The organism is Botrimarina sp. (assembly GCF_040219535.1).
GTDB lineage: Bacteria > Planctomycetota > Planctomycetia > Pirellulales > Lacipirellulaceae > Botrimarina.
In genome coordinates, this window is record NZ_JAVJSH010000029.1 from 171,611 (window position 1) to 229,042 (window position 57,432).

Sequence of the window (57,432 nt, forward strand, 5' to 3'; positions counted from 1 at the left end):
CGCCCAGGGCGTGGTGCGCGAGGCCTCCTATAACAAGCAGACCAAGGGAGTCGACGCCGACCTGGCGATCGAGCGCGCCGCCCTGGTGACGCCGGTCGCCGAGCCCGCCGGGCTCGCTTCGGCCGACCTGGTCATCGAGGCGATCGTCGAGAACGCCGAAGCGAAACAGTCGCTGTTCAAGGCGGTCGAGCCCACGCTCGGCGCCGACGCGATCCTGGCGACCAACACGTCGACCATCCCGGTCACGGAGCTGGCAAAGGGGCTCGCCCGCCCGGAGAACTTCGCCGGGCTGCACTTCTTCAACCCGGTCCGCAAGATGCCGCTGGTCGAGGTGATCCGCGGAGAGCGCACCTCCGACGCCACGATCGCGCGCCTGGTCGCCTACTCCAAGCGCCTGGGGAAGACACCCGTCGTCGTGAACGACGGGCCCGGCTTCCTCGTGAACCGGCTGCTGCTCCCCTACATGAACGAAGCGGCGTTGCTCGCCGAGGAGGGCGTGCCGATCAAGCAGATCGACCGCGCGGCCAAGGCGTTTGGCATGCCTATGGGCCCGCTCGAGCTGCACGACGTGGTCGGCCTCGACACGTGCCTCCACGCGGGACGGGTGATGCACGCCGCGCTGGGCGACCGGATCGAGCCGGCGGCGGTGATCGAGCGTCTGGTCGACGCCGACCGGCTCGGCCAGAAGAACGGCAAGGGGTTCTACGACTGGCGCCCGACCAAGCCGGGCAGGCCGCCCAAGCGAGAGGACAGCGCCGAGGCAGCGAAGTTGGTCGCGCCGAACCCGCAAGGCGAAACCCCCAACCCGCAATCGCTAACCGACCGCCTGCTGCTGCCGATGCTCCTCGAAGCGACACGCGCCCTGGAAGACAGCATCGTCGGCGACCCGCGCGACGTGGACCTCGCGCTGATCCTCGGCATCGGCTTCCCACCCCACCGCGGCGGCCTGTTCTTCTGGGCCGACACGCTCGGCAAACAGGAGCTGCTGGCGAAACTCGAGCCGCTGCAGCCGCTCGGCAAGCGGTTCGAACCGACGGACATGCTGCGGAAACCAGGCCCGTTACTCGGCTAACGGCCCGCCAACGAGCATTCCGCAATCCGCAATCCGAAACCCGCAATCATGAACACCCCCGTGATCATCGACGCCGTCCGCACGCCGATCGGCCGCGCGCACCCGGAGCGCGGCGTGTACCGCGACGTGCGCGCCGACGACTTGGCGGTCGAGGTCGTCCGAGCGCTCGTCAAGCGGACCGGCGTCGACCCCGCGGCCATCGAGGACGTGCTGCTGGGCTGCACCCAGCAGCAGGGCGAGCAGGGGCTGAACGTGGGCCGCCTCGTCGCGCTGATGAGCGACTTGCCCGCCTCCGCGGCCGGCGCGAGCATCAACCGGCTCTGCGGCAGCAGCCTTCAGGCGCTCAACCAGGCGGCCCACTCGATTCTCGCCGGCGCGGAGGACGTGCACGTCGTCGGCGGCGTGGAGCACATGCACCACTACGCGATGGACGCCGGCCTCGACCTGAACCCCAAGCTCTTCCGCCACACGAGCAAGGGCGCGTTGATGATGGGCGTGACGGCCGAGTTCCTTGCGCAGTCGCAAGGCATCAGCCGCGAAGACCAAGACCGCTTCGCCCTCGCTAGCCACCAGAAGGCCCAAGCGGCCCACGAGTCGGGCGACTTCCACGCGGAGATCCTCCCCGTGTGGGGCCGCGACGAGGCGGGCGAGCGGACGCTCATCAAGGTCGACCAGTGCGTGCGCCCCGACACGAGCCTCGAGGCCCTCGCCGACCTCAAGCCCGCGTTCATGCCGGGCGTGGGCACGGTGACCGCTGGCAACAGCTCGCCGCTGAACGATGGCGCCGCGGCGATGCTGGTGATGTCCGAGGCACGCGCCAAGGAGCTCGGCCTGACGCCGCTGGCCAAGGTCCGCGCGACCGCCGTGGCGGGCGTCGACCCGGCGGTCATGGGAACGGGCCCCGTCCCGGCGACCAAGAAGGCGCTCCGACGCGCCGGCCTCAAGCTCGAGGACATCGACCTGGTCGAGCTCAACGAGGCCTTTGCCGCGCAGGCGCTGGCGTGCGTGCGGATGCTCCGGCTCGACGAAGAGAAGGTCAACGTCCACGGCGGCGCGATCGCGATCGGCCACCCGCTCGGCGCGAGCGGCGCCCGGATCGCCACGACCCTGCTGCACGCGATGGTCGCCCGCAACGCCGAGATCGGCCTCGCCACGATGTGCATCGGCGCCGGACAAGGGATCGCGACGGTGCTGGAGCGGGTGTAGCGGTCAGCCCAGCGGCGTGTCGAGGATTGCCTGCAACCGCTTCCCTAGTTCGGATGGCAATCGCGAAGGCCAAGTCGCGTCGATCAACTCGGCGTCGATCATGTCGCGGAGATGGGTTCGGTCTTTGTCGCGATAACTGGTCAGCTTCATACGTACGAGGGCTCCTAGCGACAGCGTCGACGGCCCGTCGACAAGCTCAGCCTCGTCGAGCGTCGGAACCGGCTCGGGGTAGCTGTCGCGCACTTTCTCGCCGGCAAAAACCACGCCCACCGCGTCGCGTGCCTTGGCGGCGGGGCCGTCGAGGAACATGTCGACGCCCTTCGCGTGCCGGTAGACGAAGCCCGCCGGCTCGAGCGCCGCGATGGCGTCGGCCAATCGCGAGCGCTCGATCACGATGTCCACGTCGCGCGTGTTCCGCACGAGCGACTCGTCGACCTGGGCGACCCACACCTGCACGGCGTTGCCGCCGACGACCGCGTACGGCACGCCAGCAGCTTCTAGCGCCGTCGAGACCCGCCGCAGCCGGTCTTTGACTTTCTGCACGGCGTTTTCGATCCGGTCCCAGAGGGCGTCGCCGGTGGGGTGGAGTTCGGCCATAGCCGGATTCTACCACGCGCCGGGACGCCGCCGACCGTGTCGGCGCCGTTTCGGCGGAGCAGGAACGATCGTCCCAACCAACCCCGGAGCCTCGGGCGTTCGCCCGGGGGACGCGTCAGCGTCCCTCTGGCTAGCCGCTCCCCGGGCCGACGCCCCGGGGCTCAGGTCGCGGGGTCCCTTCCGACCCCGGCTTGGCCGCCGGGCCGCGTCGCGCTTAGAACAGGGCCGTCTCAGTCGACAAGCCCGCCAGCCGAACCGCCCCAAGCCGCCATGCTTCTCGCCGCCGCCGAAGCCCCCGCCGAAGCCGTCGAAGCCGCGGAGCGAGCGGTGTCGATCTCTTGGTCCTTCGCCGAGATGTTCTCGGTCGCCGGCCTGACGACGCTCGGCATGCTGATCCTGCTCCAAGCGGTGCTGGGGTTCGACAACCTGCTGTACATCTCGCTCGAGTCGAAACGCGCTCCGAAGGAGAAGCAGCGTGCGGTGCGGACCTGGGGCATCGGCATCGCCGTAACGCTCCGGATTGTGCTGCTGTTCGTGCTGATGCAAGCGATCAGCATGTTCCAGGTCTCGATCCTAACGGTCACCAAGACGACGCCGTTCGGCGCCGTGCTGACCGGCGACTTCAACTTCCATGCGATCATCGTGCTCGCCGGCGGGGTGTTCATCCTCTACACGGCGCTCAAGGAGATCCTCCACCTGGTGGCCTTGGAGGACCTGGAGCACGGGGTTGAATCTGGCCAGAAGTCGGCCGGCGCCGTGATCACCACGATCGTGTTGATGAACCTCGTGTTCTCGTTCGACTCGATCCTCTCCGCGATGGCCCTGACCAGCAACTTCTGGATCATGGGCACGGCGATCGTTATCTCCGGCGTTCTGATGATCGCCCTAGCGGACGGCGTTTCCGAGTTCCTCAAGAAGAACCGGCTCTACGAAGTCCTCGGCCTGTTCGTGCTGCTGATCGTCGGCGTGATGCTGATGGGCGAGGGGGGGCACCTCGCGCACCTGGAGCTGTTCGGCTACCCGGTCGAGCCCATCAGCAAGACCACCTTCTACTTCACGATCGTGACCCTGGTGCTGATCGAAATCGTCCAGGGCCGGTACCAGAGGAAACTGATGGCCGAGAAGACCCGCCGGTCGACGAAAACCGCCTAGAGCCACCGGCGCCGAGGCGCCGCTGCCGCGGCGGTTGAATCCGCGACCGCCGGGAGTCAAGATATCGCCCGCGCCGCCGCCGGCCCGGTCCGCGGCGCGCAAGGCGATGCTCCTCATCCCCTTCTAACCAGGCGAAGCAATGCTCGGCGCCCTCCCGGCCGTGTGGCGGCTACCTCTGTTCCTTGGCCTCTGGGTCGCGTCGTGCGGTTGGAGCACGAGCCAAGCGCAGGCGCAGGACGAGCTCCGCGCCGGGAGCGAGCCGGCCGCGGAAGCCGCGGTAGCCGCCGGCCCGTCGCTGGCCGAACTCGGGGCCGCCGTCGAGGAGGCCAAGCTCGCGGGGCACAACGCTTGGATGCTCACCAGCTGCGCGCTGGTGCTGTTCATGACCGTGCCGGGCCTGGCGATGTTCTACGGCGGCCTCGTGCGTCGGAAGAACGTGCTCAGCGTGCTGATGCAGTGCATCTTCTTGATGGGCCTGATGACCGTCATCTGGGGCCTGTACGGCTACTCGCTCGCCTTCGGCGGCGACGGCGCGTACATCGGCAACGGCGAGTACCTGCTCATGAAGGACGTGTCCCGGACCTGGGACGCGTCGGCCGGCGCCGCGGTCGAACCGATGGAGGGGGCCATCCCGCGGCTGACCCACATGGCGTTCCAGGGCATGTTCTTCATCATCACGCCGGCGTTGATCTGCGGCGCGTTCGCCGAGCGGATGAAGTTCTCCGCGATGGTCGTGTTCTCGATCCTCTGGGGCACTTTCGTCTACTGCCCGCTGTGCCACTGGGTGTGGGACGGCGGCATCCTCGCCTACGGCGGCGACAACTCGTGGGGCGGCGGCGCGTTGGACTTCGCCGGCGGGACCGTCGTGCACATCAGCTCCGGCGTGTCGGCCCTGGTCTGCGCGATGGTCATCGGCCGCCGACGCGGCTTCGGCGCCGAGGACATGCGGCCCCACAACCTCACCTACACCGCGATCGGCGCCGGCATGCTGTGGGTCGGCTGGTTCGGCTTCAACGCGGGGAGCGAGCTCGCGTCGGACCACCTGACCAGCAGCGCGTTCGTCGTGACCCACTTCGGCGCGGCGGCCGGCGTGCTCGCCTGGTCGCTCTACGAGTGCCTCACCCGCGGCGCCCCCAGCGTGCTGGGCGCCGCGTCCGGCGCGGTGGCGGGGCTCGTGTGCGTCACGCCGGCGGCCGGGTTCGTGTCGCCGATGTCGGGCCTGATCATGGGCGCCGCGGGAGGAATCGTCTGCGCTTGGGCCGTCGGCATGAAGGGCAAGCTCGGCTACGACGACGCGCTCGACGCGTTCGGCGTGCACGGCGTGGGGGGCACGCTCGGCGCGGTGCTGACCGGCGTGTTCGCCACCCGCGCGGCCTGGGACATCGGCGAGGGCAAGCCCCTCGGCCTGATCGAAGCCGGCGGCTGGGGCGACTCGGTGATGGGGGGCCAGCTCTGCGCGACGGCCGTCACCTGGCTGTTCAGCCTGGTAGCGACCTGGGTCCTGCTGATGGCGATCAAGGCCACGATCGGCCTGCGGATCAGCGAGGAAGGCGAACGCCGCGGCCTGGACCTCACCGACCACGAGGAAGAAGGCTACCTGTTTTGATGGGCGGCCTCCTCGGACGCGTGGTCGTGCTCGCTGGATCGAGTGGCGTCGGGTGTTCAGCGTTCGGCTTGCAGGTCAGCATAGCCAACCGCAAAGAGCCGACCGCTTCTTTCACCGAACGTAACCCCCCACCTGCACAGCGACGCGTCCCGCAGCGCGCGGCGGGCCGATCGCCAAGCCGAGCCAGCCGTCTTCGATCACCAGCTGATTGGTAGCCAACCCGGTGAGCGCCGCGGCCAGCGGTTCCGGCGTGCGGTGGGTCACCCGCACCAGCGGCACCCGACGCCCCTCGCCCAGCACCTTGCCGAACACGCCGTGCAGGTGCAGGCGGCTCGACGTGCGGAGGCGGCCCTCGATCTGCGGCGTGCCCTCCTGCACGAGCTCGGCGGTCAGCCCGTCGACCTCGGGGCGGAAGTACGTGTGCACGCGGAAGTCGTGGTGCCGGTGGCCGCGGATGTTGATCTCGTCGAGCGAAAGCACCAGGTGCGCCCTGCCCTCCGCGAGGCTGACCCTGACCGGATCGTCCGCCGCGAAGCGGAGCACCACGCCCGGCTCGTGGCTCCCCTCGCGCGGCGCCGCCCCCAGGCGTTGCTCGATCCGCTCGCGCAGCTCTTCCGGCGTGAGGCTCTCGCCCGCAAGGTCGAGCCCGGCGAGCGTGTTGTTGAGCGTCGACTCGTGGAGCTGAACACTCAGCAAGCTGTCCGACGGCGCACGCAACCGAGGCGTATGGGCGGCGAGCTGCGTGTGGTTGGCCAAGCGCAAGCGGCCGACGAGCCGCTGCGGCGTGGTCCGCATCTCGATCGGCTCGATCCTTATGCCGAGGGCCGACGTCCGCAGCGCAAGCTGCTCGTCGTACCGCGAGCGGAGCTCCGTGAGCTGCGTCCGGACCCGATTGTCGAGCGTCTCCCGGGCTTGTTGCTCGACCTTCATCCGGGTCTGGACCGCGGCCCGAGGCCGACGCTCCGCGTACTCGCGGCGGGCGGCCGAGCGGGCGTAGTCGCCGACCAGCGGGATGCGGTCGTAGTCGGTCGCCACGCTGACCAAACGCGAGCCGGTTGTCCGTGCGTCGGCGACTGCCGGCGCCGAGCGGATCCCCTGCGGCGTGACCACGATCAGCTTCTTCGCGGTGAAAACGACCTCCGTCCGGCTGCCCAGCAACGCCGGGCCGCCGCGCGCTTGGGTGTGCGACTCGACGACGCCCCGCGCCTCGAGCCCGATCCGCCACGCAAACGGGTCCGGCGTCAGGCGCAGGTCGATGTCGGTCTGGGTGACCGACTGGCCCCTCACGTTCGCGCCGGCGATGCGGTCGCGGACCGGCGCCTGCACCGGCGCGGGCTCGGGCAGCAGGCGTTCGAGCAGCTCCGCGGCGACCGCGATCCGCAGGTTCGCGTTGCGGTAGTTCTGCTCGATTGCCGCGGCCACCTCCCGGTCGTGCTCGCTCGTCGAAGCCGCCAGCCGCGCCTTCTCGGCGGCGAGCGAGCTGGCCAGGCCCGACGTGGGCCGTTGCTCGTACTGCTCTAGCCGCTGGGCGACCCGCAGCGGCGCCCAAGGCTCGGCGAGCACCACGCCCGGCGCGAGGCCGAGGCCCTCCTTCGACATGGCCCACCGGGCCGACTCGAGCCGACGCTGCGACTCGGCCAAGCCCGGCGTGGGCCCGAGCCGCATGGCGACCACCGCCTGCATCTGCTCGGCGCGCCAGGCGTCGACGCGCCGCCGCACGGCGTAGGCCGCGCGGCGCCACTCGGCCGCGACGCGCTCGTCCCGACGCCGGTCGGCGCCGGTGAGGGCCTCGTCGATCGCGTCGTCGAGCCGCGAGAGCGCCCGATCCGCCGCCCCCTCCGAAACGCCGGCCGCGGCGAGCGTGCGCAGGTGGTAGGCCACGGCCCAAGCCCACGGAGCGACCGCGCGGTCGTCGGCGACCCGGCCGAGCTGCTCGGCGAGCTTCGTCGCGGCCGGGAACGCGCCGTGCTGCGAGCCGCTGGCCAAGTAAGCGGGGATCGTCGCGATGACGCTCGGCGCCACGACCCGTGCGACGGGCTTCGCGGGCCGCGGCGCCGGGGCCGACCGCTGCGCGGAGACCGCCGCTCTGTCGACGATCCGCCGGGCCTGCTGGAGCGACGCCACGACGCGACCGAAGTCGACCCGCGAATCGACCGGGGCGGCGGTCGCGCGGCCGAGCCATTCGGCCGCCGCCAGCGTGTCGATCGGGCCGACCGACCAGCGCCGGCGCTGCGAGCGGCTCACGACCCGCCGTCCGCCGTCGCCGGCCCGCCATTGCGAGGGACCGACCAGGAGGACCACCGCTTCGCGCTGGGGCGCCCGGTAGGCGAACGGCTGCGTCGCGATCTCCGCGATGACCTCTGGCGGGGTCGGCGCGGGGGGCGAGATCGTGAACCGGCGTAGCTCGGGGTCGTCGGCCCGCTTGGCCACATACGGGCTCGCCGGAGCGGGCGCCGCTTCGAGCGGCCATCGCAGCGGCTCGCTGCTCCGGCGGGGCGGCTCCGCGCGGGCGGCTTCCCTGACCCCACGCCCCGTTGTCGCCAGCGCGATGCTCAACCCCAGCGCAGCAGCCGCCACGGCGAATAGGCAAGCCGGAAGGGGTTCGATACGCCGTGGATCCATTGCCGCTGCCTCCTGCAGCCCGTCGCAGCGGCTCGGCCGCTACGCCGCGATCGTTTCCGTTCACACCCGCCGGCACAGCGCGGGGAGAGCCCCATGACGCCAGCGCCAGCATCCGATTGGTAACTTCGGCAAGATGGCGAAACTGTTTGAATCGCGTTGGGTGATCCGAACACGAAGACGGGAATCCCTGCCGGAACAGCCCTACCCCCCCATACAGGGCGGCGACCTTCGGTTGCGGGGAAGCGCATTTTCGAAACGAAACGCGACACTCGCCTCAGAAACGCTGTGTCACGCTTGCGCGCCCCGAAACCGACGCTAACCTATTGGAGGGCAACGGCTTACCGATCCGTTACACTCTGCCATGCTGTGGCGCAACTGTTGCGCAGGCGTGGCGCCGTCGGCTGGCTTGATTGTCCCCGCCGAGCGGCGCCCACGCAGAAGGATTGGCCGCGCTTGGGCAGGCCGGCGTGGGGTCCAGTAACGCGACAACCAGAGCAGATGAACGATCTGACGATGCGGCTGGTCGCCGTAGCGGTAGGCGGGGCGGTCGGCGCGGTGACGCGGTACGGCGTTGGCGCCGGGTGCGTGGCCCTGTGGGGCCCGCGGTTCGGGCACGGCACGCTGGTCGTGAACGTGGTCGGCTGCTTCCTGCTCGGCCTGCTGATGCACGAATCCCTGATCGCGGCAGAACGGTTCGCGCCGGCCTGGCACGCCGGGCTGACCGTCGGCCTGCTGGGGGGCCTGACCACCTTCTCGACCTTCGGCTACCAGACGGTCCGCCACCTCGAGCACGGCGAGACGCTGCTTGCCGTGGCGAACGTGACGCTCAATGTCGTGCTCGGCCTCGCCGCCGCTGTCGGGGGCGTGTGGCTAGGGCGCGCGGTGTGGCCGGCGACCTGACGCCCATCGGCCCGTTGGCGAAGCCGGACCCACGAGCCGGCCCCGCGATGGTCGCTTGCGAAGACCCTCGGAACACCCGGCGGGGGCTGGCTCAATCGCCCGGGGCGACGAGCCCCTCGCACAGCGGGGGAGAATCGGTCGGCTCGGCGAGCACCTCGGCCAAGGTGGTGCTGGCGAACGCGGTCTCGACCGCAGCGAGCGCGCCGTCGAGCCGCCGGTGCAGCGGGCACAGCCGCTTGCCGTGCGACGCGATCCCCAGGGGGCAGCTCTCGATCCGTCCGATCGGGTCGACCGCGTTGACCACGTCGAGGATCGTCAGCTCCTGGGGCGATACGGCCAACGCGACCCCCCCACCCGCGCCGCGCTGCGACTGCAAGAGGCCCGCCCGCACCAAAGCCTGGATCACCTTCGAGAGGTAGGCCGCCGGCGCCCGTGTCGCGTCCGAAAGCTGGGCCGTGGTGCAGCTATCCGGGGCGTTGGCCGCTAGGTGGACGACCGTCCGAAGGGCGTATTCGACGGTTTGGGAGAGCATGGGGTCGTAATTGGAGTTTGACATCCAATTATTCGAGGGGTACCCTTCGGTTGAATTGGACAGGCGTGTCCAAAATAGTTCTCTCCCGCTTGATGTAAAGCCCTTCCCCCACCGCGTGGCATGAAGACGATCGACGAAAAGCGCCTCGAGACCGACCTCGGCGCCCGGTTCGCCTACTTGGCCGACTTCGTTGGCTTTGGAGAAGACGACATCGCGGCGATCCACGCGTCCGCCGAGCACTTGGGGCCGCTTGTGCCCGGGTTGGTCGACGCGGTTTACGACAAGCTGCACCAGTACGACGCGACCTGGCGCCACTTCGTCCCCAGGCAGCACGGGTACGAGGGAGCGACCGCTGGGTCGGTCCAAGCGTTGTCGGTGGACTCCGAAACGATCCGCTTCCGCAAGCAGCACCTGGGGCGCTACCTGCAGAAGCTGGTTACCTCGCCGTACGACGCCGGGATGGTCGCGTACCTCGACCGGGTCGGCGCGATGCACACGCCCGGCGCCGGCAGCCCGGTGATCAACGTGCCGCTGGTGCAGATGAACGCCCTGATGGGCTTTGTCGCCGACGCGCTGGTCGCAACCATTGCGTCGCTCGGCCTGCCGCGCGAGGCCGAGGTCGCCACGCTGCGGGCGTTCAACAAGTTGTTGTGGCTACAGAACGACTTGATCAACCGGCACTACGCCGATGCGGCCAAGGCCGCGGCCTAGCGTCGCCCCCGCAGCGCACGCCGGCCACGAACGCACAGCCCGCTACGCGAGCGCACGGACCCGGGCCGCCGCGGCCGCCAGCGCTTCGACGGCCGTGGCCACGTCGGCCTCGGTGTTGAAGCGGCCCAGCCCGATGCGGAGGGTAGCGCGGGCTTGGTCTTCGGTCAGGCCCAGCGCGGTGAGCACGTGGCTCGGCGCGGGGTCGGTCGAGCTGCACGCGGCGCCGCTGCTCAGCGCGAGCGTCGGCGCGGCGAGCATCAGGGCCTCGCCATCGAGGCCCGGCAGCGCGAAGCAGAGGTTGTGGGCCAGGCGGATAGGTTGGCCGTCGTCGCTTGTCTGGTCGAGCCCGGGTCCGACGAGGCGGGCGCCTTCGATCCGGCGCTCGAGCCCCTCCCACAGCCGGTCGCGGAGCGCGGCCAGCCGGCGCGACTCCTCGGGGCGGGCCGCCTCGCACAGCTCGATCGCCCGGCCGAAGCCGACGATCCCCGGCGTGTTCAGCGTGCCGCTGCGGCGGCCCCGCTCTTGGCCCCCGCCGGCGATTTGGGCGTCGAGACGCACGATCGGATCGCGGCGGCGCACGTACAACGCGCCCACGCCCGGCGGCCCGTAAAGCTTGTGCGCGGTGAAGCTCATCAAGTCGACGCCTAACTCATCGACCTTCACGTCCCGCTTGCCGACCGCTTGGGTGGCGTCGCAGTGCAGCAGCACGCCCCGCTCGCGGCACGCCTGGGCGATCCGCCGGATCGGGTGGACCACGCCGATCTCGTTACTGGCGAGCATGACCGACACCAGGCAGGTCCGCTCGGTGATCGCGTCGGCCACGCGCTGCGGGTCGAGCCAGCCGGCGCGGGGCGAGCCGTCGGGCTCGACATCGAGCAGCGTGACCTCGTAGCCGCGCTTGGCGAGCCGCGCGAGCGGGTCGAGCACCGCGCGGTGCTCCGTGGCGACGCTCACCAAGTGGTCGCCGCGCCGACGCTCGCGCTCGGCCACGCCGCGGATCCCCAGGTTGTTGCTCTCGGTCGCGCCGCTGGTGAAAACGATCTCCTCGGGCGCGGCGCCGATCGCCGCGGCGATCGACCGCCGGGCGGCGTCGATCGCCTCGCGCGCTCGTTCGCCGTAGGCGTGGAGGCTGCCCGCGTTGCCGAAACGCTCGGTGAGCCACGGCAGCATCGCTTCGACGACGCGTGGGTCGCAGCGCGTCGTGGCGTGGTTGTCGAGGTAGATGACGTCGTCCATATGCGACGTATTGTACGCCGTGCCCGCCAGCGGGGAGTGGCGTCCCCTCGACGCAGCCCCGGAGGGGCGGCAGCGCGTAGCCGGGGGCGCGAGCCCCCGGTCCAGGGTGGCTCAGCCCAGCACTTAGCCTTAGCCCAGCACCGCCCGGGCGGCGATCTGGGACCACGTTTCGTAGTGGTCGAGCTCGGCGAGGACGCGGTCGGCGGGGACGAAGCTCCCTTCGGCCAGGTCGGGCTCGGCCGACGCGACGCGCGGCGCCTCGAGGTCCAGCACGTGCAGCACGCCGAGGTGGACCTGGCCCACGGGGGTCGAGTCGTCGTTGATCAGGCCGATCAAGCGCTCGGTGTGCGGCGCGTCGATGCGGACCTCTTCGGCCAGCTCACGCTCCAGTCCGCGGCGGTAGAGGCCGTCGTCGCGGCCGGCGACCTCGTGAGCGGCGTCGTCGGTCGAGATGTGCCCCCCCACGCCGAGGCTCCGCTTGGCGTGCAGGCGCGACTCGCCACCGCCGCCGCCGCGGGTGTAGCTGAACACGTGCGCGCCGCCGCTGGGGTCGGAGTAGCGGAGCACCACGTAGGGGATCAGCTGCTTGTAGCTGGGGTCCTCTTCCATCGCGCTGCGCGGGCGGTAAGCGAGCCGGTCGCTCCGCAGCAGGGGCTGAAGGTAGCGGTCGATGTCGGCCGAGAAGCCTTGGAATCGGCCCAGTTCGTCCAGCACCGACGCGGGGACGACGAGCACCTGTTCTTCGGCGATACGGCTTCGGGCGACAGCGGCGGGCACGGCGAGCTCCTTCTCGGGTAGGCGGGTCAAGGGCCTACGAGTCTCACGCAAAGCCGCGGAGGCGCAAAGGGCGTGGCCGGCCGCGCTCGAGCCGACGGCACGCGCAGCCCCCCGAAGCCCCGAACGGGCAAGCGCCCCCAAGCCCCGCCAGGGGCGACAGCATCTCCGCTGCCGTGAGCGCTGTCGCCCCTCCGGGGCTCTCGATCGCGCGTTGGCCGGCCATCCGGGGGCTCGCGCCCCCGGCTATGCGCTGTCGCCCCTGACGGGGCTTGCCGTCTGCCGTCTGCCGTCTGCCGGCCGTCGGCGGTTGGCTGGGGCGCGCCCGGTTCGGCTTGGCGCCGCCGTTACGGCCTGGCTCACTCCGGCCGGTCCTCGACGGCGATCTTGATCTCGTTGCTGTTGCCGCGGAGGTCGGGGGCGTACATCGCGCTGATCTGGGCCGGGAGGGCCGAGAAGCGGCCGGGGGTTTCGGCGCGGAGCCGGTAGGTCACGGTCCGCTCGCCGCGCGGGAGCACCCGGTCGTAGAAGCAGACGGTCTCGTCGCGGAACTCCACGTACGCGCCCAGCGCGTTGCCGTTGTAGCCGCTGCGGACCTCGACCGGCTCGAAGCCGGCCGGCTTGTGGTCTTCGATCACGAGGTACTCGTAGTCGTTCTTGCTTGAGATCGTCAGTTCGACCTCCACGAGGTCGCCGCTCTGGACCTCGCCCAGGTTGGGCACGTCGACGCGGCGGTAGTTCTCGACCGCGACCGAATAGGCCTGGCCGCGCTTGTCGACGTCGGCCGCCTGCTCCTCGACGGGCACGAGCTTCTGGACGCGGCGGCTCACGCGCACCTCGAGCCCCGCGGCGCGGAGGTCGTCCTCGAGCGAGAAGTTCGTCAGCGACGCGCCGGCGTACAGGCGGCCCTCGCCGGTCTTGCGGAGCTCCAGCGTGTGGCGGCCCGCGGAGAGCTCCTCGCCGGCGAGCACGAAGCGCCCGTCGAAGCGGAGCGCGCCGGCCGCGTCGAAGCGCTCGGTCTGGCGCTTCTTGCCGTCGAGCCAGACCTCGACGGTCCCCTCGGCGGCGGCCTCGCCGCTGGCGCGCACGTAGTCGGCCATCGCTTCGACGACCAGCGCGGTGTCGCGCGTGCTGTTCCAGCGGGTCGCGTGGCGGCGGTTGGCGAGCAGGTACTTGACCAGCTTCGGCGCCAGCTCGCCCCGCGGCTCGGTAGCCGCGAGGAGCTTGAGGAAGTAGGCGTGGGCCTCGTACTCGGCGCCGTACCAGAGCCACCAGTAGCCGCCCGGCAGGTCGAGGTAAGCGGTCTGGTTTTCGTCGTCCGTGCGGACGAACTGCTTGAGGTTCCGCAGCACGGTCGCTCGGCGGTCGGCCGAGTCGTCGCGCGTGGGCTGGTCGCGGGTCGCGTCGACGTGCAGCGCCATGCCGAGCGTGGCGAGGCTGTACGGCGCGAGCTGCAGCCGGTCTTCGTACAGCCGGCCGAGCATCCCTTCGCTGGGGCGGCCGCCGCGGCCGAGGGTCAGCTCCACCAGCGCGTCGAGGTTGTCGGCGTGGCGCTTGTAGGGCTTGTCTTTGTCGAGCCGGTTCCCTTCGTCGTCCGCGTTGGCGAGCGCGGCGAGTTGGCGATCGCGGTACGCGGCGAGCCAGTCGTAGCCGCGGGAGAGCACCTCGTCCGGCACGGCGACGCCGGCCTCCTTGGCGATCCCAAGCCCGCGGGCGACCACGGCCGTGGTGTGGGGGCTGCTGTGCTCGCCCAGCCCGCTGAACCAGCCCCAGCCGCCGTCGGCGAGCTGCATCTGCACCAGGCGGTTCACGCCTTGCCGGACGATCTTGTCTAGCTCATTGGGGTCGAAGACCGGGTTGGGGCGGTCGGGGGGCTGGGGCCCGTTGGCCTCGCCCTCGGCCGGCTTGAGGTCGGCCAGGTCGACGCCGAGGTCCGAGATCGTCTGCCGCACGATCACGGCCGGCAAGAAGCGGTTGAGCGTCTGCTCGGTGCAGCCGTGCGGGTACTCGATCAGGTAGGGGAGCGTGTCGAGCATCGCGCCGACGAGCGTCGGGGAGTAGCGGACATCGAGGCGCGTGGCCTCGGGGCGGCGATTCTCGGGCACGACGAGCGTGAAGGTCGTGAGGCCCTCGTCCGGCGCGATGACCGCGCTGAACGAGTCGACGATCTCGGCGCCGTGCACGAGCACCGGCAACTCGAGCTGCATCGCGTCGGACAGCGGGGGCTCGCCGTCGGCGACGGCGATCGCGCGGACCGTGACCCGGCCGGCCGCCGACGCGGCCACCCCCCAGTCGACGAGCCGCTCCTCGCCCGCGCCGATCGTCACCGAGCGCTCCGACGACTCGCGCACGCTGAGGGCTTCGCCGTCGACCTCTAGCCGCACGCGCACCGAGAGCTCGCGCGACGATTGGTTCTGCACCAATGCGGAGAAGGTCGCCCGGTCGCCGTCGACCAAGAACCGCGGCGTGCGTAGCCGGACCATCAGGTCCTTGCGCGTGACGACCTCCGCTTCGCCCTGGCCGACCCGCAGGCCCGGCGCGATGGCCCACGCGCGGACCTTCCACGAGGTGAGGCTCTCCGGCAGGGGCATCGCTAGCTCGGCGAAGCCGTCCTTGTCAGTCTCGACCGACGCGACCCACAGCGCGGTGTCGGCGAAGTCCTTGCGGACGGCAACCTCGGGCGCGGCGGCGCCGGTCGCTTTGCTGACCGGAAGATTAACGTATAGATCGGCGAACCCGTCGGCTTCGGCCATCGCCGGCGCCGACGCGGGAGTCGCCCGCGACATCAGCATCTCTTGATAGAAAGGCGCCCGAACGTGGCCCGCCGCGAAGCCGCCCCGCCGGGGTACGACATCGCCGAACACGCCGAGCGACTGCATCATCGGCACGCCCTCGGCCGTGACGGGCCATTCTTGGCGGTCGAGGTTGTGGCTGGTGGTGGGGGAGTGTTGGCGCTTCCAGTCCCAGAAGCGCTCGCGGATGTCGCCGCCGGAGGGGCCGCCGGCGATCGCCTCGACGCTGCGGTCGTACACGGCGAGCGTCGCCGCGCCGACGACCGGCTCGCCGGCCGAGTCGGTCAGGCGGACCTGCAGCTTGCCCTTCTCGCCGGGCAGGTAGGCCTTCGCCGAGGGGGAGGCCTCGACCTTAAGCACGCGCGACTCGGGCGGCACGACGAGCTGCTTGGCCGCCACGTGCAACTCGCCGTCGGCGACGGTCGTCGCTTCGACGTAGAAGTTCGGCAGGTCGCCGGCGGTCACGTCGAGCTCGACCAGCGTGCTCTTGCCCTCCAGCTTGAGCACGCGCGGCTTGCCATACACCCCCCCCACAGGGCGCACGTAGAGGCTGACGGTGGAGCCCGCGCGGTCGGTGTTGATGAGCAACCGGGCCGTGTCGCCGGGCGCGTACTCGGCTTTGTCGGGGATCACTTCCAGCGCGTTGTAGCGGAACTGGCCGCCGTCGAAGCCGGGGCCGCGGATCGTAAACAACACGCCCCCTTCGACGCCGGCGTCCGCCGCGGCGCTCTTGTAAACCAAGCGGTAGCGGCCCGCCTCGGAGGCCTTGAGCCGCATCGAAGCCGCGCCCGAGTCGTCGGTGGGCAGGGTCCACGACTCGACAAGTTCTTCTTTGGGGTCGACGAGCTTGGTTGGCTGGCCGTCGGGCGGGAGGGGGGTCGGGCTTTGCGGCGGCAAGACCTTCAGGAGCCGCAGCTCGCCGCCGGCCGCGACGGGCTGGCCGTCGGGGCGGCGGACCGCGATTTGGGCGCGGATCGTGTCGCCGACGTCGTAGAAGCCGCGCGACAGCCACACGGTCACGTCGACCGGCCGGCGGGCGGCCAGCACGCTGCCCGAGCCGGTGATCGTCCGCCGCCCGGCGTCGGTCACCTCGGCGGTGATCTCGTACTGGTGGTCGACGTCGGGCAGGCGCTGCTTCGCCGGATCGGTGTCGATCGGCAGCCCGAAGCGCCCCTGGGAGTCGAGGGTGGCTTCGCCTTGGGCGACGACCTCGGGCGGGCCGCTGGGCTGGGGTAGCCACGGCGGGAGCGGTCCTGGGCAGCCCCAGCGGCCCCAGTCGGCGCGGTACGGCGCGTCTTGGCCGAGCCACGCGTAGCCGCGGCCGTACAACCAATCCCACGGGCGGGGCGGCAGCCAACGGTTCGACTTGCGGGTGCGGACCACCTTGTACTTGACCCGCGCCCCGGCGACCGGCGCGCCGCTGTAGTAGTTGGCGCGCACGACGGTGTCGAACGTCTCGCCGAGTCGGGTCGGCTCGTCCGGCGCGTCGACGAAGACCTCGAACTCCGGCTTGCGGTACTCCTCGACGCGGAAGCCGCCGCTGCCGAAGCCGACCACGTCGATCCGGTACACGCCGAGGGTGGCGGCCTCGGTCGTCGGCAACGTCCCGGCGAGCGCGCCGTACTGGTCGGCGGTCAGACGCTTCGTGGCGAGCTTGTCGCCGCGGGCGTCGTACAGTTCGACCTTGAACTCTTTGTGGGCGAACTCGGACGGCTGGGCGTCGGGGCCTGAGTCGACCGACGCCAGGTAGTCCGGCCGTCCGATCCAGACGCGGTAGTTCACCGTGTCGCCGGGTCGGTAGACGGGCCGGTCGGTGACGACGAACGTGCGCGGGTTTTGGGGCGGGTCGGCGTCCGCTTGGCTCCGCCAGATCCCTTCGAATCCGAGGTGGGCGAGGCGGCCCTCGTCGGTCGTCGCCACGGCCAGCCACGTGTACGGCGGCTCGCCCTCGGGCGGCGCCAGGTCGAGCACCGCGAGGCCGCCGGCGTCGGTCGCGGCGACGCGGCGCGTCGTTTCGACCCGCGGCGGCCGCTGCCCGCCGGGCAGCCGGTCGCGCTGCTCGCGGTAGCCGAACAGGTCGAGCGTCGCCGCGTTGACCGGCGCACCGCTCTGCGCGTCGAGCGCCTGGTAGATCGCGCCGCTGTCGGTCGGCTTGCGAACCAGCGCGGTGTCGGCGATCCACACGACGACGTTCAGCTTGGCGCCGTCCTCCCCTTCGCCCTTGGGGGTGGCGGTCACCAGGTAGGCGCCGGCGTTCTGCAGCGGCGAGGCGATCGCCGCGGCGCCGTCGTTGTGGCGGGGCGGCGTTTCTACCTCGGCCGACCACTCGGCGACGGTCTCGCCCAGGTAGCGCTCGCCGTCGGCGTGGACCAGGCGCCAGCCGATCTGTTCGACCTGGAGGTCGCGGCGGTTGTAGTCCTCCGGCGGGTTGGTGAGCACCTCGCGCACGTCGGCGAGCAGCTTCGCTACGTCGACCCGCTTCGCCGTGAAGCCGATCTGCGCGGCGTTGCGGTGGGTGATACGCAGCGTGGCGCCGCGGCCGGCCGGTTGGGGCGTGGTCGACTCGAACCGGACCCACGGGTCGACGATCTGCGAGAGGTTGGACCGCCACCGCTCACGCTGCGACTCGTCGTCGGCCTGCTCGAGCGCCTGCCGCGCGGCCTCGGCCGCTTTGGAGCGTTGGTTGCGGTTCAGGTAGATGTCGTGCAGCGTGGACCAGTCTTCCACCTCACGGAACATCTCGACGAACCGGTGGCCCTCCGGCAGCGTGAACCGCCGCACGCCCGTGGCGAGCCGGGCGATCGTTTCGGAGTCGGCGAGGGTCTCGACCGCCAGGGCGGAGGTCTCGTCGGAGGGGCCGTCGTCGGCGGCGGCGGCGGGGCGGAACCAGCCTTGCTGGACGAGCGACTGCACGCCGAACTGCTCGCGCAAGAAGTACGCGTACTGTAGGGTCATCCCGTCGGCGAGCTCGGGCCGTCGGCGGGCGATCTCGGCCATGGTCCAGCGCCAGCGCTCGCCGTCGCTCTTGGCGGCCTCCCAGCCGGCGGGGACCTCGTAGAGGACCGGCATGTCCCCCTGGGCGGTGACCGGCGGGTCGCTCGGCGCGACCGACGCGTTCCAACGCGGGTCGGGCTCCGGCAGCTCGGCCCGGAGGTCGGTGAGCAGCTGCAGCCGCCAAGCAAAGTCGCCGCGGCGGTTGTCGACGAGCGCCTCGCGGAGGGTGTCCAGCGCAAGGTGCGCCCAGCGGCTCTCGGCGTCGTCGACGAGGCCGAGCACCCGCTCGCCGAGGCGGAGCACGCGCACGCGGTCGGCTTCTTCGATCGAGAGGGTCGCGCCCCGCCCCCGCTGTTGGCCGCGCCGGAACTCGCCGGCGACCTCGTGCCCGTAGCTGGGCGTGCTGCGGTAGGCCTGCATGGCGGCGACGAGCATCTCGGGGCTGTCGCCGTAGCGGTCGACAGCCTGCTCGACGAGCGGGTCGAAGCCCTCGAGCCGGCCGAGCTGCCGCAGGCACTCGGCCGCGTCGCGCAGGTCGTCGCCGACGGCTTGCCCGGAGTCGAGCCTCAGGCGGGCGATCTTCAGCGCGTCGGCCCAGTGTCCCTCTTTCATTGCGTCGGACACCGCTTGTCGAGAAGAGTCGGCAGGCCCCGCGCCCATCAACGCCGCGCCGACCACCATCAGCCCAAGTCCGAGAACCGCCGCGCGAGCGTGTTTCACCGCCGCCCCTTCTGGTTAGAGACCGCCCTGTTCCGCCCGGGGGAGTGCCGCGGTGGCCCGGTGGGGGTTCGGGAATCTCGTCAAATCCGTTTTTCCGGGCCTTCCGACTCGGTCGACTCAGCCGACGCAGCCGTCGCAACCCGCCTGTGGCCTAGAGGCTACGGCATACGGACGCCGGCCGGCAACGAAGAGTTTCGCCCGGTTCGCGACCTAGCCTTTCCGGCGCCCCGCTGCGACGCCCCCCGACGCCAGGAGTCCGCCCGCCGATGTCCTCGATCCACCGCGGCATCCGATCCGCGCCGAGCCTCGTTTCGAGCCTGCACCGGGTGATCGACGCGGCGGCGATCGCGGCCGTTTCGTGGGCGGCCGCGAGGCTCACCCCCGCCGGCGGCGACGCCGGGCACACGCTCGTCAACGAGTGGCTGGCCGCCACCACGGCCGCGGTCGTCGTGTTCCACGCGGTCAGCGAGCTGACGGGCGTGTACCGATCCTGGCGTGGCGCGCGCCTGCGGGGCGAATTGGGGTGCCTGGCGCTCACCTGGGCCTACACCGTGGCGGCGCTGCTGGGGATCGGCCTGCTGACCGCGTACAACGCGCGCTTCACCTACGAGACGAAGGTCGTGTGGGTGCTGCTCACCCCGCTGGTCATGGTCTGCCTGCGGGGCGTGCTGCGCTCCGTGCAGCGGCGCCTGCAGGCGGACGGGTGGAACACCCGGCGGGTGGCGATCTGCGGCGCGAACGAGCTGGGCGTGCAGCTAGCAAAGAACCTGGCGGCGGCGCCGGAGCTCGGCCTGAAGCCGGTCGGCTTTTACGACGACCGCTACAAGGAGCGCCGCAAGAAACCCGACCGCCGCAGCGGCAGCGACCGCGTCGGCGCCGAGCGGCGCGAGGCCGCCACGCCCGACCGCCGGCAGGCCGACGTGGCCTCCGCGGCGCGGCGCACCGAGGTCCCCGCCGAGTTGGGCGCCGTCGTCGGCGGCGTGAGCGAGCTGATCGCCGCGTGCCGCGCGGGCGAGATCGACACGGTCTACCTCACGTTCCCCATGCGGGCAGAAAACCGCTTGCGCGACGTGCTCAACCGGTTGGCGGACACCACGGCCGACGTGTACATCGTGCCGGACTTCTTTGTGTTCGAGCTGCTGCACGCGCGGCTGACGAACGTGGGCGGGCTCCCCGCGGTGAGCATCCACGAGAACCCGCTGTTCGGGATCGACGGGTTGCTGAAGCGTTGCTTCGACCTAGTCGCGGCGCTGGTGCTGCTCGCGCTGCTCTCGCCGGTGTTGCTGGCTTGTGCGGCCGCGGTGAAGCTCACGAGCCGCGGCCCCGTCATCTTCCGGCAACGCCGCTACGGCCTCGACGGCCGGGAGATCTGGGTCTGGAAGTTCCGCAGCATGCGGCAAGAGGCCTGCCAGAGTGGCTCGGCGGGCGCCGAGGTGAAGCAAGCGACCAAAGACGACCCGCGCGTGACAAGCGTCGGCGCGCTGCTGCGGAAGACCTCGCTCGACGAGCTGCCGCAGTTGTTCAATGTGGTTGGCGGCTCGATGAGCCTCGTGGGGCCACGGCCGCACGCGACCGCCCACAACGAGCAGTACCGCACGCTGATCGACGGCTACATGCTCCGCCACAAGGTGAAGCCGGGCATCACCGGCCTCGCCCAAGTGATGGGCTACCGCGGCGAGACCGACACGCTCGACAAGATGCAGGGGCGCGTAAAGTACGACCACGAGTACATCCGCACGTGGAGCTTCTCGATGGACCTGGAGATCCTCTGCCGCACGCTGTGGGTCGTGCTGGGGCGGAAGAACGCCTATTGAGGAGTGAGGGAAGAGGGAAGAGGGGTGAGGGGTGAGGGGTGAGGGGTGAGGGGTGAGGGAAGCGAGCCTGCGACGTCAGTCGTAGGTGGAATCACCAAGAGACCCAGCGCCGCTGCTGGCCCGCGAGCCCGCGGCGCAAGCCGGGGGGAGCACCCGTCGGCGCATACAAAGAGCGGGCGTGCTCGGCCGCTCGCTTGAGCTTCCGGCACGCCCGCGGGGCGAGTCTCGGCGGCTGAGCCGCTGGGCGATCAGTTGATCGCGCGTTGGTTGCTCGACTGCGAGTCGCTCAGTTGCTGGGCGAGCTGCTTCGCCTTCTCGAGGTGGTCGGCGACCTTCCGCTCGGCCTCCTGGACGACCTGCGAGAACTGTTGCGGGCCCGTGTCGCGGATCGCGGTCAACTCGGAGTGGTACCAAGTGAGCGTGCCGACCTGGGCCGCCACGAAGCACTTGTCGAATTCCTTGCCCTGCTTTTCGCGGAGCATCTGGACCGTCGCTTGGTGGTTCTCCTCCGCCGCGCGGCGGGTGATGTCCATCAGCTTCTGCGCGGCGCCGTCGAGGAAGTCGCCGCGGGGGGCCGACTGCCCTGCGCGGGCGGCCTGCTGGCCCGCGAGGCCGAGGTTCTGCGCGTCGCGGTTCTGCTGCTGATCGCGCATCTGATTGTTGCGCGCGGGGCTATTCTGACCGAGGGCGTTCTCGGCCAGCGGGTTGGCGTCTTGGCCGGGCGTCTGGATGCCGAGGTCGACCCGGTCGCGGTTCTGGACCTGCGAGCGGTTGTCCTGCCGCATCGAGCGCGACGACTGGTCCGACGCGAACGACGCGTCGACGGTCTTCACGCCGGGCATCGCTTGCTTCAACTGCTGGTTGAGCTGCTGGTAGCTCTGTTGGACCTGCTGGGCGAAGTCCTTCACCTGCTGGTTCTCGGCTTGCTGCGCAGCCATCTCACCCAGCGCGACCTGCGATGCGTTGCACAGGTTCATCTTCGCGGCGAGGTAGTTGACCAGTTCTTGGTCGGTGCCGGCCTGCTGCATGCCGCCCTGCGGCCTCTGCTGTTGGCCCGCTTCGCCTCGGTAGTTGGACCTGCGCTGCTCGACGCCTGGCTGGCGGTCGAGCGCGTTGTCGGCTTGGTCGTCGGCTTGGCGGCTCGGCGGGTTGACGCCGCCGATTTGCGCCAGCGCCGGCATCGGCGCCAGCATCGCGGCGGCCGTCGCGGCGATCGCCAGGTTCATGATCTTCATCGTTGTTTTCCTGTGGTTTGTGCCTTGCGTGGCTCAGCAGCGCGGAACGGGAGATCGTTCGACTGGCGGCGCCGAGCTTTGGGGGCCTCTTGAGGCAAAGGCCATGCCCTTGAGCTCCCATGGCCTCGGATTTGTTCCGAAAGTGAGAGCAGAACCAGCGACACAGCGGAGCGCTCCGCGCGGCCGACGCCGATAAGTGCCGTGTGAACGCACTCCGATGGCCACTGATCGTTCTGATTGCGTCGCTAGCGGTCGCGGCGCCGGCGCAGCAGGCAACAACGGCGCCGGGCCCCCAGCCCGCCGAGGCTGCGCCGCCGACGCTCGCGCCGGTGTTGCTGCCGCCGGTTCCGCAAAGCGAACCGACGGGCGCTTACCGGCCGCTGATCGGTGTGGCTTCCACGGACGCCGACGGCGCGCAGGGCCCGCAGTACGAGGTGGGGGCGGTGTTCGATAAGGGGATCTTCATCCGCGGCGTCGACTCGGACCGCGACCCCTACTCGCTCTACATCGGGGCCCGCCTTCAACTGCGGTACACGGGCTTCGCCCGCGACGAGGAGACCTGGACCGACGCGGCCGGCGTGTCCCGCCCGGTCCGGAACCGCAACAACTTCGACTCCGAGCGGCTGCGGCTCAACCTGCAGGGCACGGCGATCGACAAGGACCTGTCGTACTACCTCATCTTCGACGGCGACTCGGACGGGGGCTCGAACGTCGACCAGCTGGCGTACATCGTCACCTACCGGTTCGACGACGCGTTGCAGGTGCGGCTCGGCCGCTGGAAGGTGGCGAGCGACCGGGAGTGGTTGCTGTCGAGCCGGTTCCTCTCGCTCGTCGACCGCTCGATGGCCACCGAGTTCTTCCGCGTCGGCTTCAGCGACGGCGTGTGGCTGTTGGGAGAACTCGAGGGCGGCTGGTTCTACGAGACCTCGCTCACCAACGGGCTCCGCACGAGCACCCGCCAGCCCTTTAACCTGGACAACAACCTCGGCTGGGCGGCGACGGTCTACGCCGACCCGCTGGGGCCCTACGGAGCGGGCCTAGGGGACTACGAGTGGCACGAGTCGCCGGTGGTGCGCTACGGGGCGAGCCTCGCTTACGACCGATCGACCGACCGGGAGGACGCGGGATTCCCCCTCGGCGACAACAACTTCTTGCGGCTATCGGACGGCACCCGCCTGGCGGACGTGGGGGCGCTGGGGCCGGGGTCTCGGGTGCTGAGCGACAGCGTCCTCGAGGCGGCGGCCGACTTCGCGGTGAAGTGGTGCAGCTGGGGCGTGTCGACCGAGGTGTTTCTCCGCTCGATCCACGACATCCGCGCCGACGGACCGATCGACCGCGACCAAGTGACCGATTACGGCTACCGGCTCGACGTGGGGAAGTTCTTCGTGCCCAAGCGGCTGGATGGCTGGGCGCGGCACTCGCACGTGGCGGGGCCTCTGGGGAACGCCAACGAGTTCGCCCTCGGTTTCAACTACTACTTCGGAGATATCGGCAGCGGCGACAACGACCTGTCGGACCTCGTCAACAAGTTCTCGATGGACGTGACGCTCGTCGATGGCTCGCCGGTGACCACCACCACGGCCGACCTGATCGCCGGCGACGACGGCCTGCTGTTGCGGACCCAGGTGCAGATTGGGTTCTGAGCGGCAGCGGTCATTGGTCAGTGGTCAGTGGCGGTGCTGCGGCTGCAACGACGTCGGACCTCCCGCATCTGGTCCTTCCTCTCGCCTTACAGGATCAGCATCGCGTCGCCGTAGCTGTAGAAGCGGTAGCGCTGGGCGATCGCTTCTTCGTACGCGCGGCGGACGAGCTCGGCGCCGCCGATCGCTTGGACCATGAGCAACAGCGTGGTCCGCGGGAAGTGGAAGTTGGTCATCAGCGCGTCGACCGCGCCGAACGCGTAGGGGGGGCGTATGAAGAGGTCGGTCTCGCCGCGGAAGGGGGCGACCGCTTGGCCGGGGCCGGCGTGGGCCGTGGCCGTTTCTAGCGTGCGCACGCACGTGGTGCCCACGGCGATGATCCGGCCGCCGTCGGCGCGGGTCGCGTTGATGCGGCGGGCGGCGTCGTCGCCGAGCTCGCACCACTCGGCGTGCATCTCGTGCGTGTCGGCCGACTCCTTGATCGGCCGGAACGTGCCGAGCCCCACGTGCAGCGTGACCGCGGCGAAGCCGACGCCGCGCGACTCCAGGCGGCGCATCAAGCCCTCGGTGAAGTGCAGGCCGGCGGTCGGGGCGGCGACCGCCCCGGGCTTGCGCGCGAAGACCGTTTGGTAGCGAGCCGTGTCGTCGTCGACCATCTGCCCGCCGCGGATGTAGTGCGGCAGCGGCGTGCGGCCTACGGCGGCGAGGACCTCGTCGATGGGCGGGTCCCCTTCGGGGCGGGCCAGCCACTGGCCCTCGTCGAGCTTCTCCAAGAGCCACAGGCGGCGGGAGTCGCGGTTGTCGCGGTCGAGCAGCGTCACCGCCTCGGGCGGGTGGAGCTTGCCGCGGGTCTTGCACACCAGCCGCCAGTCGCCGCCGGGCTCGGCCGACAAGAAGAGGCCCCGCCACGCGCCGCCGGTCGTTTCGCGGCGGCCGACGAGCGTCGCCGGGATGACCCGCGTGTCGTTGAGGACCAAGCGGTCCCCCGCGCTCAGCAGCTCGGGGAGGTCGCGCACGTGGTAGTGGTCGATCGACTGCCGCTGGCGGTCGACCACCATCAGCCGCGCGTCGGTGCGGTTGGCGAGCGGCTCCTGCGCGATCAGCTCGCGCGGCAGGTCGTAGTCCATCAGCAGCGGGTCGATGTCGTGCTCGGGCATCGGTGGCTCGTTCGATTGGGATCGGATGACCATCGTACGAGGCATCCGGCCGGGCGACGATGGGCCGCCGACCGGCTACGATCGGCGCACCCCCGGCCCGTCATCCCTAGTCGTCCAAAACGAGACCCGCTTGAGCACGGTCCACGTGAGCGTGATGCCCCACGAGTCGGTCGAGGCCCTCGCGCCGCGGCCCGGGGGGGTGCTGCTCGATGGCACGCTCGGCGGCGGGGGGCACACCCGTTTGCTAGCAGAGCGTGTCGCGCCCGACGGGCGAGTCATCGCGCTGGATCGCGACCCCGACGCGGTGCGGCGTGCCGAAACCGCGCTGGCGGGGCTTCCGGTTCTGGTCGCGTGCGCGAGCTACGCCGAAGCGCCGGAGGTCGTCGCCGAGGCGGGGCTCGGGCGGCTCGACGGGGTGCTGCTCGACCTGGGGTTGTCGAGCGACCAGCTCGAAGACCGCCAGCGTGGCTTCAGCTTCCACGCCGACGGCCCGCTCGACCTGCGGTTCGACCCGACCGAAGGCAAGCCCGCCTCGGCGTTGGTGGCCCGGCTGTCGGCAGAGCACCTGGCCGACGTGATCTACCGCTACGGCGAGGAGCGGATGAGCCGGCGGATCGCGCGGGCGATCGTCGAGCGCCGGCGCCAGCGGCCGGTCACAACGGCCGGCGACCTGGCCGACATCGTCCGCCGCGCCGTGCCGAAGAATTACGACCCGCGGCTCGACCCGGCGACGCGCACATTTCAGGCGCTGCGGATCGCTGTGAACGAAGAGCTGTCTCACCTGGAACGCGCGCTGGAGCGGCTGCCGGCGTTGCTGGCGCCGGGTGGCCGGATCGCGATCATCAGCTTCCATTCGCTGGAGGATCGCTTGGTAAAGACCGCGTTTCGCCAGGACGAGCGGCTGCGTGTCGTGACGCCCAAGCCCCTCCGCCCGTCGGCCGAGGAGGTCGCGCAGAACCCGCGGTCGCGCAGCGCGAAGCTCCGTGTGGCTGAAAGGCCCGAGTGACGTGATGGCTCGGCGGCAGCGAGATAGGCGGGGTGGGCAATTTCGGCGAGCGGCGGGGGCGAAGGGATCGGCCATCGGGTCGATTCGTCTTCCGCCGACCGGCCCGCGGCGCCGATGCAACGAAGGGCGCCGGGGCCGTCCGGATTTGTTTGTCGTTGACAACCCGCAGTGGGCCTGCCAAAAGGCCCGATCTATGCACGCCGCCGCCGAAATGCGATCGACCCGCGACGAGGCCCGCGCACGCAAGCGCGACGCGGTCGCGGCGGCCTGGGTCCTCTCGTCGGTGACCGTGCTGGTGCTGGTGATCGGCGTCCTCGTGATCCGCAGCACGGGCCCTGTGCCGAGGCAGCGCTTGCGTGTCGAAGCGGCCAGCGTGACCACGCCCGCGGCGAAGCCGTCGAGGCGTTCGGCGGAGCAGGCGATCCTGGCGGAGCCGGCGCCGTACGCGCCGCAGCCCGCGGCGGCGCCCGAGCCGGCGACCGCCCACCGGCCGCCGCCGTTCGAGCTGCGCCGCAACTGACGCGCGGTCGGGCCGTGGGGCTAGTTTCCGCGCGCGACGCGGCCGCGGATCAGGAGGTCGGCGCCGAGCCGATCGACGCGCGTGTCGGCCAGGCGCAGGGCGTCGGCTAGCGATCCGACGCCGGCCCCGCCGACCGGTCCTGCCGCGCCGGCCCCGCCGATGATCTTCGGCGCGACGAAGGCCCAGACCTCGTCGATGAGCCCGGCGTCGAACCACCGGCCTAGGAGCTTGCCGCCCCCCTCGACGAGCACGTTCGTCAGCCGCCGAGCGCCCAGTGCTTCGAGCAGCCGTCGCGCGTCGGCCGGCAAGACTTCGACGCCGCGCTGGCGGAGCCGCTCGGCCGCGTCTGCCGGATACCGCTCGCCGAGGGCGACCAGCACCGGCCCTAGCTCGGGGGTGTCCCACAGGCGGCGTTTCTCGGGCAGGGGCCGGTCGTCGGCGAGCACCACCCGCAGCGGCGTTCGCGACCCGGCCGGCCGGGGGGACAGCAGCGGGTCGTCGGCCGCCAGCGTGCCGGCGCCGACAACAACCGCGTCGACCCGCCCGCGGAGCCCGTGCACGCAACGCCGCGACGCGGCGCCGCTGATCCATTGGCTCTGGCCGGAAGCGGTGGCGATGCGGCCGTCGAGCGTCATCGCCCATTTGGCGATCACCCACGGCAGGCCGGTGGTGGTCAGCTTCAGGTACGGGGCGAGCAACTGCTGGGTGGCCGCTTGCTCCTCGCCCACCACGCACTGCACACCGGCCTCCTCTAGGCGGCGCAGGCCGCCGCCGTCGACCAGCGGGAACGGGTCACGCGCGGCGATCACGCACCGGCGCACGCCGGCTGCGATCAGCGTGTCGGCGCAGGGGGGCGTCTTGCCGGTGTGGCAGCAGGGCTCGAGCGTGACGACGGCCGTGGCGCCCCGCGCGGCCTCGCCCGCTTCGCGTAGCGCGTTCGCTTCGGCGTGGGGGCCGCCGTAGCGCTCGTGCCACCCTTGCCCGACGACCTCATCGTCGCGCAGCAGCACACAGCCGACCATCGGGTTGGGCTCCACGAGTCCCTCGCCGCGACGGGCGAGTTGGAGCGCGCGGCGCATCGCCACGGATTCGGCAGTCGACGGCGGCGGGGCGTCGGGCACGGCGGCGCGCGGGGCTCGCTACGACGGGGTCCAGATCTTCTGGCCGCCGCCCGCGGGGCCGGCGTCGGGAGCGCCGGCGTCGGGCGTCCACAGGCGCGATCCGCCCGCCGCGGCGGTCTCGGCTGGGGCCGCAGGGGCGGGGCCGGCCGGCGCCTCGCCGGGGGCCGGCACCACGCCCATCGAGTAGAGCATCGAGTACAACCGCTCGGCGACGCCGGGCTCGTCCAGGTGCTCGTCGCGTAGGTGGTGCACGAGGCGGTTGGCTTCCTCGTACTGGCCCTCCATCACGCGGAGCTCGAGCTCCGCCAGGTCCCACGTCGAGCAATTCTCGTGCTCGGCGCCCTCGTCGGCCCGCGCGCCACCGAGCCAATCGAGCGCGTCGGCCGGGTCGGGTTCGAGCGCGACGAGCCGCGCGTACAGCTCGGGCTTCGTGAGTTCGTGCTCGGCCGGGTCGCGGCGGATCGCCTCGCGCGCGGTCGCCACGGCCGCGTCGGCCGCGCCGCACAGCTCCGCGCGGCGGTAGAGCGTGAACACCGTGTCGTCCGACGCGCCCCGCAGGTCGATGCGGTTGATCCGCGACAGCGGGAGCGTTTCGGGGTCGATCGAACGGGGGTCGATCCGCTCGGGCTTGGGCATCCCGACCTTGGCGCGGACCTCGTCGAGGGTGGCCTCGTCGACGCTCCCGGAGGCGGTCTGCTCGAGCACGAGCAACGCCGCGGCCAGGGGCAACCGCAACGCGGGCGACTTCGCCGCGTCGGCCGGCGGGGTGTTGTTGAGCGCGGCCTTCGGCTTGGCGGTCCACTCGTCGAGCAACGCGGTGCGTTGCGCTTCGGCGACCACACGGCGGCGGTCGGCGACCGGCGTGTCGTCGGGGAAACGCCACCGCTGCCGCATCGCGCCCTCTTCGGCGGCGGACCGACCGACCGATTGCTCGTCGGCCTGGGCGGCGAGCGCGTCGCCGGCGATCTCGGCCACCAGGGCGAGCGTCTGGTCGTAGTGGTCGTCGCGGTCGGCGATCAGTTGCAGCCGTTCGGCCCGGTCCGTCTGCCGGCCGTAGTAGGAGAGGATGCCCGCGATACGCGGCGTGGCTTCCGCGTCGATGCCCGCTCCGGTTTCGGGCAAGGGTCGGTCGAGCAGGAGCGTCACCAGCCGCGGCGGCGGCCCGTCGTGGCCGACCAGTTCCGACTCGCTGAGCTGGTGCGGCACGACCCGCTTGTCGCGGGTCAGCCGGTCGAGCAGACGCTCTTCGTCGGCGACCGACCAAGCGAGTTGCATGACCTCGACCGGCGCCTCGCGGTGCTCCTCGTCGAGCAGCTGCGCGATGGCCTCCGCCTCGATGGCGTCGTCCGGCAGCGAATCGCCCGGCGCGGCCTCGGCGAGGAGCTTCGCGTAGGTCCGCAGCCCTTCGACGAGTTGCTGTTGCTCCCCGAGCCAGCCGTGCACCAGCGCGGCGTTGTAGTGGAGGATCGGCAGGTCCGGGTGTTCTAACCGCAGCCGGTCCAGCTCGGCCGCGGCGCGCCGCCACTGGCCGCGGCTGGCGAGCAGCTGGGCCTCGTCGTGGGCGGCCTCGGCCGCGTGGCCGGCGGGCGCCTCGCGCAGGTAGAGGTTGTCTCGCAGCACCAGCGGCAGCCCAGAGACCCGGCCCAGCCGCATCAGCAGCTCCATCGCGCGGGTGTCTTCGTCGCCGGCGATGCCCTGGTAGAGCCACAGGTGAGAGCGGGCGGCCACCAGATTGCCGGCCGCCAACAGCGCCTGCCCGACCGCGCCGACCGCTTGGAGGACCCGCGCGGGGATCGTCTCGTCGACCAGCTCGAGCGCCGTCTGCAGGCTGTCGGCCGCGCGGCGGCTGGCCTCACGGCTCTGCTCGTCGGTGGCCTCGTCGTCGGCAGCGGAATTGGCCGCTAGCAACGCGGCTTGCGCATGGGCGCTGGGGTTCGTTGGGTCGACGCGGACATACTCTTCGACCGTCGCGCGGGCCGCCTCGTGATCGCCGAGCGACTGCTCGATCGTGGCCTTGATGTCGAGCAACGAAGCGCGGCCCGGCGTCTTGGCGAGCGTTTTCTCGAGGTGCCGCAGCGCAGCCCGGGGCTGGTCGCCCTCGAGCATGCGGTGGACCTTCTCGATCTCGCCGAACAGGTCGGAGCAGCAGAATTTGAGTTTCTTCCCGCTGCCGCACGGGCAGGGGGCGTAGGGGTCGACCGCCATCGGGGGTCTCGCGTCGCGGGGTTTTCGTTGCCGTGGAGCTCTGCCCCACCAGCTTAACGGTTTCCGCCGCAAGCCCGACAGGGTTCGCGCCGACGGAACTATCGACCAACGCTCCAGCGCGGCTTCGAGGCGGCCCTCATGGCGTTCTACTCGGAAAGGGCGACCTCGGTGCGCGAGGCACGACGCCGCACGGCTTCGACCGCGACCGCTTGCTGTGCGAAGCAGGCGTCGCGGCGGCTTGTGCGTTTGTAGATGGGTCCCCGGCCGAGGCGGGCGTTTCTCAGGCGACGCGGGAAACCGCGGCGGTCGGCTGATTCAGCTTGATTTGCGGCTCGGCGGGTCGGCTGCCGGCGCCCGGCTTAACTAGACTAGCCGTGATGCGACCCCGCCGCCGGCAACGCCCCGCTTCCCGCTTTCCCCGACCGATGGCCGACTCTCGCCGCGCCGAATCCGCCAGCCCGATGTCGAGCCGCAAGGCCCACATGACGTGGGCCACGCGCACGATGAGCCGCTCGCTGACGAGCGCGGGCGTGTTCCTGAAGCGGCAGGTCTGGGTGTGGCCGATCATCGCGGTGGTCGTGCTGGCGACTATCGGCCTTTTCGTGCGCGGCGCGATCGAGCGCACGATGAAGGCGTCGCTCGCGAGCGAGCTGCAGACGCTGCTGGACGTCGAGGTGGCGATGCTCCGCACGTGGCTCGGCGGCCAAGAGCGGAACGCCGAGTCGCTCGCCAACGACACCACGACGCGCGACCTCGTCGGGCAGCTCCTGGCGGGCGACGCCGCGGCCGCCGAGGCGGCGCGGGCCGGGCTCGTCGAGGCGATGGGGCCCGCCTTGAGCTCGTACGACTACGACGGCTTCTTCGTGATCGACAAATCGAAGACGATCATCGCCGGGTTCGACGCGGCCGCGATCGGCCGCGACGACTTCATCGAGGACCACGCGTTCGACGAGTTCTTCAGCCGCGCGCTGAACGGCGAGGTGTGCGTGTCCCGCCCGTTGCCGAGCGTGCTGCCGCTCAAAGACCGCCGCGGCCACGTGCGCACCGGCACGCCCGTGATGTTCGCCGCCGCGCCGATCCGCGACGACAACTTCCAGGTCGTCGCGGCCCTGGCGCTTCGATTGCGTCCGCAAAAAGAGTTCACCAGCATCCTTCAGTTGGGGCAGACCGGCGAAACGGGCGAGACCTACGCTTTCGACGCCGAGGGCCTGATGCTCTCGAGCAGCCGCTTCGAGGAGGAGCTGATCCTGCTCGGCATCCTGGCCGACGAGCCCAACGCACGGTCGATCCTCAGGGTCCTCGTGCGCGACCCGGGCGGCGACATGACGTCCGGGTTCCGGCCGGACCGCCGGCGGATCGAGCTGCCCATGACGCGGATGGTCGCCGCCGCGGCCGAGGGAGAACCGGGGGTCGACGTGGAGGGCTACCGCGACTACCGCGGCGTGCGTGTCGTCGGGGCCTGGACGTGGTTGCCGGATTACCGGTTCGGTGTCGCCACCGAGATCGACGCGGCCGAGGCCTACCGGCCGCTGGTGATCCTCCAGCGCACCCACTGGGCGCTCTTTGCGCTGCTTGTGCTGATGTCGATCGCCATCTTCGTGTTCACGCTCAAGGTCGCGCGGCTGCGGCGCGAGGCCCAGGAGGCCGCGATCGAGGCCCAGCAGCTCGGCCAGTACCGCCTGGAGAACAAGCTCGGCGCGGGGGCGATGGGCGTCGTGTACAAGGCGACCCACGCGATGCTCCGCCGGCCCACCGCGGTCAAGATGCTCGAACCGAGCAAGGTCAGCGCCGACGCGGTCGCCGCGTTCGAGCGCGAAGTGCAGATCACCAGCCAGCTCTGCCACCCGAACACGGTCGCGATCTTCGACTACGGCCACACGCCCGAGGGGCTCTTCTACTACGCGATGGAGTACCTCGACGGCATCAGCCTGCAGGAGCTCGTCGAGCGGTACGGGCCGCAGCCGGTTGGGCGGGTGGTCGACCTGCTCCGGCAGATCTGCGGCTCGCTGTACGAGGCCCACTCCACCGGCCTGGTGCACCGCGACATCAAGCCGGCCAACATCATGCTCAACCGCCGCGGCGCCGAGCCCGACGTGGTGAAGGTGCTCGACTTCGGCCTCGTCAAAGTGACCGACGACGGCAGCCCCTCCGGCATGGCCGGCACGCCGCTGTACATGTCGCCCGAGGCGATCCAAACGCCCGCCGGCGTCGACGCGCGGAGCGACCTCTACGCGGTCGGCGCGGTCGGTTACTTCCTGCTGACCGGCCGCACGGTGTTCGAGGCCGACAGCATCGACGAGCTGATCCGCAAGCAGGTCGACGACACGCCCCGCGCGCCCTCGCTAACCAGCGGACGCAAGCTCCCGCCGGAGCTCGACGACGCGATCCTCGCGTGCCTGGACAAGAACCGGGCCAAGCGCCCGCAGACCGCCCGCGAGCTGTCGCTCCGGCTGGACCGCGTTCCCCGCGACCCGGAGTGGGGCGTGGAGCAGGCGGACCTGTGGTGGAACCAGCACGAGCGGGGCCTCACCCCGACCAGCCGCGTGGGCAGCCCGCCGACGGTCAAGACCGATCAGCAAGCGACGATCGCGCACGGGTGATCGTCGCGTAGAATGGCCACGCCGGGTCAGTCGCCCGTCCACCGCGAAACATCTGGGAATTTGCGGAAGTCTTTGTCGAACGACGCGACCGTATCGCCGCTAGCGGCGCAGCGGGCAGCAAGGTAGCAATCAAGGAAGTCGATCTTCGTCTGGCCGTAACGACGTAGCGAGTCCTCCATCAAGGCCCGATTATCGATGAGCAGACCCGGCTTGCCCAGCAGTTCCATCAGCGTGCTCGATGTCACTTGCCGCTCTACCTCGTAGAACGATTCAAGCACCCAAACCGCCTCGGCGATTGCAAGGTCGGTTACGACCAGCAAGCATTCGCTCTGCTCTGCTTGAGCGAACAGTCGCCGGGCTTTGGTGGTGAGCCGGTCGCTGTCCGCTAGCAGGAAGCGAAGCAGGACGTTTGTGTCGACGACGTAACGGATCAATCCGCACCTGAGGATCGCGAACGCTTTGCCGAAGCCCGCTCGTCGAGCTTCGACCCCAGGCGCTTCGATGTGTGGATGGCCCCCGCCAAATCGCTGAGGGTCCCTCGATCGGGTCGAACGACCACGCCGCCGTCGACGATCTCGTAGACGAGCTTTTCGCGGGGCTTCAGGTCGAGAGCCTTCCGAACCGCGGAGGGAATCGTCGTCTGCCAGCGGTCGGTAACCGTCGATCGGATCATGGGGGCCCTGGTAATGAGAACCTGCCTCAAACGCATTGTAGCCTACCGATCGGCGGCCGCCAAAAAACAAGGCGCCCCGGGACCGGGGTCCCGCGGCGCCTCGTGGTTTGGTTTTTTCCGCTGTGCTCTTGTTCCGTAGCTGGTTGAAGAGCGACCGCGTCGTTTACGCCTGAGGCCCCGCTAGGGGCCAACGATCACTTGCCCTTCTTGGCCGGCGTCTTGGCGGCGGGCTTGCCCTTTTGGGCGGCGGCGGCGGGCTTCGCGGTGTTCTTCGGCTTGTCAGCCATTGTCGCAACTCCAGTACGACAGTCCCGGCGCGGGGAGGCGCGTCGACAAACGAGCCAGTAGTCATGCCCCCGCACGGTTAACTCGAACATTACGATCGGCAGAACCGGCGGGCAAGATTAATACGCGCGGAATCTTACTCTTCGTCGCCGCCCGGCGCCGGCGCCGCCTCCTCGGAAGACGTGGCCTCGAACATCAGGATCGGCGCCAACGGCGACTGGTCGTTCTCGCCCGCCGCGACCTGTTGCGACGGGTAGAGCACACGCACCCGCTTGCCACGGACCGTGATGTGCTGCGGCTCGTCGCGGCGGATCGTGACCGGCTCCTCGGGCCGATCGGTCTTCGCGTCGACAACCCGGATGGTGACCGCGTCGTCGCCGCCGCCGACCAGCAGGAGCTGCGGCCGGCTCTGGGTGTCGCCGTCGACCGGGATCGGCGCGGTGGCGCCGGGCGCCAGCTCCGCCTTGACGGCCCAGCCGTCGGGGTTGAGGTCGGAGGGCCGGTCGAACACGGTCCACGAGCCGCCGGTCGCGCTTTTGCGGGGGACGAAGCGGCGGGGCTTGGTCGAAGAGGCGCCGTCGGTCACTCCGGGCTGCTCGTCGGCCGAGCCGCTCTCGAGGCCGAATAACGCGTTCCAGGTCGCCTCGTTCAATTCGCCGGTGGGATCGAGGTGTTTACTCTGTTGGAACCATCGAAGGTCGGTCGTCGGATCGCCCGACGTGGTCCCCCCTAACTCCCCGAGGACGCGATTATGCACGGCATTGACGAGTGCGCTGCTCCATCGATCAGCAAAGAACTCATGGGCGGGCTGAAGATCTTTCTTCGACTCAATTATGGGCATGTCCTCAAGTGCCGAGGTTACGTTCGCGATGCCCTGGAGCTCCTGCAATGACATCGATTGGGACTTTTTTTCAAAAGTGGCCGTAAGGCGTTTCTCGATCTCCTCGACTTGTCTCAGCACAGCTTGCCGGTGTTTGAGCCCCTCATTGAAGAACGCCATCGCAAGCGGCCCTGGATGAGATGATGCCTGGAGTTGATCCCACGACGGCACGTTGCCGCCCGCCGCGATCAACGCCTTGACTGACTCAAGCCGAGCAGAAGCAAGCTTATGAGCGCGTATGACGAGTTCTTGCGCTGCGTGGAACTTTTGGACCGCGTGCTGGGCTTCTGACTGCAGCGATTCGATTGGAGTGGGATCGACTCCCTCCTCGCGCGTGTACGCCGCGGACTCTGGAGCCGCCTGCTGCTCGCGACCCGATGGTTTGACGAGCCCCAGCTTCTCACGCGTCGCCGCATCGGCCTGGCCGGTCCGCTCGAGCCCTTGCATCCGCTGGAACTCACGCACGGCTAGCTCGGTCTTCGGGCCGTAGTCGCCATCGACCGCGAGCGGTGGCTCGAGGCCCATCTTTTCGTTGAGCGTGCGTTGCAGTTGCCGCACCGAGTAGCCGTACCGCTGGTTCGCCTGGGAGTAGGCGTCGTTCGGGCTCGGCGGGGCGAGCGGCTGCAGCGGCTGGGGGGGAGAGCCGTCCGGCCGATCATAGGGCCTCGTACGAGGGGGTGTTTGAGAGGGGGCGAATAACGGTGGAGGATTGAAATAATCTGACGCCGGCTGGTTCAAAGGGGGCGCGGCCGGCGCTTTGGTCGGCTCGGGCGGCGGCGGCGACGGCGGCTGCGGCGCTTCGGGAGCGGGCGGCGCTGTTCGTAATGGCGGTGGTTCGCGGAACGACGCCGCCGCGTCAGGTTCGTCGCTCGACTCGGCCGACGGTGACTGCAAGCCTTCGAGAACCGAGTCCACGTAGTCTTCCGGCGCAAGGACTTCCGCGATGCGTCGGTCGATCGCTTTGATCGCTTGGCGGATACGCTCGATCTCCGGATACACGGGCGGATTGGAGTCCGTGCCGCCACGCTTCTTTAAGGCGGCGATCAACCGCTCACGGTGTTGCTCGAGCCGCTCGAGGGAGTCGGCGTCGCCCTCGCGCCAGGTCGCGCCCTCGGAGTCGCTGTCCTTGGGCTGCTCAAACCATGCCCGTTCCCATTCGCTGAGCAAGTCGCGGAGGTTGGACTTCTGCGATGGCTTGGTCGTTGCCGGTTGCAGCTCTGTCGCGGTCGTTTGAGCCGCCGCTTTGCTCCGCGTGTCCGCCAGCCGAGCGATCGCCTCGGCTAGGGCGACCTCCCCCGCGATGACACTCGGACGAGAGGTCAGACCGTCGTCGTAGAGCCCTTCCAGTCGCTTCAACTCTTCGCGGCGTAGCCGCACGATCTTCTCCAGAGGGCTCTCTCGCGGTTGCGGCGGCGCGCTTGCTTCGCGGGCTGCCGCGGGATCGGAGTAGCCGGCCGTGAGATCCGCCAGCTCGATCGCGACTTCGGCGGCCCGCTTCTCGGCGTCGAACAATTCGGCCTGCCTGTCCTGCCCCTGCTCCTTGAGGCGGCTGAACGCCTCAACGAATCGGCCCGCCAGTGAATGGGCCTCGCGTAGCTGTTCGGCGGCGGCGTCCTGCTCTCCGCGCGTGGCCGCCAGCCGGCTCTTGGCGCGAGCCAGTTCGAGCTTCGCGTCGAGGATCGCCGTGTCAGGCGCTTGGCCGAGGTCGGCATGCTTCTCGGTGAATTGGAGCTGCCAATTCGTTCGCGGCTCGATTGCTCGATTGTCGCGTGCGGCTGCAAGCCATTTGGATAGCTCTTCATGCTGGACTTTTTCAGCCGAAACTACGAGAAGATCCTTGCCGAACGGACGAACCTCGCTCGGTTCGAGTTCAATCGCCTCCGCGACGCGCTGGGCTAGCGTCTGCAGTTCGGCCGACGGGTCGCCGGTTTTGGCGGCGGCGCCGATCAAGTCCGCCACTTTGTAAACGGCGGTGTAAGGCAACGGATCTTCGACCGGCGCCGGGGCCGTTTTGGTTTTCGGTGGGGCGACTCGATTGAGTTGCACCGTCATAGCGTGCGACTCGACCACTTCCGGCGCGGCGGGCTCAACTTGAGCGGCGACGCTGGCGTCGATAACCGGCGCGCCGTCGGCCGGGCCGGCGCCGATGGCCGCCGGCTCGGGCGCGAGGGTCGCGAGCGCGACCAGCGCCGCCCCGACGACCGCCGCGGCGGGCTTTCCTAGCGAAGCGAACAACATCGCACGGGCTCCTTCTCGGACAAGGTGGACGACCGCCACGCCCGCGGCGAGCGAGCCGCCGGCGGCGAGGGCCGTTGAGTTCGACGTGGTGGCGGCGACCGCCGAGGCTGGCGCGGCCTCGGCCGCTTGCGGCTTGGCCGCCAGCGCGCCGAACGCCAGCGAAAGCGAAACGCCGCGCCGCAGCAGGCGCCGCCGGAGCAGTTGTTTGCCGCGGGCCAAGCGGCCCTGCACGGCGGCGACCGTCGAGTCGGTCTGTTCGGCGATCGCGCGACGCGATTGGCCTTCGAGGTAGCGCAGCACGAGCGGCGTTTGGTAACGCTCGGGCAGCCGCCGGAGCTCTTCTAGCAGCACGCCGGTGTTCTGGCGCTGCGACAGGTCGGGGAATGCGGCCTCGCTGGGGGCGTGCGGGTCGAGCGCGAGGGCCTCTTCGCGTCGCGCGGCGAGGCGCCGCCGCGCGGCGAGCGACGTGCGGTGCGCCACTCGGTAGAGCCAGCCCGCGGCCGACTCGCTCGCTTGGATGCTGCGGGCGTTCTTCACCAGTAGCAAGAAGGTGGCTTGGAAGGCGTCTTCGGCGTCTTGCTGGCGCCGGAGCGTGCCGCGGCAGACCCGCCAGACCATGTCGGCGTGGCGGTCGAAGAGCCGGGCGAGGCAATCCTCATCGCGTTGGCGGACGAAGACCGCCAGCAGCTCGCCGTCGGTCGCCGCGGGGCGCGGCGCCGGCGGCGCGATCCGGCCGAGGCTCGTGCTCCGGCCCGTTGGGCGGGCGGGCGCTTGCGGTAGCGGCGGCTCGGGCGAGACAGACACAGAGCGGCCCTATCGGGGGTGAGCGCTGCCGCCGGCGCCGTTGGCCGCGGCCTTACCCAGATAGTGTGCCGGAGGGGGCGAGCGAACCGCAAAAAGTTTGGGAAAAGAAGTGAGTGGCAGGTGGCGGGGGGAGGGCTATCGAGGCGACTCACTGCCACGGACCACGGACCACGGACCGTGGACCACGGGCAACTGCCCCTCACCGAGCAGGCACGCCGTGCGCGGCGAGTTCCCTCTCGATAAGCCGGCAGACCCTCACTTCGACGGCGGATTCTTCGTGCTCGACGAACACCAGCGACGGCATCTCGGCGCCGTGCAGCACGTCGACCCGCAGCACGCCGCCGGCCGGCACGAGTTGCTGGCGGACCAAGCGGCTGGCTCGCTCTTCGACGGCGCCGGTCCAGTCGGGCGTGCTGAACCACGCGTCGGCGCTCTCGCGGTATTCGGCTTCGACTAGCTGCTGCTCGCTGGGCTGGTCCGACAGGGTGATAGCGCGTCGCATCGCGTCGGACACTGCGACGTTCACCTTGTGTTGGTCGGCGGTGGTGCGGATCAAGCTGCCGCTGAGGACCTCGCACCAGGGCGGCTCGCCGGTCTGGATCGCCGCCCAGACCGACAGCGACGTGGCGACCGGCGCGCCGACGAATGCCAACAAAACAAGCAGGGGGCGCATCGCTGTTGCTCCGCAAAGCGAATCGGTCGAGGAACGAAAACGACTCCGTTCACAGGGTTTTTCGCACGCTCAGCAGCAAGGGGGGAGGCTGCGGGCGGGGGGCGTGCGATGGTAGCAACCCGGATGGAGGCAATCGTCGTGCCACAACGAGTCGCTAGCCCGGCGGTGGGCCAACCCGGCTCGCGAAGCGCGCGGCGGGCTAAGCCTCTTTCTTCCTCAGGCATCGCTCCCAGGCGCGCGACCAGCCGTCGGCCGGCCGCACGATCTTCTCGATCTCCTCTGCCGAGCGGCCTTGGTGGAGCAGGTCGCGGACGAGCTCGGTCTCTCGCTCCCCTTTGCGGAGGTGGTACCACACCGCGCCGCACAGGGAGATCGTCGTGATTGCGATCGCCGTGACACAGCCGATCAGAACGATGCACAGGGCGAACTTCTCTTGATGGCTGAAGTCGCTCGTGAGCGTGTGCCAGAATCCGGCGGTGGACTGAGCAAAGACAAGCGTCATGTCGAGCCTCAACTCGATTGTGTGTGGCGTGGCCGAGTGGTGCGGTTCTAGGCCGACATCTTCGGCTTCTTGTACTCGGCCGTCACTTCGAGATTGGCGATTTGCTCGACGTCGTCGGTCTGGTAACCGGCTTCCAGCAGGTCGCGCTTCAGCCGGCGGTCGGCTTCGTGGTCGGCGAAGACCCGCACCTGTTTAGAGATCGTGTTCACCACTCCAGCCGCACACGCAATCGCGACGATAGCCACGACCATTCCGAACGGAGGCCCGAGGTCCCTCAGGAAATCAAAGAAGGCATGGAACACGACATCTCCTCCTCCGGCGCCATGCCGGGGTGACTGCCGAGATCCGCTCTCGGCTCTGCGCCCTACCGCCGCTGAGTTTAGCAGTTGGTCCCTGACGGTGGATTCGCCAAATCGTCGGCTATCTTGGCGAGAAATTCCCGCTGCGTAGCCGCTGGCGTGCGGGAGCAGCAGTTGAACTGATGGGCGCCACCTGCCTAGTTCTTGAGCGAAGCTAGCGGACGGCTCGTTGACACCGCCATCGCCCCAACCTACCTTGGCGCACTTGGCGGGCAGGCGGCTGCCCACTTCGTTTGCGGTGCACCCCACAGGCGGGGCTGGCCTTGGCTGGGAAAGACCAATCGGTGGGCGCCGGGTCGAGCGCTCCGCCCGCGGCGGCCAACAAGAAGCCGTGGGGCGGGGTTTTCGACACCGCGACCGACGCCCGCGTCGAGGCGTTCGGCCAGAGCGTCTCCTACGATTGCCGCCTTTTCCGGCAGGACATCCGCGGCTCGATCGCCCACGCGGAGATGCTCGCCGCGGTTGGCGTGCTCACCGACGCCGAGCGGCGGCAGATCGTCGAGGGGCTCGAGCAGATCGGGCAAGAGATCGAGACGGGCCGCTTCGAGTTCAAGCAAGAGCTCGAAGACGTGCACATGAACATCGAACGCGCCCTCGTCGAGCGGATCGGCGACGTGGGCCGCAAGCTGCATACGGGTCGCAGCCGCAACGACCAGGTCTCGACCGACTTCCGCCTGTGGGTCCGCGACGCGATCGACCAGATCGATCGGCTGCTCCGCGACCTGCAGCGGGCGTTCGTCGGCCGCTGCGAGGCAGACGCCGGCGTGATCCTGCCGGGCTACACGCACCTGCAACGGGCCCAGCCGGTGCTCGCCGCGCACTACTGGCTCGCCTACGCGGAGAAGCTGCAGCGGGACCGCGACCGCCTCGGCGACTGCCGCCGCCGGGTGAACCTGTCGCCGCTCGGCACGGCGGCCCTGGCAGGCACGACGATCCCCATCGACCGTGAGCGCGTCGCCAAGGACCTGGGCTTCGACGGGGTGGTGGCCAACAGCCTCGACTCCTCCAGCGACCGGGACTTCGCGATCGAGTTCGTGGCCGCGTTGTCGCTCGTGGCGGTGCACCTCTCTGGGTGGGCCGAGGAGTGGATCCTCTGGAGCACCACCGAGTTCGGCTTCCTGACGCCGCCGCAGCAGTTCTGCACGGGCAGCTCGATCATGCCCCAAAAGATCAACCCGGACGTGCTCGAGCTCACCCGCGGCAAGGCCGCCCGGGTGATCGGCTCGCTGCAGAGCCTGCTGGTGCTCACCAAGGGCCTGCCGATGGCCTACAACCGCGACCTGCAAGAAGACAAAGAGCGGGTGTTCGACGCGACCGACACGGTGCGGGCGTGCCTCGAGTTGGCTGCGCCGCTGGTCGCGGGGGCCGAGCTGCGGCGCGAAGCGATCCGCGAGCGGCTCGACCACGGCTACCTCGACGCGACCACGTTCATGGAACACCTGATCAAGCTGGGCATCCCCCAGCGGACCGCCCACGGCCTGGTTGGCAAGCTGGTGGCAGCGGCGATGAAAGAGCGCGTCCGGCTGGCGGACCTGCCGATCGAGGCCTACCGCTCGGTCCACCCGGACCTGGACGAGTCGGTCTACGACGTGCTCGGCGTGGATCGGGCGATCGAGGCGTTCAGGAGCTACGGCTCGACGAACCCGGAACTGGTAGAGCAACAAGCCGCCGCGTGGCGCGAGCGGCTCGCGAACGAGGAGCCGAACCCTTGAGCGAACGGGCGGGGAAGCGTTGGTGGATCGCCTTGGTGGCGTGTTGGTCGCTGGCCTCTGCGGCGGCGGCGCAGCCCGCCCCGCCGGCGGCAGACTCGCCGGCCGTGCGCGCGGCGCTCGCGCTGCCAAGGACCGAGCCGCGGCACTACGTGCAGACGGCGATCGTGCTGCTGGACCTCGGCGCGACCGAAGAGGCCACGCAACTCGTGCAAGAGTTGGTCGCCAAGGACCCCAGCGCCGCGCAACTCGCCGAGCTGGTCAGCCAGGTCGGGACGGGGCAGCTCAGCCGGCTAGCCGTCGCGCTGCCGGAGGCCGCTCCCCTGGCGCGCCGGGCGATCGCGGCGGCCGCCGCAGCGGCGACTTCTCCCGAGCGTTTGGGCCGGCTAGTCGAGCGGCTCGCCGGCGAGCGCGAACAAGCGGTGGACGCGATCCGCGAGCTCCGCGCGACCGGACGCAAGGGGGCGGAATTCGCCGCCCAGCAGCTCCGCGAGGCCGCGGACCCGACGGTGCGCGCGCGGCTCCGCGAAGCGCTCGTGGCCCTCGATCCGATCAGCCGCCCGCTGATCTACGAGGCAACGCTCAGCGAAGACCCGAACGTCAGCAACGAGGGCGCCTACGCGCTGGGGCGGCTCGCCGAACTCAACCGCATCCGATCCCGGCTGCCCGCGGCGCTGGTCGTCGGCGCCGCCCTGCGGGGCTCGGAGCCCGCGAGGTGGGCGTACAGCCGTCTCGCCGACGAGCCGCTGACGATCCCGTCCGCGGAGCGGCTGCTCGACACCGCCATCGAAGAACTGCTCGCGGGCGGGCGCTTGTTCTCCGACGAGCGGGACGATTCGCCGGGGGTTTCCCGGCGGCTCGCGGCGCAGCTAGCGCGGGAGCGATGGCGGCTCGACGAGCGCGTCGAGTCGACCGGCCGCTTGGCCGCCGCGCTGATGCTTGAGGCCGGCGACCGAACGGCGAACGAGATCGCGGCTCGCGTCGGTGTGTCGGGCGTGCTGCAAGCGGCGCTCGACAACGGCCTTCACCTGGCCGCCGTCCGCGCCGCCACGGCGCTGGGCAACGAGGGCGGCGAGTCGGTCGTGGCGACCCGCGGGCTCCGGCCCGCGCCGCTCGTCGCGGCGCTCGAGTCGCCGCACCCGGCGGTCCGCTACACCGCGGCTAAGGCGCTCGTGGCGATCAACCCACAACAGCCCTACTCGGGCTCCAGCTTGCTGATCGACACGCTGCTGTACTTCGCCCGCTCCCAAGGAGAGCAGCGCGCGGTGGTCGCGTCGCCTCAGCTGGCGCGGGCCGCCGCGACCGCTGGCTGGCTGGCCGCGGGCGGCTACGCGGCGACCCCCGCCAACCGCGGCGCGGCCGCGGTGGATGCCGCTGCCGAATCGCCCGACACGCAGCTCGTGCTGATCGATCAATCGCTGAGCCTTCCCGGCGCGCGAGAGACGCTGTTCCGCCTGCGGCGCCGGCCGCAGACGGCGCTCGTGCCGGTCGGTTTGCTGGCGGCCGAGGGCCGGCTGGCCGACGCCCAGCGGCTTGCCGAAGAACACGACGCGGTGGTGGCCGTTGCGCGTCCGCACTCGGTCGACGCGACGGTCTCGCTCGCCGAGCGGCTGGCCGAGCTCCGGCCCGACGGGTGGCCCGACGCTTCGGTCCGGCTGCGGTGGGCCTCCGAGGCCCGCGAAGCGATCGCGCGGCTCGTCGACCAGGGGCCCGACTTCTACGCGTGGAGCCGCCGCTCGGAAGACCTGGTCGGCGTGCTCGGCTTCGGCTCGGACGGCCAGTCGCTGTCGACGCTCGCGCAGCTGGGCACGCCGGAGAGCCAGGCCCGGTTGGTCGACGCGGCCACCCTGGCCGCGCGTGGCGTCGACGACCGCCGCGCGGCCGCCGACGCGTTCGCCAAGAGCGTCGATCGGTTCGGCGTGCTGCTGACGACCGACCAGATCCGGGAGCAGTACGTGCGCTACAACGCGAGCGAGACCGCCCCGGAAGCGACCCAGCAGGTGTTGGGGCGCGTGCTCGACACGATCGAAGGAGCGCGGCGATGACCCGCTTGGCGCCCGCCGTGGCGAACGGTGCGTCGGCAGGCTTGCCGGGGCTGATCGGTTCCAGCGAGGCGATGCGGGAGGTCTACCGCACGACCCGCCAGGCCGCGTCGAGCCGCGCCTCGGTCCTGCTGCTCGGCGAGACCGGCACCGGCAAGGAGCTGATCGCCCACGCGCTGCACCGGCTGGGCGACCGCCGCAACCGGCCGTTCGTGCGAGTCAACTGCGGCGCGCTCAGCGAGAGCTTGCTCGAGAGCGAGCTGTTCGGCCACGTGCGCGGCGCGTTCACCGGCGCGATCGACAACCGCACCGGCCGCTTCGAGGCGGCCCACACCGGCACGATCTTCCTCGACGAGATCAACAGCACCACGCCGCTGCTGCAGGTGAAGCTGCTGCGTGTGCTGCAGGAGCGCGAGTTCGAGCGTGTCGGCGACACGCAGACGATCCGCGTCGACACGCGCGTGGTCGCCGCCAGCAACCGTGACCTGGCCGAGGAATGCGCCGAGGGCCGCTTCCGCGAGGACCTGTACTACCGGCTGAACGTGGTGCCGATCTGGCTCCCCCCGCTCCGCCGGCGGCGCGAGGACATCCCGGCGCTCGTCACCCACTTCCTCAACGCCTACAACGAAGAGAACGACCGGTACGTGGTCCACATCGAGCCGGCCGCGATGGAGGCCCTGCAAGACTACGCGTGGCCGGGCAACGTGCGGGAGCTGCAGAACTACGTCGAGCGCGCCGTGGTGATGGCCGCCGGCGACGAGCTGACGGTCGACCTGTTGCCCGGCGTGGTGCGGGGGGAGCCGAGCTCGCCGAGCGGGTCGTTCCGGCGGATGGACTTCGAGTCGCTCGCCACGCAGCTCGTCGAGGAGGGCCTGGCCAAGGCCGACGAAGAAGCCACCGACCTGCACGGCCGGATCGTGGACCGTGTGGAACGCGAGGTCATCGCGCAGGTGCTCACCCGCTGCGACGGCGTGCAGATCAAGGCCGCCCAGCGGCTGGGGATCAACCGCAACACGCTGCACAAGAAGATCAAAGACTACGGGCTCGACGCGGGCGATAATGGGACGGGCAAGCCGTGACCCCTCCGAGCGGTGATCGATCCGCACCGCTAGATTCGCGGGTCCTGTTCCGCCTTCCGCCTCCCGCCTTTTGCCTTCGCACCATTGGACCTCTCCCGCATCACCGTGTTCTGCTTCGCGGCCAGCTACGCCGTGGCGCTGGTCCTCGAGGCGGCTGCGCTGGCCGGGCGCCGCGGCGGGCGGCTCGCGGGGACGCTCTCGGGCGGGCGGCGGGCGGTGCTGTTGGGGATCACGGCGGCCGGGCTGTTCGCCCACGTCGCGTACCTCGTGACGCAGGCCGGCTCGGCCGCCACCCCCTTGGCGAGCCCCGCCGAGTGGTGCCTGCTCGCGGCGGCCGTGCTCGCGGCCATCTACCTGACCTTCACCCTCCGGCACGCGCGGTGGGCCGTCGGCGTGTTCTTGCTGCCCGTCGTTCTGCTGCTGGTCGGCATGGCCTACGCGGCCAGCGACCGGCCCTTCTCTCAGGACCGCGCTTCGTTGTTCTGGGGGCAGGCCCACGGTTGGCTTCTGGTGGCCGCAACCGCGTCGGTGAGCGTCGGGTTCGTCGCCGGGCTGATGTACCTGGTTCAGAGCTGGCGGCTGAAACACAAGACGCCCCCCGCCCGGGGCTGGAGTTTGCCGTCGCTCGAGTGGCTCCAGACCGCGAACACCCGCTCGCTGTCGCTGTCGGTCTGGCTGATGGTCGGAGGATTCTTGTCGGGCTTGGTGCTGACTAGGCTAAACCAGGGGCCCGGCGGGGGATCGCGGCTGTGGTCGGACCCTGTCGTGCTGACCTCGTCGGCGCTGCTGGCTTGGCTGGTCGTGGCGGCCGCGTTCCGGTGGGCTTACCCGCCGGCGCGGCACGGCCGGAAGGTCGCGTACTTGACGGTGACCGCCTTCGGCTTCCTGGCCATCGTGCTGGGGTCGCTCACCTGGGGCGGCGCGAGCCACGGCGCGCGCGACCAGCCGCCCGCGGCCGCCATCGATGGCTCCTCCCCGTCCCAGTCCAGCCGACGCCCGGCGCCCGGCGCCACCGACCCACGCCCTCTATGAAGCTCCGGATGGTAGGTTGCTCGCACCATCACGCGGGGGCCGCCGTGCGCGAGCAGCTAGCCTTCACCCCCGACGAGGCCCACGACGCGATGGCCGCGTGGCGCGAGGTGCTGCCCGGCGCGGAGGGGGTGCTGCTGTCGACCTGCAACCGGGTCGAGTTCTACGCGGCCACGCCCGCGGGCGAGCTGCCGCCCTGCCCGGGCCTCATCGCGAGGCACCTGGCCGAGTCACGCCGGTTGAGCGTCGAGCAGGTCCGCCCGTACCTGCTCACGCTCCGCGACGAGGACGCCGTCGACCACCTATTCCGCGTCGCGGCGAGCCTCGACAGCATGGTCCTCGGCGAGCCGCAGATCGTGGCCCAGGTGAAGCAGGCGTACGAGCTGGCCCGCGGCGCGGAGTCGGCCGGGCCGCTCACGCACGACTGCTTCCAAGGGGCGCTGCGCGTGGCCAAGCGGGTGGTCACCGAGACCGACCTGCACCGCCACCGGGTGAGCATCCCCAGCGTGGCGATCAGCGATTTCGCCGCGCGGATCTTCGAGCGGTTCGACGACAAGCGCGTGATGGTCGTCGGCGCGGGGGAGATGGCCGACGAGACGCTCCGCTACTTGGCCGACCAGGGGGCGCGGGCGCCGGTGGTCGCCAACCGCAGCCTCGAGCGCGCCACGGCGCTGGCCGTCGAGTGGGGCGGCCGGGCCGTGTCGCTGGAGAAACTGACCGAAGAGCTGACCCGCGCCGACCTGGTCATCACCGCGACCGCCGCGGGCGAGGCGATCCTGTCGCTCGACCGCTACCGCCGCGAGGTGGCCCAGCGGCGCGAGCAGCGACCGCTGTTCGTGCTCGACCTGTCGATGCCCCGCGACTTCGACCCCGCCATCGGCGACGAGCCGGGCGTGTACCTCTACTCGATCGACGACCTGGCGGCCGCCTGCGAGCGGAACCACCAGGCGCGGCGACGCGAGCTGCCGCACGCCGAGCGAATCATCCGCGAGGAGCGCGAGCGGTTTTTCGTCGACGCGCGCCACCGGGTGTCGGCGCCGATCATCGCCCGGCTGCGACAGGGGCTCGACGTGCCGAAACGCGCCGAGCTCGAGCGGCTGTTCAACAAGCTGCCCGGCCTCGACGACGCGGCCCGGCAAGAGATCGAGCGGTTCGCCGATCGCCTGGTGAACAAGATGCTCCACCCGCCGATGGAGTCGCTCCGCGACGAGTCTCGCGAGGGGTCGCCGCACACGCTGCTGCAAGCGCTGAGCCGGCTGTTCCAGCTGAAGGACTGAGGCGCTCCGGGGCTTCTAGCCTCGATGGCCGGCCGGGCGTTGCGGCGCGCCGAGGGCGGAGTGGGGGAGGCCGACGGCGGAACGCGGAGAAGAGAGCGAGCCGCGCCTGAGGCCGGCTAGTTCGGGGCTCTCATTCCTCGTCGTCTTCGAACTCGTAGTCGTCCTCTTCGTCGTCGTCGTCGTCTTCGTACTCGTAGTCGTAGTCGTCGTCGAGTTCCTCGTCGTCCTCGACTTCTTCCCACTCGTCATCGTCGTCTTCTTCGAAGTCCTCTTCGTCGTCTTCGACGTCATCCTCGTCCTCGAATTCCTCGTCGTCTTCGTACTCCTCGTCGTCGTCGTCGTCCTCTTCGTCGTCGTCCTCTTCGTCGTCCTCGAATTCCTCGTCCTCGTCCTCCTCGTCGTCGTAGACGTCGACGTACTCGTACTCGTCGTCGTCGTCCTCCGCGGGCGTGAGGGCGCGCAGCGGGTCCTCGCCCAGCGGGCCGCCGGCGAGCGGTTGGCGGCGGCCGGCGTGCGCGGTGGCGGTTGGCACAGCGAAGAGGGAAAGGCTCGTCGTCATGGGACGTGGTCGGTCGGAGCGGTCGTGTCCAAGAGTTCGATTCGGGCGACGCAGCGACTCAGGCGGGTTGTGTCGCCGGCGCGTTGTCTTTACTCGGCTGGGGGGCGCCAGCGTCTTCATCAAGGTCCGGCAAGTCGTCGAGGCTGCCTAGCCCATAAACTTCCAAAAAATGCTGAGTCGTGCCGTACAGCAGCGGCCGACCCAGCTCCTGGCAGCGGCCGACAATACGCAGTAAGTCGGCGCCTAGCAACTGCCTCAGCACGTCGCCGGACCCCACGCCCCGGATCGCCTCGACCTCGGACCGCGTCGCCGGTTGCCGGTAGGCCACCACGGCGAGCGTCTCGGTGGCCGAGCCGCTCAGCCGGCAGTCGCCCCCGACCCCGCCGGCCGGCTCGTGCCGCTCGATCCACGGCGCCAGAGCGGCCCGCGTGACCAGCCGGAACCCGCCCGCCACCTCAACCACCTCCAATGCGCCGCGTCCGCCCGCGTAGACTTCCCGTAGCCGATTGACCAACTCGCGGGCCTCGCTCGGCCCCGACAGCCCCGCCGCCCGAGCCAGCCGACGCGGGCTGAGGGCCGCTTCGCCGAACCACAGCGCGGCCTCGACCCGCGCGAGCCGCGTAGCGGCGCCGTCGGCGGGCCCCGACCGGCCGGTCTCCGGCGCCTGTGCACCGACGCTGAAGCGGCGGCCCGCCGGGCGCCAACAGGCGGGCAGCCGCGGCGGCGCCAACCCGCGGGGCTGGGCCAGGGGATGCGTCACGGGGCCTCCTGCTAGGTCGATGTGCCGATCATTGGGCCCGGCGAGCCGACAGCTTCTCCACCAAGCGGCCGACCGCTTCCTCGGGCGTGTCGCCGAGCGCGTCGAGCCGCACGGTTAAGCCCTGCTCGCCGAAGCCCTGCTCGCCGAATCCCTGTTCGCCGAAGCCCTGTCCAACCAAGCCCTGGTCGACCGAATCCTGGCTGTCCAACTCGGCCGGCGCGACGGCAATAGCTTGAAACACCTGGTCGGCGCCGGCGCCGATCGGGCGGACTTCGGCCCGCTGCGCCCCGGCTGCTAGCAGCGGCTGGATGACCGCGTCGGCTTGGGTGTTGGCGTCCGCCGAGCCCCCCGCCATCGGCTCTTGCAACGACGCCAACTGGATCGCGTCGTCGGGGGGGCCTGCGAACAACGCCGCGGCTTGCGCGACGGAGTCGGCCGGCGTGGCGGACTCGGCTTCCTCGCCGATCGGGTCGGCGTAGGCGAGCCCCGCGTGCTGGGCGGCCGAGTTGATCAGGGTCGCCAGCCGTTCCGGCGGCGGGCCGTAGTGGTAGGCCGCCATCGCCCCGCACGCGAGCGTGCCGAGCATCACCGCCGAGCGGTAAAGCGTTCGCAACGGGCTCGCTTCTTGTTCCGCCATCGCTCAGACCCTTCGGAGGAAACAGGACCGCGCCGACGCTAGTGAGCCGCGGCGGGGCGGGCAAGAGCGATGTCGCGAAGGAGGGATGAGGGATGAGGGATGAGGGATGAGGGATGAGGGATGAGGGATGAGGGATGAGGGATGAGGGGAGCGCGAGCGGGCGTCCCCGCTTCCCTCTTCCCTCCTCCCCCTTCCCCCTTCCCTCACTCCACCACAAACCCAACCCGGTACAGCCGCCGGCCGCTGTTGAGCTGGTCGCCGTAGATCGTGCCAAGCTCCTCACGCAGCGCCTCGGCGGTGGGGAAGCCGTCGAGCCGGGCGTCGGCGTCGGTGAGGTCGCCGAGCCCGACCTGCTCGACGCCCGTGATCCGCACCCGCCCCACGCCGGGGACGTAGCTCCCCTGCCCGGCCCGCATGCGGCGGTGTTTCCACAAGCGGATCGTTTGCGTCTTCTCGCCGGAGCGGATAGCGGGGAGGAACTTGCGTTTGAAGAGGAGCATCGCGGGTCCGTTGGCCAGCTCCGATTCGGCCCGGCTTGGTGGCACGTGGTAGTTGATGCTGCTAGTCTCGCACCCCGGAGGCCGCGCTACCGCACGCTGCTGAACGAGCGCGGAGAGTACCTCGTCAGTGTCGGCTTCACCGACGGCACGCGCGGCCTGCTCGTCGTGAGCATCCCCGAGCCATCGGGGGTTATGCTCGCCGCCCTCGCCGCGGCCGCGGTCACGCGCCGACGCAGCCCGCGTACGGCAGCCCAAACGTGTCGGCCACCGGGCGGTTGGTGACCTGGCCGGACATCAGGTTCACCGCCAGCGCGATCGGCTTCCACTCGGCGGCGGCCTTCTTCACCCCTTCCACACCTGCGCCCGCGTCGGCCAGGCGGAGCACCCAGGGGAGCGTCACGTTGCAGAGGGCGAACGTGCTGGTGCGGCCGACCGCGCCGGGCATGTTGGTCACGCAGTAGTGCACGACGCCGTCGACGATGTAGGTCGGCTCCGCGTGGGAGGTCGGGCGGCTGGTTTCGATGCAGCCGCCTTGGTCGATCGCCACGTCGATGATGACGCTGCCGGTGGCCATCCGCGCGAGGTCCTCCCGCTCCACGAGGTGGGGCGCCTTCGCGCCGGGGATTAGCACCGCGCCGACCACCAGGTCGGCCCGCTCCAATTGCCGGCGGATCGTGTGGCGGTCGCTGAAGAGCACGTCGACGTTGGGCGGCATGATGTCGTCGAGGTACCGCAGGCGGTCCATGTTCACGTCGAGGATCGCCACGTTCGCTTGGAAGCCGGCTGCGATCTTTGCCGCGTTGGCGCCGACCACGCCGCCGCCGATCACCGTGATATGGGCCGGCGCGACGCCCGGCACGCCGCCGAGCAAGATGCCGCGGCCCATCTGCGGCCGCTCGAGGTACTTGGCGCCCTCCTGGATGCTCATTCGGCCGGCGACCTCGCTCATGGGGGTCAAGAGCGGCAGTCGGCCGGCGGAGTCTTCGAGCGTCTCGTAGGCGACGCTTGTCGCGTCGCTGTGGAGCATGGCCTCGGTCAGCTCGCGGCTGGCGGCGAAGTGGAAGTAGGTGAACACGGTCTGGCCGGGCCGCACCTTGGGCCACTCGGCGGGCTGTGGCTCCTTGACCTTCACGATGAGGTCGGCCTCGCCCCAGACCTCGTCGGCCGTGTCGACGAGCGTCGCGCCGACCTCCGAGTACATTTCATCGGTCAGCCCCGAGCCCTCGCCGGCGGACCGCTCGACGAGCACGCGGTGCCCCCGGCGGACCAGTTCCTCGGCGCCGACCGGCAGCAGCGCGACACGGTACTCGTCTGGCTTGACCTCTTTCGGGACGCCGACAGTCATCGGGAGGGTCCTGGGGAACCTTGGTGGCGGAGTGTTACTGAGTGTTTACCAGGACCGCAGCCCCGCCCACCCGGCGATTTGCGTAGGCGATTCTCTGCCGGCCGCCCCCACTTCGGCTCGATGAGCCCCCCAATGCGGAGCCTCGGGCGTCAGCCCGGGGAGCTGATCGCGGAGCCGAGCCGGATTCTCCTCCCCGGGCTCACGCGCGAGGCTCCGGTGGCGGGGATTTGGGCTGTTGGCGGCGCTGCGACTCGCCGAGCGTTTGCCGCTTGTGGAGCCTGGCGGCCGCCGATAGGATACGGGGCTCCCCGCCCGGGGTCTGGGCCGATGGGCCCTAAACGAACCGATTCAGAGCGTCTGCTAGCGAGTCCCCCCCATGGGAACGATCACCCGCCCCCTGCAGCGAACCACTCAGCTCAAGCAGAGCGAAGTCGAGCCGAAGTGGCACCTGGTCGATGGCACCGACCAAGTCGTCGGCCGCCTGGCGAGCCAGATCGCCGTGGTGCTGATGGGCAAGCACAAACCGACCTACACGCCGCACGTGGACACGGGCGACTTCGTCGTGGTGACGAACGTCGAGAAGGTCCGCTTCACCGGCCGCAAGTGGGAGCAGAAGAGCTACGCCTGGTACACCGGCTACCCGCAGCAGCGGACGATCTCGGCCGAAGACCGCCTGGCGCGCCGGCCCGAGCTGATCCTGAAGGAGGCCGTCCGCCGGATGCTCCCGAAGAACAAGCTCGCGACCAAGATGCTGGCCAAGCTCAAGCTCTACGTCGGCCCGGACCACCCGCATCAGGCGCAGCAGCCCGAGGTGCTGGACCCTTCGACGGTCCGCTGAGCCGACGACGGTTAGCTGAGCGGTCCTAGCCCGGCCACCCCCGACTGAACGCCGGGGGCTCGCCAACGAGACATTCCGCAATCCGCAATCCCACTTCCGCATTCGACAAATGCCTTCCGCAACGCTCGACGCCCTGGGAACCGGCCGCCGCAAGACGAGCGTCGCCCGGGTCCGCATCCGCCCAGGCAACGGGAAGATCACGATCAACCAGCGTGAGCTGGACGACTTCTTCCCGATCCCGCAGTACAAGAACCAAGTGCTCGCGCCGCTGGAGCACTGCGAGGTGAAGGACTCGGTCGACGTGGTCATCCTCGTGCACGGCGGGGGCCTCACGGGGCAGGCCGGCGCGTGCATGCAGGGGATCGCTCGGGCGCTGCTGAAGCACGACAGCGACCTGGACGAGAAGCTCCGCGAGAAGCACTTCCTCACCCGCGACTCGCGGATGAAGGAACGCAAGAAGCCGGGCCTCCGCGGCGCGCGGCGTGGCACCCAATTCTCAAAGCGCTGATCTGGGAGCGCTGATCTGGGAGCGCCGAGCCGGCGACACCCGCTCAATCCAACGACAAGCCCGTGGCGGCCTCGGCCTCCGCGGGCTTGCTCTTTGCGCGGCCCGGCTCATCCGCCTGGCTTACCGGCCGATTTCCAGAGGCCCCACAGCGTGGTCTCGCCGGTCGCCGCAGGCGGCCGGGCGGCGGCGGGCGGAGGGTTGCTCGGCGCGGCGTACGAGGCCGGGGTCACCCCCTCGGTGGGCTCGATGAGGGGGATCGGCGCCTCGGGTGACTCGCCGCCGACGGGGGTGGGCTGGCAGGCTTGGCAGGCCGCGCATTTCTCGAGCGCGTAGAGCGCCGCCCGTCGGACCCGACCGGAGCGCTCGGCCGGGTTGCCGTCCTCTTCGGAGCCCGTCACACAGATCGAGAGCGCCTTGACGACGGCCGGCGTGCAGCAGCAGCCCGAAGAGAGCGCCCTGGCGGCCTCGAGCCGCACGCACTCGTCGCGGTCCGCGCGGAGCGAGGCGATCAGCGCGGCCTCGGCCTCGGGGTAGTAGCGGCAGTCGAGCCCCGCCAGGTACGCGACCGCGTCGCGGCGGATCTGCGCCTGGGCTTGTTCGGTCTTGATCTTGGCAGCGGCCGCCACGCCCGGTGGCGGCGGCGGGGGCGGGGCCGGCGCGGCGCCGGGGTGCATGCCGGGGGGCTTGGTCGCGTGCAGCTCCACGGCGGCCGCGAAGTGGTTATCGTTGGGGGTCGGGATCAGCCCGCCGGAAAGAGCGGAGATCGGACGGACCGCGTTGATCAAGAACTTGCCGGCCGGCGAGGTCTTGCACTTCAGGTGCGCGCGGCGGCTTAGCCAGCACAAGTCGCCCCACACGCCACGTGGCTCGAGCGCCGTGTCGACCACCGCCGGTGGCCCGCCCGGCGCGGGGGCTGGCGCCGCCGCCGGCAGCGCAAGCGCCGCCGCCACAGCGACCCAGAGCAGGCGGCCGGGTGTGGTCTTGCGGCGAATACACACGCGGCTCATGCCAAGACCACAAGTCGGGGGGGCGGTTGTGACGAAGATTCCGATTAAGCGGGGCTGCCGACCTTGTGATTGTCGGCCGGACCCGGCCCGGATCCCGACCAAAACACCGCGGCCGAGCGAAGCGAGATGGATCGACGCCGCCGACGCCACCCGACCCGCCGCAGCGCCCTGGTGGCGGCGCTGCTAGCGGCTTGCGCCGTCGGCATCGACGCCCGCGGCCAAGCGGAGCCCCGGCGGTTGCCGCCGCCCGGCCCGAACGACGTCGGCGCGCTCATCACCGCCGACGCCGAGCCCACCGCTCACGCGCCCGAGGAGGTCCCGGCGCCGGCCGTGATCCGCCTGCCGCCGGTCCAGCCGATCGGTCCGATCGAGCCCGCCCCGCCAGCGCCGCCGCCCTGGCCGCTGGCGATCGAGACCGAGCCGCCCGAGCCGATCGGCGCGGCGCCGGCGGCCGGTCCGCTAGCCGGACTTGGCGAGATCGCTTTCTGCGACTATTGCGGCGACGCGTGCTCGAGCGGCGGCTGCTGCGGCGACTGCGCGGGGGCGACACGCGGCGGCCGTTTCGCCCGCGCGGTGTACCGCGGCTTGTGCTGCCCCGACCCTTGCTACCGGCCGCAGTGGCGGCCGCGCGCCGACGCGGCCTTCTTCACCGCCGCCGCGCGCCCCGTGAACCAACAACGCTTCCGGTGGGACTGGGCCGAAGACCTCTTCCAAGCCGACCGGGCAGAGTACTTCTGGGCGCGGACGGGCGCCGGTGGACGGGGCCCCAACGTGCAGCCGCCGCGCGTCGACTACGACGAGCTCCGTCACTACGCCGAAGTGGCCCACGGCTCGTTCGGCGCGTGGGTCGACTACAGCTACCGGTCGCTCGACTACGCGGGCGGGCACGAGGCCGGCTTCGGCGACCTGACGATCGGCACGAAGACCTTGCTCTTCGACACCGAGCTGGTGCAGATGGCCTTCCAGATGCAGACCCACGTGCCGGCCGGTTCGGTCGGCAAGGGGCTGGGCGTGGGGCACACGTCGCTCGAGCCGGGGCTGATCTTCGGCTTGAACTTGTCGCCGGGCTCGTACCTGCAAGTCGAGCTCAACGAGTGGATCCCGATCGCCGGCGACCCGACCTACGCCGGCGCGATCTTCCGCTACAACGCGGCCTACAACCGCGTGCTCGCCCGCCCGCACCCCGGCGTGCCGGTGATCGGCAGCCTGGAACTGGCCGGCTGGCGATTCCAAGACGGCGCGTACACGGCGTCCGACGGCGCCGGCGGAGTCGTCACGCGCCGCGCGAGCGGGGACAACTACGTGCACGCGGCCGCTGGCTTCCGTGTCTTCTTCTGCGACCGAGCCGACATCGGCGTGTCCTACCTCGCGCCGATGACGTCCGACTCCTGGGCCGACACGCTCGTCCGCACCGAGCTGCGATTCCGCTACTGATCGCGCGGGCGCGGCGACCAGTCCCAGTGGTCGAGGACCGAGCCGACGGGCTCGTTGGTCTCCCGGCGTGGCGGCTTGGGCTGCCGCGCGAGGAGGGCGGCAGCGGTGCGTCGGCCGAGGGTCGGATCGATCGGCGCAACCGGCGGCGGCACGGATTTCTCAGGCGCGGCGGGCGGGCTTTGCTTGGCCTGGATCGCCGCCTTGTTCGCGGCCGCGAGTTGCGCCACGCGGCGCCGCTTCGCCGCGATCGCGTCCTCGGCGGCGGCGTGGCTCTGGGCGACCCGCGCGAGGGCCACCCGCGTGGCGGCCGACAGACGCGCCAGCTCGCTACGCAGCTGCGGGTCGATCGGGCCGTGCTGCGCGTCGGCCAATTCGTCGCCGAGCTCGGCGAGCGTAGCGGTCACCGCGTCGATCAGAGGAGGTTTCATGCTCGGAGCAGATCGGTTGGGAGGGGCGTGGCCAGGGCGTCGCACCACGGGCAGTGAGCCGCGGCCCACGCCGGCGCCCAGGCCCGCCGCCAGCCGAGGCCGAGGACCGCCGGCAGGAGGAACTCGCCACCGCACTCGGGGCAATCGGCGCAGTCACGCGGGTCGATCGCCCGGCGGCGCCCGATCGCCACCAGGACGCCACCGGTGACTTCCTGGCACGCGCCGGCAGGCGACCAGAGCTCCGCGAGCCGCTCGCCGGCGATCCGATAGGTTTGCTGACGCAGCGGGTCGTCGATCAACACGGCGCCGTAGGCCACGCGTCGGGCGAGCACGAAGTGGCCGGCCGCCGGGTCAACGGGGTCGCGGAGGTTGAGAACGGCCCGCCACCCGGTCCGCAGGACCGCGTCGACCACGTGCGGAGTGAGTTGCGCCGAACGCAGGCAGGCAGCCGCCATGCCGCAGCGGATCGCGTCGGCCGCCAGGCGGTGCGTCGGCGTGGCCCCGTCGTCGGTGAGCCAACGGCGCAGCCGCCGCCACACGGCCGCCGGCGGCTCGAGCCTGCCGAGCGACTGGTAGGCATCGGCCAGTGCGAACGCGCCGCACGAGCGGGTGGTGGTGGCTGCGGCGGGGCTCGGAGCGGCGAGCGTCACGGCTTGATCTCCTCCGGGGCGGGGGGCAGGTTTTCGCCGGCCAACAACTCGGCCGCGAACCGGAGGAACTGCCGCAGGCGCGCGTCGGCCGCGGGCCGCGTCGGGGCCGAAAGGGAGGCCATCGACACGGCGCTGGCTACCAGCCGCGGCGTCACGCCCGGCGGAGGGGCGACCTCGGGCTGGCCGGGCAGCGAGATGCTGCCGCCGGACCAGAAGGCCGCGATGGCGATCGCGCCGGCCGGGGACTTCACGCCGGCTGCCGCGCCGGCCGCTTCGGCCGCACGGCGGGTGGCTTCGCTGCCGTGGAGCACCCAGGCCACCGCCGCGTCGAGGGCAGCGGCGGCTGGCTCGTCGTCGGGCGCCGCGGCGTTGGCGACCGACAGCGCTCCCCACCACACGGCCAAACGGGGGCCGAGCGCGTGCGCGGCGTGCTCGGCTGCTTCGGCGAGCCGACCGGCGTCGACCAGCGACGTGAAGCGTTCGTCGCACGGCGGTGGGGCGAGGGTGGCGGGCATCGATCTGCTCACGGGATGGGATTGCCTAACCGATTAGCACCGTGGGCGCGCCGAGCACGATCGTGCCGCCGTGCGCTGTGGAGTCGCCCATCCGCGCGGCCGGCTTGCCGCCGACCAGCACCGTGGTGCTCCCCATCGCGACCGTGTCCGGCGGGCCGACACAGACCGCCATGTCGCCCACCACCGAGGCGGGCATCGAAGCGATCAGCACGGTCGGCGCGCCGGGGCCGGTCACCGGCCCGCCCACGTGCGGGATCGGCGGCACGCCCGGCGTGACCATCGGGCAGACGTGCATGTCGGTGAGTCGCGCGGCGGGGGCGCCCATGGGTGCGGCCTCGTCGGTTAGTTGATCATGGTGATGGTGCCCTTGACGGTCGCTTGGGCCGAGGCCTCGAGCGAGGCCATCACGCCCTTGCCCTCGAACGCGACCTGCGCCTCGTGCGAGATATTCGTGGCGGACGTCGTTTGTCCCGACTGGTCGACCGCCACGCTGTTCGCCCCGGTGCTCATCGTCACGCCGGAGGTTGTCAGTTCCAGGCACGGTCCGCCGTCGGGGCCGACGGCGAGCTTGATGCCATCGCTGGTCATCGTGATCACCGCGCCGGAGCCCTCGGCGCCGACCGACAGGGTGATCCCGTCGGGGGTCATGACCGCTTTGCTGCCCGACTCGCCGCCGGTCGTGAAAGTGATCGAGCCGTCGTCGCCGGTGGTGGCGTCGATCTGGCCCGTTTCGCCGTCGCGGCGGATCTGGAAGGCGGCCGGGCCGCACACGATCGTCGCCTGGCCCGTCGAGTTGATCGCGACGACCCCGTTGTCCTCGCCGTCGCCGCCTTGGGCGTCGATGTGCACGAGCGACGCGTCGGTGTCGTCGTCGTCGAGGGACCTCGCGCGGAGCGAGATGTGCCGCGCGCCGGTTGCGAGCAAGCCGTCGTAGCTCTCGAACACGTCGGCGTCGCTGTCGCCGTAGGTCAGGTTCGAGGTGTCGGGCGCGTTGTCATCGGGCGCGGCGTCGGAGTCGTTGGCGGCCGCGTCGGCCTCGCCGCCGGAGTCGTCGCTCTGGGAATCGTCGTCGGCCGCGCGTTGCTCCGTGTCGTCGACCGAGGTGTCGGCCGAGTCGGCCTCGGCCTGTTGATCGGCCAGGTCCGACGCCCCCTCCGACGCGAGCGCCGAACCGGTCTCGGTCGCCTTGCCCGCCAGGTCCAGCAGCAGCGACTTGTAGCTCGCGCCGAGCGCGTCGACCTGGTCGTTGAGGCTGCTCGCTTCGCGTTGCTTCTCCTCGCCCGCGTCGGTCTCGCCGTTGGCCTTCTCGAATTCCAGGAGCAGGTTGAGGAGCATGCCGCACAAGCCGCGCGGGCCGAGCTTCCGGACGTAGGTCTCCCACGCCTTCGGGTCGGACTTCTCTTTGCGCCACGCGAGCAGCGACATGGCTGCGCTGGCCGTGATGATGCCGCCGACCCACGCGGTCCGCGGGTTCGACGCGTCGTAGGTCTGCGAGCTGCGGCGTTCGATCTCGCGGCCGTGGTGGACCGTGGTCAACGGGCCGTAGTGCAGCGACCGCCCCGCGCCGAACAGCGCCGACCAGTCGCCCAGCGGCACGACCAGGTCTTGCACCTTGGCGATGACGCCCTCGTCGAGCCAGCCGGAGGGGTCGATCACCATCGACATCGAGCCGCCGGTGACGATCTCGCCGGTCGTGCCCCACGGCATGCCGGTGACGACCGACGCGGCGTTGCCCAGGGTGACCTCGATGTCCGCCTCGTAGCCTAGCGCCGCGAGCAGCTTGTCCCAGTTCTTGGTTTCCGACGCCTTGCTCGCGAACAAGTTCGATCGCTTGGGCGGCTCCTCGCGCTCCGCGCCGGAGGCCGGCCCGGCGGCCTGCGTGGGCTTGGGCTCGGCGGCTTGGGGGTCCCGGTCGGCCGAGGGGGCGACTTTCTTCTCGACCGGCGCGGCGGACTTCGGCGCGGCCTTGTCGACCGTCTTTTTGCCGGCTTGCTGGGACCCGGGCGGGACTTTCGAGACGGCTTTCTTGGTCGCCGGCGGGTGTTGCTCGTCGGCCCGCTTCTTTACGGCATCGGACTTCTTGACCGGCGGTTTCTTCGATTGCTCGCTGGTCCCCTTTTTGGCCTTCGTGACCACCGCTTTCTTTTCGACACGCGTGGCCGCTTGCTTCGGTCCGCCGCCGGAGCCCGAGTCGAGCCCGCCGAAGAGCCGGCCGCGCACACGCACGGAGCTGCCACGGGTGAACACGTGCTCGCTGTGCTCGTTGTGGTTGACGGTGTGCGCCTCGGAGTGGATCTCGACGTGCTCGTTGCCGATCTCGTCGTAGAAGGTGAGCCCGTTGAAGTCGACCGACGGGTCGCCCGCCACGCTGCACGACTTGATGCCGGTGAGGTCCTGTTGGGAGGGCATCTCCATCGGCGGCATGTTCTCGGCGTTGTACACGCTGCCGACGATCACCGGCCGGTCCGGGTCGCCGTGCTCGAACGCCA

46 protein-coding genes (2 of these 46 only partly in view) are annotated in these 57,432 nt (G+C 70.7%); 19 read left to right on the top strand and 27 right to left on the bottom strand.

From position 1 onward, the window contains the following. Together RIC11_RS16925 and fadA are read left to right on the top strand one after the other, a co-directional pair. Positions 1-1,072 carry the final stretch of a 3-hydroxyacyl-CoA dehydrogenase NAD-binding domain-containing protein gene (locus tag RIC11_RS16925; RefSeq protein WP_350213429.1) on the top strand. 1,109 nt of this gene lie to the left of the window's left edge, so 1,072 of the gene's 2,181 nt are visible here — the last part of the coding sequence; its start codon lies off the left edge, out of view; the stop codon is at positions 1,070-1,072. 48 nt (positions 1,073-1,120) lie between these two features. Continuing rightward, positions 1,121-2,278, top strand: coding sequence for an acetyl-CoA C-acyltransferase FadA (gene fadA, locus RIC11_RS16930; protein WP_350213431.1), 1,158 nt, complete (start codon positions 1,121-1,123; stop codon positions 2,276-2,278). A gap of 3 nt (positions 2,279-2,281) precedes the next feature. On the opposite strand, the gene RIC11_RS16935 is transcribed toward fadA, so the two are convergent. Continuing rightward, a complete protein-coding gene (locus tag RIC11_RS16935; RefSeq protein WP_350213433.1) occupies positions 2,282-2,875 on the bottom strand; it encodes a hypothetical protein in 594 nt (197 codons plus the stop codon). A 270-nt stretch (positions 2,876-3,145) separates the two neighbouring features. On the opposite strand from RIC11_RS16935, the gene RIC11_RS16940 reads away from it, so the two are divergent. Continuing rightward, positions 3,146-4,027 (top strand): TerC family protein, encoded by an 882-nt coding sequence (locus RIC11_RS16940; RefSeq protein ID WP_350213435.1) that lies wholly within the window; start codon positions 3,146-3,148, stop codon positions 4,025-4,027. 139 nt (positions 4,028-4,166) lie between these two features. Continuing rightward, complete coding sequence (locus tag RIC11_RS16945; protein ID WP_350213437.1) at positions 4,167-5,633, top strand: ammonium transporter; 1,467 nt, start codon at positions 4,167-4,169, stop codon at positions 5,631-5,633. Positions 5,634-5,744: 111 nt separating this feature from the next. Here the strand turns inward: RIC11_RS16945 and RIC11_RS16950 are convergent, their stop codons facing one another. Continuing rightward, entirely contained in the window at positions 5,745-8,255 is a 2,511-nt protein-coding gene (locus RIC11_RS16950) for a hypothetical protein (RefSeq protein ID WP_350213439.1), read from the bottom strand. A gap of 498 nt (positions 8,256-8,753) precedes the next feature. On the opposite strand from RIC11_RS16950, the gene RIC11_RS16955 reads away from it, so the two are divergent. Then, positions 8,754-9,155: a fluoride efflux transporter FluC gene (locus tag RIC11_RS16955; protein ID WP_350213441.1), complete on the top strand. Its 402-nt coding sequence runs from the start codon at positions 8,754-8,756 to the stop codon at positions 9,153-9,155. A 91-nt stretch (positions 9,156-9,246) separates the two neighbouring features. On the opposite strand, the gene RIC11_RS16960 is transcribed toward RIC11_RS16955, so the two are convergent. After that, positions 9,247-9,711, bottom strand: coding sequence for an RrF2 family transcriptional regulator (locus RIC11_RS16960; protein WP_350213443.1), 465 nt, complete (start codon positions 9,709-9,711; stop codon positions 9,247-9,249). Between the two features lie 96 nt (positions 9,712-9,807). Here RIC11_RS16960 and RIC11_RS16965 point away from each other — a divergent pair, with 96 nt between their 5' ends. Further along, a complete protein-coding gene (locus RIC11_RS16965) occupies positions 9,808-10,398 on the top strand; it encodes a protoglobin family protein (RefSeq protein ID WP_350213445.1) in 591 nt (196 codons plus the stop codon). A gap of 42 nt (positions 10,399-10,440) precedes the next feature. Here RIC11_RS16965 and RIC11_RS16970 read toward each other — a convergent pair whose 3' ends face one another. The 3 genes from RIC11_RS16970 to RIC11_RS16980 form a co-directional block, all read right to left on the bottom strand. Next, positions 10,441-11,634: a cysteine desulfurase family protein gene (locus RIC11_RS16970; RefSeq protein WP_350213447.1), complete on the bottom strand. Its 1,194-nt coding sequence runs from the start codon at positions 11,632-11,634 to the stop codon at positions 10,441-10,443. 129 nt (positions 11,635-11,763) lie between these two features. Then, positions 11,764-12,411, bottom strand: a complete 648-nt coding sequence (locus tag RIC11_RS16975; protein ID WP_350213449.1) for a phosphoesterase — start codon at positions 12,409-12,411, stop codon at positions 11,764-11,766. 356 nt (positions 12,412-12,767) lie between these two features. After that, positions 12,768-18,914, bottom strand: coding sequence for an alpha-2-macroglobulin family protein (locus RIC11_RS16980; RefSeq protein WP_350213451.1), 6,147 nt, complete (start codon positions 18,912-18,914; stop codon positions 12,768-12,770). A 266-nt stretch (positions 18,915-19,180) separates the two neighbouring features. Between RIC11_RS16980 and RIC11_RS16985 the strand changes: the two genes are divergently transcribed. Continuing rightward, complete coding sequence (locus RIC11_RS16985) at positions 19,181-20,728, top strand: undecaprenyl-phosphate glucose phosphotransferase (RefSeq protein ID WP_350213453.1); 1,548 nt, start codon at positions 19,181-19,183, stop codon at positions 20,726-20,728. Between the two features lie 248 nt (positions 20,729-20,976). Here the strand turns inward: RIC11_RS16985 and RIC11_RS16990 are convergent, their stop codons facing one another. After that, positions 20,977-21,963: a DUF4142 domain-containing protein gene (locus RIC11_RS16990; RefSeq protein WP_350213455.1), complete on the bottom strand. Its 987-nt coding sequence runs from the start codon at positions 21,961-21,963 to the stop codon at positions 20,977-20,979. A gap of 203 nt (positions 21,964-22,166) precedes the next feature. On the opposite strand from RIC11_RS16990, the gene RIC11_RS16995 reads away from it, so the two are divergent. Next, positions 22,167-23,606, top strand: a complete 1,440-nt coding sequence (locus RIC11_RS16995) for a porin (protein ID WP_350213457.1) — start codon at positions 22,167-22,169, stop codon at positions 23,604-23,606. 86 nt (positions 23,607-23,692) lie between these two features. Here the strand turns inward: RIC11_RS16995 and queA are convergent, their stop codons facing one another. Next, positions 23,693-24,760, bottom strand: coding sequence for a tRNA preQ1(34) S-adenosylmethionine ribosyltransferase-isomerase QueA (gene queA, locus RIC11_RS17000; protein ID WP_350213459.1), 1,068 nt, complete (start codon positions 24,758-24,760; stop codon positions 23,693-23,695). Positions 24,761-24,785: 25 nt separating this feature from the next. On the opposite strand from queA, the gene rsmH reads away from it, so the two are divergent. After that, complete coding sequence (rsmH, locus tag RIC11_RS17005) at positions 24,786-25,766, top strand: 16S rRNA (cytosine(1402)-N(4))-methyltransferase RsmH (protein ID WP_350213460.1); 981 nt, start codon at positions 24,786-24,788, stop codon at positions 25,764-25,766. A gap of 211 nt (positions 25,767-25,977) precedes the next feature. Further along, entirely contained in the window at positions 25,978-26,286 is a 309-nt protein-coding gene (locus RIC11_RS17010; RefSeq protein WP_350213461.1) for a hypothetical protein, read from the top strand. A 20-nt stretch (positions 26,287-26,306) separates the two neighbouring features. On the opposite strand, the gene ribD is transcribed toward RIC11_RS17010, so the two are convergent. Continuing rightward, entirely contained in the window at positions 26,307-27,407 is a 1,101-nt protein-coding gene (ribD, locus tag RIC11_RS17015; RefSeq protein ID WP_350213462.1) for a bifunctional diaminohydroxyphosphoribosylaminopyrimidine deaminase/5-amino-6-(5-phosphoribosylamino)uracil reductase RibD, read from the bottom strand. An 18-nt stretch (positions 27,408-27,425) separates the two neighbouring features. Further along, the gene (locus RIC11_RS17020) at positions 27,426-29,612 is read right to left on the bottom strand and encodes a YecA family protein (RefSeq protein WP_350213463.1); all 2,187 of its coding nucleotides are present in this window, start codon (positions 29,610-29,612) and stop codon (positions 27,426-27,428) included. 425 nt (positions 29,613-30,037) lie between these two features. Here RIC11_RS17020 and RIC11_RS17025 point away from each other — a divergent pair, with 425 nt between their 5' ends. After that, on the top strand, positions 30,038-32,212 hold the full coding sequence (locus tag RIC11_RS17025; RefSeq protein ID WP_350213464.1) for a serine/threonine protein kinase: 2,175 nt from the start codon (positions 30,038-30,040) through the stop codon (positions 32,210-32,212). 26 nt (positions 32,213-32,238) lie between these two features. Here the strand turns inward: RIC11_RS17025 and RIC11_RS17030 are convergent, their stop codons facing one another. The 6 genes from RIC11_RS17030 to RIC11_RS17055 form a co-directional block, all read right to left on the bottom strand. Beyond that, the gene (locus tag RIC11_RS17030) at positions 32,239-32,646 is read right to left on the bottom strand and encodes a type II toxin-antitoxin system VapC family toxin (RefSeq protein ID WP_350213465.1); all 408 of its coding nucleotides are present in this window, start codon (positions 32,644-32,646) and stop codon (positions 32,239-32,241) included. After that, on the bottom strand, positions 32,643-32,885 hold the full coding sequence (locus RIC11_RS17035; protein WP_350213466.1) for a type II toxin-antitoxin system PrlF family antitoxin: 243 nt from the start codon (positions 32,883-32,885) through the stop codon (positions 32,643-32,645). Before RIC11_RS17035 ends, RIC11_RS17030 begins: the two co-directional genes overlap by 4 nt. Before the next feature lie 421 nt (positions 32,886-33,306). Further along, positions 33,307-37,092: a sigma-70 family RNA polymerase sigma factor gene (locus tag RIC11_RS17040; RefSeq protein WP_350213467.1), complete on the bottom strand. Its 3,786-nt coding sequence runs from the start codon at positions 37,090-37,092 to the stop codon at positions 33,307-33,309. 199 nt (positions 37,093-37,291) lie between these two features. Beyond that, on the bottom strand, positions 37,292-37,765 hold the full coding sequence (locus RIC11_RS17045; protein ID WP_350213468.1) for a hypothetical protein: 474 nt from the start codon (positions 37,763-37,765) through the stop codon (positions 37,292-37,294). A 199-nt stretch (positions 37,766-37,964) separates the two neighbouring features. Next, complete coding sequence (locus RIC11_RS17050) at positions 37,965-38,267, bottom strand: hypothetical protein (RefSeq protein ID WP_350213469.1); 303 nt, start codon at positions 38,265-38,267, stop codon at positions 37,965-37,967. A gap of 47 nt (positions 38,268-38,314) precedes the next feature. After that, positions 38,315-38,569: a hypothetical protein gene (locus tag RIC11_RS17055; RefSeq protein WP_350213470.1), complete on the bottom strand. Its 255-nt coding sequence runs from the start codon at positions 38,567-38,569 to the stop codon at positions 38,315-38,317. Positions 38,570-38,910: 341 nt separating this feature from the next. Between RIC11_RS17055 and argH the strand changes: the two genes are divergently transcribed. From argH to hemA, 5 genes are all read left to right on the top strand, one after another. Beyond that, complete coding sequence (gene argH / locus RIC11_RS17060) at positions 38,911-40,338, top strand: argininosuccinate lyase (RefSeq protein WP_350213592.1); 1,428 nt, start codon at positions 38,911-38,913, stop codon at positions 40,336-40,338. Beyond that, positions 40,335-42,380: a hypothetical protein gene (locus RIC11_RS17065; protein ID WP_350213471.1), complete on the top strand. Its 2,046-nt coding sequence runs from the start codon at positions 40,335-40,337 to the stop codon at positions 42,378-42,380. The genes argH and RIC11_RS17065 overlap by 4 nt, the downstream gene beginning before the upstream one ends. A 71-nt stretch (positions 42,381-42,451) precedes the next feature. After that, positions 42,452-43,456: a sigma-54 interaction domain-containing protein gene (locus tag RIC11_RS17070; RefSeq protein ID WP_502879400.1), complete on the top strand. Its 1,005-nt coding sequence runs from the start codon at positions 42,452-42,454 to the stop codon at positions 43,454-43,456. A gap of 84 nt (positions 43,457-43,540) precedes the next feature. After that, a complete protein-coding gene (locus RIC11_RS17075) occupies positions 43,541-44,488 on the top strand; it encodes a hypothetical protein (RefSeq protein WP_350213473.1) in 948 nt (315 codons plus the stop codon). Then, a complete protein-coding gene (gene hemA, locus RIC11_RS17080) occupies positions 44,485-45,762 on the top strand; it encodes a glutamyl-tRNA reductase (protein WP_350213474.1) in 1,278 nt (425 codons plus the stop codon). The genes RIC11_RS17075 and hemA overlap by 4 nt, the downstream gene beginning before the upstream one ends. A gap of 130 nt (positions 45,763-45,892) precedes the next feature. Here hemA and RIC11_RS17085 read toward each other — a convergent pair whose 3' ends face one another. From RIC11_RS17085 to ald, 5 genes are all read right to left on the bottom strand, one after another. Beyond that, entirely contained in the window at positions 45,893-46,321 is a 429-nt protein-coding gene (locus RIC11_RS17085) for a hypothetical protein (RefSeq protein ID WP_350213475.1), read from the bottom strand. A 58-nt stretch (positions 46,322-46,379) separates the two neighbouring features. Beyond that, complete coding sequence (gene scpB / locus RIC11_RS17090; protein ID WP_350213476.1) at positions 46,380-47,081, bottom strand: SMC-Scp complex subunit ScpB; 702 nt, start codon at positions 47,079-47,081, stop codon at positions 46,380-46,382. 28 nt (positions 47,082-47,109) lie between these two features. After that, complete coding sequence (locus tag RIC11_RS17095) at positions 47,110-47,718, bottom strand: hypothetical protein (protein ID WP_350213477.1); 609 nt, start codon at positions 47,716-47,718, stop codon at positions 47,110-47,112. A gap of 203 nt (positions 47,719-47,921) precedes the next feature. Continuing rightward, complete coding sequence (locus tag RIC11_RS17100; protein WP_350213478.1) at positions 47,922-48,218, bottom strand: ASCH domain-containing protein; 297 nt, start codon at positions 48,216-48,218, stop codon at positions 47,922-47,924. 220 nt (positions 48,219-48,438) lie between these two features. After that, positions 48,439-49,563, bottom strand: coding sequence for an alanine dehydrogenase (ald, locus tag RIC11_RS17105; protein ID WP_350213479.1), 1,125 nt, complete (start codon positions 49,561-49,563; stop codon positions 48,439-48,441). A gap of 376 nt (positions 49,564-49,939) precedes the next feature. Between ald and rplM the strand changes: the two genes are divergently transcribed. Together rplM and rpsI are read left to right on the top strand one after the other, a co-directional pair. Next, positions 49,940-50,401: a 50S ribosomal protein L13 gene (gene rplM, locus RIC11_RS17110; protein WP_350213480.1), complete on the top strand. Its 462-nt coding sequence runs from the start codon at positions 49,940-49,942 to the stop codon at positions 50,399-50,401. Between the two features lie 109 nt (positions 50,402-50,510). After that, positions 50,511-50,909 carry a 30S ribosomal protein S9 gene (gene rpsI / locus RIC11_RS17115; RefSeq protein ID WP_350213481.1) on the top strand — a complete coding sequence of 133 codons (399 nt, stop codon included), beginning with the start codon at positions 50,511-50,513 and terminating at the stop codon, positions 50,907-50,909. A 107-nt stretch (positions 50,910-51,016) separates the two neighbouring features. On the opposite strand, the gene RIC11_RS17120 is transcribed toward rpsI, so the two are convergent. After that, on the bottom strand, positions 51,017-51,916 hold the full coding sequence (locus tag RIC11_RS17120) for a HEAT repeat domain-containing protein (RefSeq protein ID WP_350213482.1): 900 nt from the start codon (positions 51,914-51,916) through the stop codon (positions 51,017-51,019). 126 nt (positions 51,917-52,042) lie between these two features. Here RIC11_RS17120 and RIC11_RS17125 point away from each other — a divergent pair, with 126 nt between their 5' ends. Further along, positions 52,043-53,350: a transporter family protein gene (locus RIC11_RS17125; protein ID WP_350213483.1), complete on the top strand. Its 1,308-nt coding sequence runs from the start codon at positions 52,043-52,045 to the stop codon at positions 53,348-53,350. On the opposite strand, the gene RIC11_RS17130 is transcribed toward RIC11_RS17125, so the two are convergent. The 5 genes in view from RIC11_RS17130 to RIC11_RS17150 are tightly spaced (at most 25 nt apart) and all read right to left on the bottom strand, a layout consistent with a single transcriptional unit that may run on beyond the window. Then, positions 53,344-53,778, bottom strand: coding sequence for a hypothetical protein (locus RIC11_RS17130; RefSeq protein ID WP_350213484.1), 435 nt, complete (start codon positions 53,776-53,778; stop codon positions 53,344-53,346). The genes RIC11_RS17125 and RIC11_RS17130 overlap by 7 nt on opposite strands. Then, the gene (locus RIC11_RS17135; protein WP_350213485.1) at positions 53,775-54,428 is read right to left on the bottom strand and encodes a hypothetical protein; all 654 of its coding nucleotides are present in this window, start codon (positions 54,426-54,428) and stop codon (positions 53,775-53,777) included. Before RIC11_RS17135 ends, RIC11_RS17130 begins: the two co-directional genes overlap by 4 nt. Further along, positions 54,425-54,943 carry a DUF6931 family protein gene (locus RIC11_RS17140; RefSeq protein WP_350213486.1) on the bottom strand — a complete coding sequence of 173 codons (519 nt, stop codon included), beginning with the start codon at positions 54,941-54,943 and terminating at the stop codon, positions 54,425-54,427. The genes RIC11_RS17135 and RIC11_RS17140 overlap by 4 nt, the downstream gene beginning before the upstream one ends. 25 nt (positions 54,944-54,968) lie before the next feature. Next, a complete protein-coding gene (locus RIC11_RS17145) occupies positions 54,969-55,268 on the bottom strand; it encodes a PAAR domain-containing protein (protein ID WP_350213487.1) in 300 nt (99 codons plus the stop codon). Positions 55,269-55,285: 17 nt separating this feature from the next. After that, on the bottom strand, positions 55,286-57,432 hold the 3' portion of the coding sequence (locus tag RIC11_RS17150) for a type VI secretion system Vgr family protein (protein WP_350213488.1). 1,489 nt of this gene lie beyond the right edge of the window; only the last 2,147 of its 3,636 coding nucleotides appear in the window; the start codon falls outside the window, past its right edge; its stop codon occupies positions 55,286-55,288.

Bases quoted from the DNA above. Each gene is read 5' to 3' on its own strand.
- fadA (WP_350213431.1), top strand. From the start codon at position 1,121: ATGAACACCCCCGTGATCATCGACGCCGTCCGCACGCCGATCGGCCGC.
- RIC11_RS16935 (WP_350213433.1), bottom strand. From the start codon at position 2,875: ATGGCCGAACTCCACCCCACCGGCGACGCCCTCTGGGACCGGATCGAA.
- RIC11_RS16940 (WP_350213435.1), top strand. From the start codon at position 3,146: ATGCTTCTCGCCGCCGCCGAAGCCCCCGCCGAAGCCGTCGAAGCCGCG.
- RIC11_RS16945 (WP_350213437.1), top strand. From the start codon at position 4,167: ATGCTCGGCGCCCTCCCGGCCGTGTGGCGGCTACCTCTGTTCCTTGGC.
- RIC11_RS16950 (WP_350213439.1), bottom strand. From the start codon at position 8,255: ATGGATCCACGGCGTATCGAACCCCTTCCGGCTTGCCTATTCGCCGTG.
- RIC11_RS16955 (WP_350213441.1), top strand. From the start codon at position 8,754: ATGAACGATCTGACGATGCGGCTGGTCGCCGTAGCGGTAGGCGGGGCG.
- RIC11_RS16960 (WP_350213443.1), bottom strand. From the start codon at position 9,711: ATGTCAAACTCCAATTACGACCCCATGCTCTCCCAAACCGTCGAATAC.
- RIC11_RS16965 (WP_350213445.1), top strand. From the start codon at position 9,808: ATGAAGACGATCGACGAAAAGCGCCTCGAGACCGACCTCGGCGCCCGG.
- RIC11_RS16970 (WP_350213447.1), bottom strand. From the start codon at position 11,634: ATGGACGACGTCATCTACCTCGACAACCACGCCACGACGCGCTGCGAC.
- RIC11_RS16985 (WP_350213453.1), top strand. From the start codon at position 19,181: ATGTCCTCGATCCACCGCGGCATCCGATCCGCGCCGAGCCTCGTTTCG.
- RIC11_RS16990 (WP_350213455.1), bottom strand. From the start codon at position 21,963: ATGAAGATCATGAACCTGGCGATCGCCGCGACGGCCGCCGCGATGCTG.
- queA (WP_350213459.1), bottom strand. From the start codon at position 24,760: ATGCCCGAGCACGACATCGACCCGCTGCTGATGGACTACGACCTGCCG.
- rsmH (WP_350213460.1), top strand. From the start codon at position 24,786: ATGACCATCGTACGAGGCATCCGGCCGGGCGACGATGGGCCGCCGACC.
- RIC11_RS17010 (WP_350213461.1), top strand. From the start codon at position 25,978: ATGCGATCGACCCGCGACGAGGCCCGCGCACGCAAGCGCGACGCGGTC.
- RIC11_RS17020 (WP_350213463.1), bottom strand. From the start codon at position 29,612: ATGGCGGTCGACCCCTACGCCCCCTGCCCGTGCGGCAGCGGGAAGAAA.
- RIC11_RS17025 (WP_350213464.1), top strand. From the start codon at position 30,038: ATGGCCGACTCTCGCCGCGCCGAATCCGCCAGCCCGATGTCGAGCCGC.
- RIC11_RS17035 (WP_350213466.1), bottom strand. From the start codon at position 32,885: ATGATCCGATCGACGGTTACCGACCGCTGGCAGACGACGATTCCCTCC.
- RIC11_RS17045 (WP_350213468.1), bottom strand. From the start codon at position 37,765: ATGCGCCCCCTGCTTGTTTTGTTGGCATTCGTCGGCGCGCCGGTCGCC.
- RIC11_RS17050 (WP_350213469.1), bottom strand. From the start codon at position 38,267: ATGACGCTTGTCTTTGCTCAGTCCACCGCCGGATTCTGGCACACGCTC.
- RIC11_RS17070 (WP_502879400.1), top strand. From the start codon at position 42,452: ATGCGGGAGGTCTACCGCACGACCCGCCAGGCCGCGTCGAGCCGCGCC.
- hemA (WP_350213474.1), top strand. From the start codon at position 44,485: ATGAAGCTCCGGATGGTAGGTTGCTCGCACCATCACGCGGGGGCCGCC.
- RIC11_RS17085 (WP_350213475.1), bottom strand. From the start codon at position 46,321: ATGACGACGAGCCTTTCCCTCTTCGCTGTGCCAACCGCCACCGCGCAC.
- RIC11_RS17095 (WP_350213477.1), bottom strand. From the start codon at position 47,718: ATGGCGGAACAAGAAGCGAGCCCGTTGCGAACGCTTTACCGCTCGGCG.
- RIC11_RS17100 (WP_350213478.1), bottom strand. From the start codon at position 48,218: ATGCTCCTCTTCAAACGCAAGTTCCTCCCCGCTATCCGCTCCGGCGAG.
- ald (WP_350213479.1), bottom strand. From the start codon at position 49,563: ATGACTGTCGGCGTCCCGAAAGAGGTCAAGCCAGACGAGTACCGTGTC.
- rplM (WP_350213480.1), top strand. From the start codon at position 49,940: ATGGGAACGATCACCCGCCCCCTGCAGCGAACCACTCAGCTCAAGCAG.
- rpsI (WP_350213481.1), top strand. From the start codon at position 50,511: ATGCCTTCCGCAACGCTCGACGCCCTGGGAACCGGCCGCCGCAAGACG.
- RIC11_RS17120 (WP_350213482.1), bottom strand. From the start codon at position 51,916: ATGAGCCGCGTGTGTATTCGCCGCAAGACCACACCCGGCCGCCTGCTC.
- RIC11_RS17125 (WP_350213483.1), top strand. From the start codon at position 52,043: ATGGATCGACGCCGCCGACGCCACCCGACCCGCCGCAGCGCCCTGGTG.
- RIC11_RS17130 (WP_350213484.1), bottom strand. From the start codon at position 53,778: ATGAAACCTCCTCTGATCGACGCGGTGACCGCTACGCTCGCCGAGCTC.
- RIC11_RS17140 (WP_350213486.1), bottom strand. From the start codon at position 54,943: ATGCCCGCCACCCTCGCCCCACCGCCGTGCGACGAACGCTTCACGTCG.
- RIC11_RS17145 (WP_350213487.1), bottom strand. From the start codon at position 55,268: ATGGGCGCCCCCGCCGCGCGACTCACCGACATGCACGTCTGCCCGATG.